The following is a 57,671-nucleotide window of genomic DNA, read 5'->3' as shown; positions in this document are numbered from 1 at the left end:
CTAGCAGTTGTGTTAGTTTCTTCTCCTACTTGAAATAAGGCTTCAGCATATCTACTCGCGACTACATTCATCATTTAGCTTCGCCTACCTCTTTTATAAAGTTATCTATTAAATCCTTGTGCTTAGATTTATCTATATCTTTCTCAATAACTTTAGATGCTGCTAATAATGCTATATCAGATATATCGTTTTTGATTTCATTCATAGCTTTTTGTCTTTCTTGTTCTATATCTTTATTAGCTTTTTCTCTTATATTTTGTGCTTCATTTTTAGCATTAGCTATCATTTCAGATTCTTTTTGCTCTGCTCTTAATGTAGCTTGTTTTATTATTTCTTGACCTTCGTTTTTAGCTGAGATTATCTTTTCTTCATATTCTTTCTTTAAAGATAAACCTTCTGTCTTAGCAACTTCTCCTTGTGCTAAGTTTTCTCTGATGTCTTTTTCTCTAGCTTCGATTATTCCTAATACTGGTTTGAATAAAAGTTTCTTTAATATTACAAATACTAGGAATGTATTTATAAGCTGGAATATTAATTCATATGATATGCCTATAAGTGGCTTGAATTCCATATGTTATCCTCCTTCCTACTAATCACAATTCGTAAGTAGGAGATGGCTCTCCCCATCTCCTATTTACAAAATTTCTTAATATTCATTCATAATTTCCTTACATTAATGGATTAGCAAATAGAAGGATTATTGCTATAACTAGTCCGTATATTGCTGAAGACTCTGCTACTGCTGCTCCAAGTAACATTGTTTTTATTATATCACCTTGTGCTTCTGGTTGGTTTCCAACTGCTTCTGCACCTTTACCTGCTGCGAATCCTTGTCCTATTCCTGCTCCTATACCTGTTGCAACTGCGATACCTGCTCCTATAGCTGAAGCTGCTGCTATTATAGCTGTTTCCATAATTACTTCCTCCTTAGAAATTCTAATTTTTTAAAATTTTGATTATTTAATATTTTTTTATTCTGTTGCTGCACTTCCTACGAATACCATCGTTAACATTATGAATATAAATGACTGTAATAATCCAGCAAATATATCAAAATATAAGTGCAGTGGTACTGGTATTATTAACTGACCAAAAGGTATTGTAACACCTGGGATTAATGTTGATAGATATCCCAAGAAGTCATATAGTAAAGCCATTATAACGGCTCCACCAAGTATATTACCAAATGGACGGAAACTTAGTGAAACTGGTTTCGCTAATTCTCCTATTAAGTTAAGTGGTAATAACAGTGGGTTTGGTTCTAATAATCCTTTGAAGTATCCTGGACCATTAAATTTAACACCTGCATAATAAATCATAACGAATGTTATTAATGACCATGCTAATGTAGTATCTAAATCTGTTGTAGGTGATCTAAATCCTAATAATCCTATTAAGTTAGAAACCGCAAAGAATAAAAATAAACTTCCTATGTACGGAACCACATTTGGCATTCTTTTTACAGTTTCCTTACCCATAGTATCTTCTACTAATTTAGCAAGCCCACCTATAGCAAATTCTAAGAATATTTGCAATTTACTTGTTGGAACTTTCTTTAGGTTTCTTGTCATTAAGTAAGAAGCTAAAGCAAGCCCTGCAAGTATTAACCAACTTGTTACTACGGTTTCACTTAATTTAAAGTTACCGAAAAATATAACCCATTTTGCTTGGCTCATACTTACGCCTCCTTTCTTTTGAGTTTGTCTATTAAGAATGTTTTTGTTAATATAACAAACTTAGGACTTAATAACCCTATTGCAACCCCTAATACATGTATGTATGGGGCTTTTACAGAGACAAATAGCACTACTCCTGTCACAGTCATCCTCAGCAAATATTGACCAGCTGAGTATATTTGAGCCTTAGAAACAGGCATAGTTACCGATTTTTCTATTGTTATAGCTAACAATCTAAAATTAAGTACAGCTATTATTGTACCAAATATCAACCCTAAAAGCATTTCTTTGCTAAATGTTGAAGTTATCAACAATAATATAATAGCTATAAGATCGTAAACTATAACTCCCTTTGTTACGTAGTTTATTTCATCTTGTAGTTTTGTATGCATATAATCACTTCCTTTTTGTGTATACTATTAAAGTTTTATAAACTCCCATAAATGCTCCACCAACTCCTAATAATAAAAATACTATCATAAATATTGGTTCTGTATTGAATTTGGAATCAAAAAACTTTCCTAAAAAGGTACACCCAAATATAGGAATTAATATCATCAATCCTACTTGACTTATCAAAGAAAGCATCTTAGCTATTTCCATGTATATCTTGTGTTTACTCATACATTAGATACCTCTCTATGAATAGTTTCTTATATATTCATTAATTTTACTTATGTACATGATTTATGAGACCCACTTAGAGCCCTTTATATAAAAAACCATATACCCTATATTACCACTTTTTCAGCAATTTTTAAACATTTTTTTATTAAATTTGATTTTTTTTGAATTCATTTGAAGTTTTGTGAAAGCACCAATTTAAGCCATTATAGGTATATAACTTGAATAAAATGTTTTCATAAATATATTATTCAAACTAAACAATTTCTATCCTATTAAAATAATATTTAATATATTTTTATAATATTATAATTGTTTTTGTATATTATTCTACCTATTCACTCATTTATGCATGTTTTAAGATTAATAATTAAATATTCTGATTCTCAATAATAATTTAAACTTACTAACATAATTTATAAAATTTTTCATTCAAAAGTTTACATTGTTATTTTTTATTTTTCTTTTAATAGATATCCTTTTCCTTACTCGTCATTAAAAAGGCATCTATAAATTTTATAGATACCTTTCCATGTTGTCTTATTACTTTGTACCGTATAATCTATCTCCTGCATCTCCTAAACCTGGAACTATATAACCATGCTCATTTAATTTTTCATCTACTGATGCAACATATATATCTACATCTGGATGATATTTTTGAACTTCTGCTATACCTTCTGGAGCAGCAACTAAGTTAACTAATCTTATAAACTTAGCTCCTCTTGCTTTAAGTACATCTATAGCTGCAACTGCAGATCCACCTGTAGCAAGCATTGGATCTACAACTATCATTTCTCTTTCTTCTATATCTTGTGGTAATTTACAGTAGTATTCTACTGGTTGTAATGTTTCTGGATCTCTGTATAAACCTACATGCCCAACCTTTGCAGCTGGTGTTAAACTTATAAGTCCATCTACCATTCCTAAACCTGCTCTTAGTATTGGTACTATTCCTAACTTTTTACCTGCTATAACCTTAGATGCAGTTTTTACTACTGGTGTTTCTATCTCCACTTCTTCTAATTGTAAGTCTCTTGTTATTTCATATCCCATTAACATACTTATTTCTGTTAAAAGTTGTCTGAAATCCTTTGACCCAGTGTTTTTATCTCTCATTAATGTTAACTTGTGTTGTATTAATGGATGATCTGTGATTATTACTTTGCCCATTATGACTACCTCCTATTTGCTGTGTTTTTTTTCTATTTCTTTTATCATATCAACTCTTTTTGAGTGTCTACCGCCTTCAAATTCTGTATTTATCCACGCATCTACTATCTCTAAAGCTAATCCTCTTCCTAAAACTCTCTCGCCTAAAGATAACATGTTTGCATCATTATGAGCTTTAGACATCTTAGCTGAGAAAACATCAGATACTACAGCACATCTAATTCCTTTAACTTTATTAGCTGCTAAAGATATACCTATTCCTGTTCCACAGCAAATTATTCCATAATCAATCTCTTTATTTACTACTGAATTGGCAACTATTTCCCCATATATAGGATAGTCCACTGATTCTAAGTTATTATTTGGTCCAAAATCTACACACTCTATGCCTTTAGCTTCTAAGTGCTTTTTTATTTCTTCCTTAAGTTTATATCCTCCATGATCACTACCTAGTCCTATTTTCATCTGCCTAGTCCTCCAATTTATATTATTATAATATATTTTAACCTACTTTTGTTATAATTTTATGCTTTTATTACTTTATATCCTGCCGATTTAAGTAGTCTATTCATTATAGCTTGACCTACACCAGTCATTTCAAAGGCTTCAGAATAAACTATATCTACATTTCTTTTGTCCATTTCTCTTAGTACATCAAATAAATTGCTTCCTACTTCTTCTAAAGTATTCCCCAAAGAAATAACTTCTCCTTCATATACTTCTTTATTTTTTTCCACACACATCACTCCAGATTTAATACCATTTTCAGAGTTTTCACGTATGATTTGATTTATTTTATTGATAACATCTTTATCATTCCCTGACACTATGTATACGTCTGCATCAGGAGAATAATGTGTATACTTCATCCCAGGTGCTTTTGCTTTTTTATTATCTTCTTTTTTTAATAGAGAAGGATCGACCAAAACTTCTCCTAAAACTTCTTCTAGATCTTCTTTTGTTATACTTCCAGGTCTAAGTATCATAGGTACCTCACCTGTAAGGTCTAACACTGTAGATTCCAGTCCAAAGTCACAATTTCCACCTAAAACAATACCACTAACTCTTCCATCCATTTCTTCTTTTACATGGTTACCTTTAGTTGGAGATGGTCTACCTGACATATTAGCAGATGGTGCTGCAATAGGTAATCCTGATTGTTTTATAAGTTCTCTTGCTATTTTATGAGACGGCATCCTTATAGCTACCGTATCTAATCCTCCACTAGTCGTGTTAGGAACTATGTCCTTTTTTTTAAGTATTATAGTTATTGGTCCTGGCCAAAACTTATCCATAACAATCTCGGCTTTATTACTTATATCTTTAGCCAGATCTCTAACTTCTTCTCTATCATATATATGTACTATAAGTGGATTATCGCTAGGTCTGCCTTTAGCTTCATATATTTTCTTTACGGCATTTTCATCTAGAGCATTTGCTCCTAGACCATATACTGTTTCAGTCGGGAATATTACAGTCTTTCCTTCTTTTAATAATTCTGCTTGTTTTTTTAATTCTTCTACATTTATGTTATTAACATCTATTTTACTTATTATTGTTTTCATCTTTTGTATGCCTACTTTCATTTTTAGCTTAAATACACTTTACAATTATTGTACCTACTAAAAAACCAATTATACAATGTAATGTCGTTGACTTTGGAAATATTTCTTCTAAAACTACATATATCATAGTTCCTGCAGCTAAAGAAAGAAAAATACCCATTAAAGAATTAAATACTATCCCAAAACAACCACCTAAAAAACTACCCACACCCATAGGAACTCCTGCTAACAGTGTAAATCCAATCACTTTTGGTATTTTAATTTTAGACCCCACTAAACTAAGTGCCATAGCTAATCCTTCTGGAATATTGTGAATTCCAATTATTATTGCTAAAGTTATACCAAAGGATTCCTCCGATATAAAAGACGATCCAATCGCTAACCCCTCCGGTAGATTGTGAAGTAATATACTAATAAAAACAAGATATCCAGATTTTAAGTCACTAGGTATATCGAGCTTATTTTTTATATACATGGTGATAAGTACACCAATTAATACAAATAAGGAAGTATATGCTATTCCCATTTCCTCCATTGACTCATTCATCAAATCGAAAACTACTACAGCTAACATTATGCCTCCAGATATCCCCATAAAAAAACTAAGATATTTGTCCACATTTTTCTTGAAAACTGCGGATATAACACCACCCATACCAGTTCCTATTACACCTGCTAAAAGTCCTATTAATGTTATTTTAAGTATCATATGCTCCTCCTTTAAATTTTATATACTAATGTATACTTAAAGAAGGAACATATTTATTCATGTTATATAAAAATCCCTAAATTAATAGGGATTAATAGAAGGATTAGATTTAATCAAATTATAGCGATGCCATTTTCTCAGTTTGATCTACAGTTATTAAAGCATCTATCATTTCATCTATATCTCCATCTAAGAATGAATCTAACTTATATAATGTTAAGTTTATTCTATGATCACTAACTCTTCCTTGAGGGAAGTTGTAAGTTCTTATTCTTTCAGATCTATCTCCAGTACCAACCTGACTCTTTCTTTCCGCTGCTATATCTTTGTTTTGCTCAGCTATAGCTTTATCATTAAGTCTTGCTACTAGTATTTTTAATGCTTGTTCTTTATTTTTTAACTGTGATTTACCATCCTGACAAGATACTACCTCTCCTGTAGGTATGTGAGTTATTCTTACCGCAGAGTCAGTAGTGTTAACACTTTGCCCACCATTTCCTGAAGAACGGAAAACATCTATTCTTAAGTCATTTGGGTTTATGTTTACTTCTACTGTTTCAACTTCTGGTAAAACTGCAACTGTTGCAGTAGATGTATGGATTCTTCCTCCTGATTCAGTAGATGGTATTCTTTGAACTCTATGAACTCCTGACTCATATTTAAGTCTTGAGTAAGCTCCCTTACCTTTTATTAAGAATGATACCTCTTTATATCCACCAACACCAGTATCACTTGCACTTAATAATTCCATTTTCCATCTTCTTCTTTCAGCGTATCTTGAATACATTCTGAATAGGTCCCCTGCGAATAGAGCTGCTTCATCTCCACCAGCTCCTCCTCTTATCTCAACGATTACGTTCTTTTCATCGTTAGGGTCCTTTGGTAATAATAATATCTTTAATTCCGCTTCTAGAGGTTCTACTTGCTCTTCTAACTCAGATAATTCCATCTTAGCTAGGTCTCTTAACTCTTCATCTGATTCTTCTTGTAGTATTTCCTTTGAATCAGCTATACTAGTTAAAACATTTTTATATTCTCTATACTTCATTACTATTGGCTCTAAGTCAGAATGTTCTTTCATGTACTTTTGCCAAGTTTTTTGATCATTTATTATTTCCGGATCACTTATTTTTTCTGTTAAATCTTTGTATTTATCTTCTAATACATCTAATTTTTTTAGCATCCTTTTTCACCTCGTTTATTGTAACATATCAATTTTTCATTATATCATAGTTTATAGCCTATAACAACTCTATCAATACCTTGTATATCCTTCTTTGTATATATATTTGTGTATCCATTAGCTTCCATAATTCGCTTTACATCTTCTGCTTGATCATGCCCAACTTCATATGCCAATATTCCATTTTCTTTAATATATCTTACTGATTGTTTGGTTATATCTCTATAAAAATCAAGTCCATCTTCTCCACCTTCTAAGGCATTGTATGGCTCATAATCTTTAACTTGCGTATGAAGTGTTTCTATGTCCCTTTTAGGTATATATGGTGGATTTGAAACTATAACATCAAATTTAGTTTCTATATTTTCAATAGCTGAAAATAAATCTGATTTCTTAAATACGACCTTATCATCTACACCATTGTTTATTGCATTTATTTTTCCCACTTCTAAAGGTATATCCGATATATCTAAAGATACAACTTTAGATTTTTCTATATACTTAGCTAGACTTACAGTTATAGCCCCTGAACCTGTTCCTATATCCACTATATTAACTTCTTTATCCTTACAAAGTTCAATAATTTCTTCCACTAAAGGTTCTGTATCAGGTCTAGGTATTAAAACACCTTCTTTTACAAAGAAATCAAGTCCCATAAATTCTCTACTACCTACTATATAAGCTATCGGTCTTCCATTTATCCTTTCTGATATTAAACTTAAAAACATTTTATATTGTTCTTTAGTTAATTCTTTATTTAAGTTTAAATGGATATAAATTCTATCCACATCTCCAAGTACTTTTTGTAAAATAATTTCCGTGTCTAATCTTGGAGTGTCACTTATTTCTTTTAATTCCTCCATATACTTTATAAGTATGTCTCTTATTGTCATATTATCACCTTTATTTTTCTTCTATTACAGCTTTTAATGCTGTTAGTGCTACTTCTAATTGCTCATCATCAGGTTCTTTAGTTGTAAAGTTTTGTAAAAACATTCCTGGATATGCGACAACTTTAGTAAGACTATTATTATATTTCCCAAGAAATCTTATTATTTCATAAGAAATTCCAGCAATCACAGGAATACATATTATTCTCATAACCACTCTTAATATTGGATTAGGCCATCCAAAGAAAGAGAATAGTATAATAGACGTAAACATAACTATAAATAAAAAGTTAGTCCCACACCTCGGGTGTAGTCTAGTAAATTTTCTAGCATTTTCTACTGTAAGCTCTTCTCCACTTTCATAGCAGTATATAGATTTATGCTCGGCACCATGATATTGAAATACCCTTTCTATATCTTTACTCTTAGATATTCCTACTATGTATATAAATAAAATAGCTATTCTAGCAAAACCTTCTATTAGGTTTAATACGAAATCGCTTTGTATATATTTTGAAAACAAACCTCCTACTACAGTAGGAATTAGTACAAATAATCCTATTGATAAAATAATAGATATTATCATAGTCAAACCTATCATCACATCATTAGCTTTATCTTTAAATATACTCTTGAAAAACCTGTCAAAAGCATCCTCTTCTTCTTCATCTAAAAAAAATTCTGATGAGAAGTTTAAACTTTTAATACCTTCTACCATTGTCTCGATTAATACAAATGAACCTCTTAAAAATGGTATTTTATCTATATTCTTATCTTTTATCCAACTTTTTACTCTATTTTTCTTTACAACAATCTCCCCATTGCTTTTCCTCACTGCAACGGCTCTTTTTTCTTTAGACTGCATCATAACCCCTTCGATTACAGCCTGACCACCTACAGATTGCTTCTTCATTAATCCACCTCTTTATTTTATACTTTACTTATTTCTTTATTATAATATAAGAGTATGTATTAAAATAGACTTTTTATATTATAAAAGGGAGCATTCCTTGGTGATTAACATCATTTTAAGAAACTCCCTTAACTTTCAATTATTTTTTATCTTTATAAACCACATGACATTTTCTGCATCTAGCTTCATAAGTTTCAACAGCCCCTACTTGTATTATAGGGTCATCATATCTTGCAGGTTCTCCATTTATTAATCTTTGAGATCTATTAGCTGGCTGTCCACATACTGAACATATAGCTTGTATCTTATCAACAAATTCTGCAACAGCTAATAACTTTGGTGTTGGTCCAAAAGGCTCTCCTTTAAAGTCCATATCAAGACCAGCAGCAATAACTCTTATACCTTTATCTGCTAAGTTCATAGCTATTTCAACTATTTCTTCATCAAAGAACTGAACTTCATCAATTCCTACCACCTGAGTCTTATTATCTATATGATTATATATCTCTCTTGCATTACTTATAGGTATTGCATTTATACTGTCTCCATTATGTGAAACAACATCCTCTTTACTATATCTATTATCTATTTGAGGCTTAAATACTACTACATTTTGTTTTGCTATTTTAGCTCTTCTCAATCTTCTTATAAGCTCTTCACTTTTACCACTGTACATAGGTCCTATGACAACCTCTATATACCCGTGATTTACAGGTCTATACATATTTCGTACCCCCTATGATTGTTAGATTACATTAAAATAGGAGTTGGCTGCCCAACTCCATTTTTGTAAAGATTAGTCCATTTTGAATCTCTTCTTGAACTTGTCTATTCTTCCACCTGCTTCTATATTCTTTTGCTTTCCAGTATAGAAAGGATGGCACTCAGAACATATTTCTATTTTTATCTCGTCCTTAACAGAACCAGCTTTGAAAGTGTTCCCACAAGCACAACGTACTTCTACAGCTTCGTATTTTGGTTGTATATCTTTTTGCATCATATTCACCTCTTCTCAAATTTTATAAATTAACTATATTAATTTTTTCGTTTTGCATTATCAACTACACCATTATAACATAAGTTTTTTATTGGTACAAGCAGTTTTTCTTTAGATTAAATTCCTTTTATCGATTTGATAAACTCTTCATTATTCTTTGTTCTTTTTAATAATTCTATAACTTTATCTGTAACCTCTAATACAGAATTATTACTCATTTCTCTTCTTAATTTATATAAAGCTGACTTCTCTTCTTCTGTAAGTAATAGATCTTCTCTTCTTGTTCCTGACTTGTATATATCTACAGCTGGGAATATTCTCTTTTCAGCTAACTTTCTGTCTAAGTTAAGCTCCATATTTCCAGTTCCTTTGAATTCTTCAAATATTACATCATCCATTCTAGAACCTGTTTCTACTAAAGCAGTCGCAAGTATAGTTAACGAACCACCTTGTCTTATATTTCTAGCTGCACCAAAGAATTTCTTAGGCCCATGTAATGCTCCTGGATCAAGTCCTCCAGATAAAGTTCTTCCTGTTGGAGATATTGTTAAATTATAAGCTCTCGCAAGTCTAGTTATACTATCTAATAATATAACTACATCCTTTCCATGTTCAACTAGTCTTTGTGCTCTATTTAATACCATTTCAGCGACTTTAACATGGTGGCTAGATACTTGGTCAAATGTTGAGTATATAACATCTCCATTAATAGATTCTCTCATATCAGTAACTTCTTCTGGTCTTTCATCTATAAGAAGTACTATAAGTTCTACATTAGGATGATTTTTAGCTATACTATTTGCTACATTTTTTAATAAGCTTGTCTTACCTGCTTTAGGAGGTGCAACTATTAATCCTCTTTGACCCTTTCCTATCGGAGATATTAAATCTATTAATCTGGTAGCTATATCATGTTGATGTCTTTCTAATGTAAGTCTTTCTTCTGGGTATATTGGAGTTAATAATTCAAAGGCCTTTCTTTGTATCGCTGTTTCAGGCTTCTCGTCATTTATTTTTTGAACATATAAAAGAGCCCTGAACTTTTCTCCTGTTTTAGGGTGTCTAGTTATTCCTTTTATCTTATCTCCAGTTTTCATATTAAATCTTCTTATTTGAGAAGGCGATACATAAACATCTCCTTCTGTAGATAGGTAATTTGACCCTCTTAAGAATCCAAACCCATCTGGAAGTATTTCAAGAACTCCTACTACCTCATCATCTTTTGATGTATTAAATTCATCTATTATTTTAGATTCATCTACTACCTTTTGAGTATAGTATCCTTTATTATTTCTAGTATTGTTATTTTCTATATGATTTCTATGATTATTTTCCGTATTATTTCTATGATTTCTGTTTTCTGTATTACGATTATTTCTATTTTCTTCGTTTCTTTGTTGACTATTTCTCTCTTCTTTAACTTCTATTTGTTTAACTTTCTGTTCTTTCTCTACACTGTCTTTTTCTAAACTTTCTTTTATTATATCTATTAATTCATTCTTTTTATACTTGCTTATAGACTTTATGCCTATTTCTTTTGCTATCTCTTTTAACTGAAGTAGAGTCTTATCGTCTAATTCAGATACTTTTATGTTATCTATATTCAAAAGAATCCTCCTCATCTATATCTCTTTATTATATCTTCCATTTAATCTATGGGATTTAAAGGTGTGAAAAAGAAAAGATTTACTTATAATTAATTTTTATAATATCACTTATCTTCTATACTGGTCAACATACAAACATAGCTATATATAATAATTATTATATATACTATATATTATACTATTTTTAAAAACTTTAAACTATTTATGTATATTTATATTTCCTCGATAAAAAAATATAGGCTTATTCAGACAATAAACCTATATTTATTATACTTCTATTCCATATTATATTTTTTCATTAAATCTACTAATATATCATTTTTATCTAAATTATGTATTGCATCAACAAACCTTATAGTCCCAGTTTTTGCTCTCATAACTACAGATTGTGTCTTAGCCCTATTGTTCCCTATTTGTATTACTCCCTTTAATAAATCACCTTCTGTAATTCCTGTAGCAGCAAAGAATAATTCATCTCCTTTTGCTAAGTCATCAATAGTTAAAACTTTTTGTAAGTCCTCATCAGAAAATCCCATTTCATGACATCTTTCTCTCTCTTGTTCACTTAAAGGATATATTTGGCCTTCCATATCTCCTCCCATACATTTTATGGCAGCAGCAGTTATTACACCTTCTGGTCCTCCACCTATTCCCATAAGCATATCTATTCCTGTTTCTTCGAAGCAAGTAGCTATAGCAGCTGCTACATCTCCATCTCCAAACATTTTTATTCTAGCCCCTAGTTTTCTTGCAGCTTCTATTATATCATTATGTCTTTCTCTATCTTGAACTATTATAGTCATTTGAGTTGTTTTTTTACCTAAAGCTTTAGCAACATTTTTTATATTTTCTTCATGAGATTTATTTAAATCTATACTTCCTTTTGCCTTTGGCCCTACTATTATTTTTTTCATATAAGTATCTGGTGCATTTAATAAACTTCCCTTAGCTCCCATGGCTATTACTGATATAGCATTTGGAAGTCCTTTAGCTATTAATGTAGTCCCATCTAGTGGATCTACTGCTATATCAACTTCCATACTCCCCTTCGTTCTCATACCAACTTTTTCCCCAATATAAAGCATTGGTGCTTCGTCTAGTTCACCTTCACCTATAACAACTTCACCATCTATTTTTATTGATTCAAAAGCTCTCCTCATAGCCTCTACTGCTGCTCCATCTGCTCCATTTTTATCTCCTTTACCCATGAATTTAGAAGATACTAATGCAGCTGATTCCGTTACCCTAACAAGTTCTAGCGCTAAATTTCTATCCATAATATACTCCATCTCCTTAGTTAGTTTTACTAAGAAAAATTATATATTATATTTGTTAATTAGTAAACATGTGTATCACTTTTTATTATTTAGTGTATTATAATAACCCTACACATACTAGTATGTTATATTTTAAATAAATTTTACTTAATTTATTAGATGATAAATTAATATAAAGATATATTTTTTTAATGTCTAATACAAATCTTATAAATTAATATTTTATATAGAACCTAATTTAATTTCTTTAAAATAAAAAACTAACCAAAGGGTTAGTTTCTTACATCATAGCTGCTAATAATCCAAATAGTGTCGTCATGCTAGTAGCAACAAGTACTACTACTACTGATATTGCTATAATTTTATTTTTTTTCTTTTGATTTTTTGCCATTTATTCCACCTCAAATAAATTATTTATTATACTCTCTATAATTGAGTTAATGTACTCCACAAATTATTCTTTAAAATCTCTCTTCTATATACTTAGCTGCTATTATACCATATTTATAAGTATCTTTTAAAATTACTTTTTTGCTTCAATTATATCCATATTGTATTAATCATATTAAATATGCTTTTGATAGCTTAAAAAATCATTTTATATTCTTATATATGACTTTCCTTCCATTAATAATCAATCCTATATAAAAAGTCCTACTTAGCAAAAATAGGACTTTTTATATAGTTATATTACTAATAACCTATATTATTTAACTATAATCGTTTCTAACTCTTTAACTAATTCATCAAATTTATTTATTGTATTTTCTATAGGTTGTGTACTCGTTAAATCTACTCCTGCTTTTTTCAGAAGATTTGTAGGGGAATCTGAACTTCCTTTTTTTAGAAAACTAATATAATTATCTGAACCATTTTTTAAGATATCTTGTGCAAATGCAACACCTGCACTACATCCTGTAGCATACTTATATACATAAAAACTATTATAGAAGTGCGGTATTCTAGACCATCCTACTTTTGCTAATTGATCTAATTCATAATCTTTACCATAATATTTTTGAAGTAATTTTCCCCAAGTATCATCTAATACTAGTGTATTTAAAACTTCTCCATTTTCCATCATCTCATGTATAATTTTTTCAAACTCAGCATACATAGTCTGAATAAATACTGTATCTTTTATTAAGTCTAAGTATTGAGTTATATAATATGCCTTTTCTTTATCATTTGTAGCATTCTTTATTAACACTTCATACAATAAAGCTTCATTAGTTGTTGATGCTACCTCATGAGTGAATATAGATGGATTTGAATTATAATAATTTTGATTTTTGGCACTCATATAAGAGTATACTCCATGCCCAAGTTCATGAGCTAATGTAGATACTGAACTTAAATTGCTTCCATAATTTAATAATATATATGGATGAGCATCATAAACAGATAAACAATATGCACCACTTACTTTTTCATCTTTCGAATATACATCAATCCATCTTTCATTAAAAGCTTTATATACTATATCACTATATTCTTTACCTAAAGGTGCTAATGCTGAATATATAATTCCTTGTGCTTTTTCATATCCTATACTATTATCAACACTATCTACTATCGGAACAAACATATCATAATAATATACTTTATCTAAATTAAGAGCCTTTTTTCTTAAGGATATATATTTATGCAAACTAGATGTATTATCACTCACAGTTTCGATTAATCTATCATATACTTTGGTGTTTACCCCATCACTTTTTAAGTACATATCTAAAGAAGACTCATATCCTCTTTGAGTGGAATAAAATATATTCTTATTTACTTGTCCTACTAATAGCCCTGCTAAAGTATTTATATTGTCATTATAAGATACAAATTCATTTTGGTAAGCTGATTTTCTTTCATTTCTATCAAAAGATTCTAAAGCTTGACTATACTCAGATGGATTTAAATTTGTTTTTTTATCCATATTTCTAAAGAGTTCATATATATATCCTGGTAATGATGTTATTTTCGATACATCTGCAAGTATGTTTTCTGAAGTTTGATCTAGATAATAATCTTTAGAACTTCTTATGCTTGACAAATATCTATTATATTTACTTTTTATTTTCTTACTAGATGAGATTTCTTTAAATTCTTTATCTGATAATTTCAGAACCTCTAATTCTAAACCTGAACATACCATTCTATAGTCTCTATATACATTATCTAATTTTTCATCCATTGCTAAGTATTTATACGAATTTTTACTTATATCCTTTTTTAATTTTACATATCCTCCAAGCTTATTTAATTTTATATCTAATCTTTCTTTTATTTCTAGTGCAAAATCCAAATGAGTCTTAGACTTGGTAATTTTACCTGTATAATTTTTTAATTCCTTTATATCTTTTGTAAATTTTTTTAAATCTTTTTCCCATTCAGCATCATTTTTATATAATGCTTGTAGATTCCAACACATCTTATTATAGTCAATAGGTTTCTTATTTTCTTGTTTAGTCTCTTCTTGATTGTCTATTGCTATAATACTTTTATTATGCAAAAAATCATTACCATAAGATATTTCTGGCATAGCTCCTATACAAAAAACAGATATAGACAAAATCATAATTGCTTTATAATATATTTTATTGCTCATAAAAAGCCATCCTTTCAATAAAATCTACTTACTTATAGGATGGCTTTTTTGTTCCTTATTATTCAACTATTACCATTTTAAATATTTATACATAAACACTTTATCCACATACTTATCAACATATTAACAATCTATATTACGACAAATATTTAGTTTTTCCAATATTCTTATTCTATTGGAATTTTTTTAATTTTGACTTTTAACATACTTATTAACAATTATTTAATACTTATCAACAAGTTTTTGTAGGTTATTCACTTATATTGTTAATAAATACTTTTAGTTTATTTGTATACAATTTCATTGCATCAAAAAAATATTTTTTTATTTATTGTTTTACTTTGTCGAACTTTGTGTTTTCAATATATATAGGCTAATATTACTCAACTCTAAACTTATCCACATTTTAATAACATGTTATTAACAATATGTTGATAAGTTAATTTTTATATATCTTAGTAACTAATACTGTCATATCATCCTCTATAGTTTCACCTTGCATTTCAAGAGATTTGTCTAGTATTAAATTAGCTATCTCTTTTGGATTGGTAGTTTGCATATCTTTTATGAAGTATATTAACCAGTTATCACCCATATTGTTATTCTTACCAGCATCTAATATTCCATCAGATACCATAATTATATAATCACCATCTTTAACCTTTGTTGTCTTTCTATCTAAGTTTATATCACATAAAATCCCCACTGGTAATGATGATGAGGATATTAAATCTATATCTTTATTATCTCTCATTATATATGTAGGGCATGCCCCCATCTTTATAGTTTCTAGTATTCCTCTTTTTAAATCAACTATTCCTAAATCTAATGTAGAGAACATCTCATCTGACGATTTTAATAATAACATGTTATTAATTGTGTTGATAACTATTTCATCTTCAATTTTCGCATCCATCATTTTTTCTAATATATCTATAGTTATAGATGATTCTTCATATGCTTTTCGACCTTTACCCATTCCATCGCTTATGGCCATCATATATTTACTATCTCTTATCTCCATATGTGTATAATTATCCCCACATAATATATGTCCATCTTTTGACATTGATATCACTTCAGTTATAGCTTTATATTTTTGACTTCTACTAAAAGTTATTTTACATTCTTGACCTAAAGATCTACATCCAACCTTTTGAGCAGATACACTAGTTCCCATATAATCCGATATAATATTTGTTAGCTTTTTATCGCATAGACATCCGTCTATGCAGTTATCTTTATTTATTACTATTTCAAAGTCATCATCACTCTTTGTTATATAATTTATCTTGTTTACTGAAATGCAGTTTCTTTCTAATTCATCTTTTAAATCATTTTCTTTCTCTAAGTCTAGCACAATATTATTTTCTAAATCATAGGATATAGACTTCATAGATTTTGATATACTTCTTATTTGGTTTGCTATTAATTTTCTACTTTCTGAAAATCTTACTGTCCAATTATAATCTACTAAAAATAACTTATAATAATTATTTATTGTTTTAATTACTCCCTCTGGAGTTATACATTCTTTTATAAAATCCTCTGGTACACTGTCTATTTTAAGTTCTCCTTCTTCCTCTATGCTTTGTAATATTTCATTCATAAGAGTATATGTATAATTAAATTTTAAGTCCCAGCATCTTCTTTTCATTCCACAGTTTTTACACTGATCAATATAAATCATATCTATTATACTTGCTATGTCCTTTTGATCTACAACTTTTTCTTTTTCTCTAATCTTATCAAAAGTATCTGCTATACTATCATAAGCTTTGCTCATATTTAATAGTCTATTATTAGTTAAGCTTTTCATTCTATCTATATAGTCATTAACTACTTCATTAGAGTTCACATTAACTCTTATCCTATTTTCTATTCTATCAAAAGCTTTCTTTGGTAATAATAATACTATTAAGCACCCTATTAACATATCCCTCATTTGTTGAATATCCAATCCAACACCTAGACTATAGCCATATATCATAAACCAAGATAATATATACCCTATTATACAAATATATTTGTTTAATTTGTTAAAAGCCCCACTTATTAGTCCCGATACAGAGAACACTCCCATATATATAGCACTAGTTATATCACTTATCATAAATGCTATCCCAACTATAACCCCAGAGGTAGCCCCCATAGCTGCACCTCCAATAATAGATGCCATAAGAATAAGTATTGTAGACAAGACTGTTTTTAAAGACACCCCTAAGATATACATATCTCCTATTCCCATAATACTTAAAGTAACTATTATACTTAAAGATATAATTTCTTCTACATTCATAGTTATTTTCTTATTAGAATTACTCAGCAAATCAATACCATAAGAAAATATATATATTCCGATAAATACTATAGATGATTCCATAATTGCTATAAAAATATCATATACATATCTATTAGATAAAAGAGCTTGTCCAATAGATATAGGTAATATAATAAAAGTTCCCAAAAGAGCTATCTTCCAGGTTAAATTAACACCTTTAATTTTCTTGTTTATTGACATATATATAATTAAGCATAGGATATACTTCAAAATATAAGGCATAGTGTTTCCGGATAAGACTATTCCCAACAACGTTGCCATAAAAGCAGGAAGTCTATATTTTTCTATCTTAGATACATATATGAAAAATGCTAATCCCAGAGGTGCTATAGTATCCATCAAAATAGTCCTACTTAGCAAAAATGCCATTAATATAAATACAATTGTGTTTAATTCCATATATCTATTAAATTTTCTATAATTAATTTTAATAGTTTTATCTTTTAATTTTACTGAACTCTTCTCCATAAAAAAATCCCCCTCTTTTGTTTATAATGAGATTGTAACAAAGAGGGGGGTAATGTTTTTGTCATAATGAGTTCTCTATAATAAAAACATTAAGACATATTTTTTGATTTTTGACAGATTAATCCTTCCAAATTATCGTATTCACTTACAATTATTTTTTGACTTTCTAGTTTTTCCATTATTTTATCTAGTATTTTTACACCAGCAGTTATAATATCTGCTCTTTTAGGCTGTAATCCTTTTAATCTTTTTTTATCATTTAGTGTCATATTCTTTAAACTTTGTAGAACTATATCTATATCTTTTTTGCATATTTCACTATTGTGTATTTTTTCCATAGAATAGACTTCTAATTCCTGGTTAATTGCTGATAAAGATGTTATAGTTCCGCCTATGCCTACAAGATAACTTATATTGCAACTTTTTATATACTCTAATGTATCTTTTAATGTATTTTCTATGAAAACTTCCATATCTTCAAATTCTTTGTTATCTATTGGATCTTTTTTTAAAAATTTTTCTGTCATCCTTAAGGCTCCTACATTTTCACTTTTAGCAAAACTTATTCCTTTTCGGTTTCCAATTATAAACTCTGTTGATCCTCCACCAATATCTATTACTAATATATTATCTTTTTCATTTAGACCTTCTAACACACCCTTAAATCCTAAATTTGACTCTTCTACGCCACTTATTATTTCTATATCTATGCCTGTTTTTTCTTTGGCTAAGTCTATAAATTCATTTTTATTCTTGCTGTCTCTTAATGCAGAAGTTCCCATTACATATATTTTTTCACAACCTTCTTCTTTACATATATCAGAGAATGTTTCTAGTGCTTTTATATTTCTATCTATCGCTTCTTTATTTATATATCCTTCTTTATCTACACCTTGTCCTATTCGTGTAGTATTTATAAATTTTTTTCTATTTTCTATCTTGCCATTTATATAATCAGCCACTAAAAGTCTCATTGAGTTTGTTCCAATATCAATTGCTCCTATCTTCATTGGTATATCTCCTTTGTCTTTTTTGTTCAATAATAAGGTACAACTAATTTTTTAACTATATATGTTAATTATCTCATATTTACATGCATTCACATACCTTAAATATTTATCATCTAAAAAGAAGGTAACTTAGTTACCTTCTTTTATATCAATATATATGATTTCCCCTGGCTTAACCATATTTAAGCGTTCTCTAGCCATAGTCTCTAGGTCGTTATTACTCTTTGTTTTTTCAGCCTCTTTTATTTCTAGCCTAGTCTCTTTTATTTGCTCATTGAGACTATAAATTTCTTCTTTATATTCCTTATACTTTTTTAGTTGAAATATAAATCCACTCATCATGCCTACTATTATGACACCTAAAAATAATGTTAATACTATAAACTGGCTCGAAAATTTTTTTCTTAAGTTCATATTAACCTACACCTTTTTTCTTATTTTTATCTTACCTAATGTTTTTCTCTTCACTCCCCTATTTATAAGTACAATCATATTAGGTATATAAAATATCATATCAAATAAAAAGTGTAGTGTGTATATCATAACGTAATACAAATTCTTCAAAATACTGACTATGTACTTTGTGGTATTTTTGATTAATGCTGTTAAAATATATAATACTTTATTCATTATTGCTAAAACAAATTTGCTTATGGTGTTGTAATATAAAATAAAACCAATAAATAAGGCTAAAAAATGATAATATCTCAGTTCAAAAGATTCTATTGCATTTACGGTTATAAAAACTGTTATTGTAGTTAAAATCCAAAATAATGCATCAAAAACTAAAGAGCAGTATTTTATAAATTTAAAATTTGATTTTATAACTCTATAAATATCAAATAATACGCCTACAACTATCCCACCGTAAATAGTTGCAAAAAAATAACTAGCATCTTGAGTAAACGGAGTCATCTACTTAAACACCTTCTTAAAAAAGCTTTCTTGTGTTTTTCTTTCCTTGGAGTAAATTATAGCATTTATGGTTCCATCTACATTTATAACTTTCTCGTCTATGCTCAGCTTACTCATATCTAGGTTTTCACCTTCTATTACCATTTCACCTGCGCTTGTTTTAACTTCTACCTTTTTATCGCTAAAGGAGTAGATGTGCTCTACACCAGAAACAATTAAATTGCTCCTATCCTTTAAGGTTATATTATGTTCCATAGTACCCCCCCAGTAAATTTTCAATTAATACTACTATAAATATACTGAGGATATCCTATTTTTATTCTACTATTTCATACATTTCTTTTGCATCATTTTTTAATACATGCTCTCTTATTTCATTTATCTTTACCTTCATAACTTTTTCTCCAAAAGTTATTTCTAATAAATCCCCTACATTTACTTCTGATGAAGATTTTGCAACTTTCCCATTTATAGTAACTATCCCCTTATCACAAGCCTCTTTAGCTACTGTTCTTCTCTTTATTATTCTAGACACTTTTAAAAATTTATCTAATCTCATTATCTAAGTTCACTTCCTTAAAAAATTATATTTATATTAGTATATAGAAAAAGTGTGGTATAAAATTCCACACTTTTTAATTTAATAATTATCCATTTATTATATCTTTAAGACCTTTTCCAGCCTTGAATACTGGAGCTTTAGAAGCTGGTATTTCTATAACTTCTTCTGGGTTTCTTGGGTTTCTTCCTTGTCTAGCAGCTCTCTCTCTAGTTTCGAATGTTCCAAATCCTACTAATTGAACTTTTTCTCCACCTACTAATGCTTCTTCTACTGATTTCATAAAAGCGTTTAATGCTGCTTCTGCTTCCTTCTTAGTTAATTCACTCTTTTCTGCCATTTTTGCAACTAATTCAGCTTTATTCACGATACTTACCTCCTAAAAAATTTATATAATAATAGAATTCTTATTTTTAAATTCTAGTTTTTAGCTAAAAATTATAACTTATTAGCTTTTGCTTCATTCCAAAGATTGTCCATTTCTTCAAGGCTCATATCTTCTAATTTTTTGTTTAATTTTCTTGAGCCTTCCTCAACAAATTCAAATCTATTTATAAATTTTTGACTTGTAAGGTTTAATGCTTCTTCTGGATTTATACCTAAAAATCTGGATAAATTTACTATTGAGAATAATAAATCTCCTAGTTCTTCCTTTATGTATTTTATATTTCCTTGTTTGTGTTCGTCAAGTAATTCTTTATATTCTTCCTCAACTTTTTTTAATACATCATCAATATTATCCCAGTCAAATCCTACTAAAGCTGCTTTATATTGTATTTTTTCAGCCTTTGTAAGAGCAGGTAAATATTTAGGTATTCTTTTTAATCCTTCTGTTACGGTGTCTTCACCTTTTTCTTCTTTTTTTAACTCTTCCCATGTTTTATCAAATGTATTCATATCAATATCTTCATTTTTGAAAACATGAGGATGTCTATGTATAAGTTTTTCGCATATACCAGCTACAACTTCTTTTAAATCAAATAATCCTTCTTCTTGTCCTATTTGACAGTGGAATATAACTTGTAAAAGGATATCTCCTAGCTCTTCTATCATTTCATCTATATCATCGTTATCTATAGCTTGACAAAGCTCGTACGCTTCTTCTATGACATATTTTTTTAATGATTCATGAGTCTGCTTTTTATCCCAGTCACAACCACCTGGACCTCTTAAAGTTTCCATTATTTGATATAAGTCATTTACTGTATTATACACTTTTTTAGAGCTTTTTGGTATATATAAACTCGTTAAATAATCGAATTTATTTTCCATTCTATCTAGCTCGAATAAAGGTACATATTTCTTACTTTCTAGATTTTTGACACCTGCACCACTTACTATACATACTTCTTGATCATAATCATAATACTCCATTAATTGTAACTTAATATTTGAAGCTATAAAGCTATCATATATTTGAGTTATTATCATTGCAGTATTTGTATCTATATAGGAATTTTGTATCTCAAATGCATCTATCAACTTAAATCCATCTGCAGGGTCAACTGCTAAGTAGTTAAACATAGCGTCTACAAAACTCATAGATGCAATTGTTTCTACTTCTATGCCCTTTTCTCTTGCCATAGATTCTATTATACCTACAGACTTTTCTGCAACTCTTGGATGCCCTGGGACAGCATATACTAAGTCCCCTTCTTTAGATGTTTCTATTATAAATTCTGAAATCTTTGTATATACGTCTTCAAAGTTTTCTTCTTTTTCATAAAAATAATCTAGAGAAGTATATTTTATAGATTCTTTTAGCTTGTCCACTGTTGGATGTTTCTCTGTTCGTAAGAATATCTTTTGAGCTGACTGTAAGGCTTCTAATGCTCCCTGACTAATTAAAGAATAATCTCCAGGGCCAAGTCCTACAATACTTATCTTACCCATAATACCACTCCTCTTAATTTATTTCAATTGTTAGTTATCTTATAAATATGTACTATCTAATTCATAAATATTATGTTCATGAATCTGCCTTTTTATTTAATTTTAAGGAAATTATGCCTAATTCTTATTAGTATTAGGCATAATTTTTTGACTATATTTAACAACAACTATAATTATTTTAACATATGATGTTCTATAGTAGTGTTTTTCTATTTCATAAGATTAAATTTTTTAAGTATTCTATAAAGTTTATCACCTTTTGGAATAGTTAATAATTCTTCTTTCTTAATTCCACCTATAAATATAAGTACTAATCCATAGATGACAGCACCTATACATATTGAGATTACAGTAGATAATGTATTACCTAATATTCCAAATAAGAATCCATAACTTAACTTAACAACTATAAACATACTTATAACTGTTATTAGTGGTTTTATAATAAATTCACTTGGTGAGAATTTTACTTTCATCACTTTTCTTATGTAAATGATTTCGATTAGCGCTGCTACTAGATATGCAGTAACTGTACCTAGAGCTGAACCTAATACATTTATTTCATATATACCTGTTAATGTATAACTTATTACTACCTTAAATAGCATACCTATTAATAAAGCTATTACAGGTACCATTGGTTTACCCATACCTTGAAGTATACCATTCATTGTTTGTATTAATCCTAAGAATATTATACATGGTGTAAGTACTAATAATATAGTTCCTACGTATGCTGGCTCTTTAGGATATAATAAATGCATTATTGGACCTGCTAATGATGCAATACCAAATGCTGCTGGTAAAACTATTAGTAAAGTTACTTTTATAGCTGTCTTTGTATCTTTTCTTGCCTTAATTTTGTTGTTAACAGCATATGATTCTGATATAGATGGAACTAAACTCATACTCATAGATATTGTAACAACTGATGGTAAGTTGATTATAGACATAGCTAATCCTGTTAATTGCCCAAATAACGCTAATGCTTGACCAGGAGTATATCCTGCTTCTGTAAGTCTTCTAATAACTATTACATTATCTATCATATTTACTAAAGGCATAACAGATGCACCTATTGTTATAGGTATAGCTACTACTAGAAGATTTTTCATTATCCTAGACACTGATTCGTCTTTGAAATGAGCACTAGCTTCATTCTCATATTTACGTTGTTTTCTTTGTCCTAAATAAACTAGTATTAAATAACCTATAGATGCTACTGCACCTATTGTAGCCCCCATTATAGCCCCTGCAGCTCCTAGTTTTGGACCATAATTATTCATTAGATAGTAAGCTAATCCTAACCCTAATATAACTCTGAAGAACTGCTCAAGGATTTGAGATATAGCTATCTTTGTCATTTCTCTTTTACCTTGGAAATATCCTCTATAAGATGACATCATTGGTACGAATAAAAGCGCTGGTGATATAGCCATCATAGCGTAGTATGCACCTGGATTTTCCATTATGTCATTTACTATGTAATCTGCTCCAAAGAAGAATATACAGAATGCCACTAAACCAGTTATAAATAAAACTGTATATGACACTTTAAATATTTTATGAGCACCCTTATGGTCTCCAATTGCGTTCTTTTCTGATACTAACTTTGCAAGTGCAGTTGGAAATCCTGCTGTTGCTAGTGTTAAAAATAAAGTGTAAACAGGATATGCAGCTTGATAATATCCCATCCCCTCTGCCCCAATTAGGTTTCCAAGAGGTATTCTGAAGAATGCCCCCATTATCTTTACAATTATACCTGCTAATCCAAGTATAAGGGCACCTTTTAAGAACGAGTCTTTGTTCTTGTTATTACTCATAACACGACCTCCATATTTTTTGTATAACAAACTTTAATATATCATATATTCAATAGTATGTTCAATATATTACTATAACTTTAAATAATTAGCTTTATTGATGAACCAAACGACTTTGTATCTTAATCTAAATCACTTTTTTATATATGTAAATCAATTGATATTACTTATACTTACAGTTTTTCAACATTTTAAAAATTTAATTTAATATTCCCTATAAAAAAGACCCAAATTTATTTGGGTCTTTGACTTTATATCTTTTACTGTACTTGCTTTCCTAAGAAGTTTGCTGCTATTTTTAATATTTTTTCTTCAGCTTCTGACATATCATCTGATTCTTTTGCTACTAGTGCTATTGATCCTATACAGTCACCTGATGAGCTTATTATAGGTATTATAATTTGTTTTTTATAATCCATGCTGTCATCTTTATGTAAAGGTATCAGCTTAGTATCCTTACTAGTTTTTGTTTCTCTATTTTCTATTAATTGTTCTAATTCATCACTTATACTTTTTTCTTTATATTCTTTTTTAGGTAATTTAGAAACAGCTATTATAGAATCTAAGTCTGTAACAACAACACCTAAACCAAGTGTTTCTCCTAAAGTTTCTGTGTATTCTTGAGAAAATTCATTTAACTCTCCAATTGGTGAGTATTTTTTTAGGATTACTTCTCCATCTTTAGCTGTGAATATTTCTAGAGGATCTCCTTCTCTTATTCTTAAAGTTTTTCTTATTTCTTTAGGAATAACAACCCTTCCTAAATCATCTATTCTTCTAACAATTCCTGTCGCTCTCATGTTTAGTTTATCCCTCCATAAATTACTTTAAGCTTATTTTTACCAATGATAAGAAAAATATACAAAAAAGACTATGCATAATTTGCATAGCCTTTATATTTATATTTTTATTTTGTCTAATGCATCTTTATTTTTCTCTATTTTAGCTTCTTTTGTAAGTTTAGTTACTTGTTCAGTGAATTTTTCATTAAGTAATATAGTTTTTATTGAATCTTTTACATCATTATATGGAGTTTGTTCATTTACTTTATCTGTAACTTTTATTATATGGTACCCAAAGCTACTTTCTACTATGTCTGATATTTCACCTGGCTTAAGATTAAATGCTGCTTTTTCAAATTCAGGAACCATCATTCCTTTGCTAAAGTACCCTAAATCTCCACCTTGTGCTGCTGAACCTGGATCGTCAGAATTTTCTTTTGCAAGTTCTGAGAACTCTTCTCCTGATTTAGCTCTCTTAAGTAGATCTTCTGCTTTTTTCTTAGCTTCTTTTTTCTTTTCATCAGAAAGTGGCTTTCCATTTTTATCTTGTGTTGAAACTAATATATGTGATGCTTTAACTTCATCTTTGTAGTAGTCTTTTTTATGGTCTTCATAATACTTTTTCATTTCTTCATCAGATATTTTAATAGTCTTATCAAAATGTTCTTTATAATTTTGAACAGCTAAATCTTGTTCTTGTTGAGTTCTTAGGAACTCATCATTAGCTCCTATTTTTTCCATATCTTTCTTGTACTCTTTATCTGAATCTATATTTTTCTTTAATTCATTATATTTTTTGTCTACTTCTTCTTTAGTAGGTAGTAAATTATCTTTTTTTGCTTGTTCATATACTACTTCTACATTTATCATTTGGTCTAAGATATTTTCTTTAAACTTATCTCTATATTTAACGCCTTTTTCAACTTCTGTGTCCCATACATTTTTTCCATACATAGCCTCTACTGATTGCTTGTATAACGCTAGAGTTGTTTCGTATTCACTAACAGTTATCTTTTGACCATTAACTGTAGCTACCGTACCATCACCTTTAGGCGAGTTTGAGCAAGCTGTGACAGATAACCCTACCATCATAGCTACTGCAACTGACATTAGTTTTTTCATTTGAACACCTCATTTAATTTTATTTTATACTACACATCTTTTCTAATAGTTCTTCCAACTCAATCACTATATTATACCCTATTTTTTCACTTGTTTTGTATCTTGTTATTGGAGCAAGTATTATTTCATCTTTTAACTGTCTAACTTTTTCTATCTTTAGCTTTTTACACAATGTTTTTATATATGCTATTCTTAATAAACATTTAACAGACTTAGGTATATCAGAGAATCGATCCTCTAATTCCTCTTCTACTTCCTTCATATCTTCTTTATCTTCTATAGATGCAATTTTTTTATACATTTCTATTTTCATTAACTCATCACTTATATAACTATCTGGTATATAAGCATTTACACTTAAATCTATTTCTACATCTATTTCTTCGATAATAGCCTCACCTTTAACCTTTTTAATAGCTTCATTTAACATCTTGACGTATAAATCATATCCTATTACAGCCATATGCCCATGTTGCTGAGATCCAAGTATATTTCCTGCACCTCTTATTTCAAGGTCCCTCATAGCTATTTTAAACCCAGAACCAAATTCTGTAAACTCCCTTATAGCTTTAAGTCTTTTCTCTGCTACTTCACTTAATACTTTATCCTTTTCATACATTAGATAAGCATAGCCTTGTCTTGAACTTCTTCCTACCCTACCTCTTAACTGATAAAGTTGTGCAAGGCCCATCTTATCTGCATCATATACTATCATAGTGTTAGCATTAGATATGTCCATACCAGTTTCTATTATAGTTGTACAAACCAATACATTATAATCTTTATTTAAGAAACCTAATATTATATCTTCTAAAGCTTTAGAAGTCATTCTACCATGAGCTACGGCTACTTGAGCATCTGGTACTAAACGTTGTATCATACTAGCCATTTCTTCAATTCTTTCTACTCTATTATATACAAAGAATACTTGACCTCCTCTTGCTAGTTCTCTCTCTATTTCATCTTGTATAACACTTTCTTTTGCTTCTGTAACATAAGTTATTACAGGATGTCTTTCTTGAGGAGGCTCTTCTATAACACTCATATCTCTTATTCCACTTAGCGACATGTGTAGTGTTCTAGGTATAGGTGTTGCTGATAAAGTTAATACATCCACTGTTGATTTTATCTTTTTAAGAGCCTCTTTATGTCTTACTCCAAATCTCTGCTCTTCATCTATAACAACTAATCCTAAGTTAGGTAAGTTTATGTCCTTAGAAACTATTCTATGAGTACCTATAAGTACATCCACCAAACCTTTTTTAGCATCTTCAATTATTTGTTTTTGTTGCTTAGGAGTTTTAAATCTACTTAATACTTCTACTCTTATTGGGTAATTATCAAAACGCTCCCTAAAAGTATTATAATGCTGTTGAGCTAGTATTGTCGTTGGAACTAATACTGCAACCTGCTTTTGCTCCATACAAGCTTTAAAAATAGCTCTTATAGCTACCTCAGTTTTACCATACCCAACGTCTCCACAAACAAGTCTATCCATAACTTTATCTGATTCCATATCTTTTTTAGTATCTTCTATGGCTTTTAGTTGGTCATCTGTTTCTTGATGTGGGAATAATGATTCAAACTCTAGCTGCCAAGGAGTGTCTTCAGAGAATTTGTAACCTTTTACTTTTTCACGTTTAGCATATAGCTCTATAAGGTCTTTTGTCATATCCTCTATTTCTTTTTTAACCTTAGCTTTTGCCTTAGTCCACTCATTTGTTCCTAATTTATTAAGCTTTACCTTCTCTTCCTCTACCCCAATATACTTTTGGACTTTGTCCATTTGGTCTATTGGTACATATAAATTGTCTCCACCTTGATAGACTATCTTCATATAGTCTTTTTTTACGGCATTCACAGTTATTTGCTCTATTCCTGTGTATCTACCAACTCCATTATTCTCGTGTACAACATAATCTCCTACACTTAACTCTAAGAAAGATTCTATTTTTTTACCTTTTTTAGATTTTTTAGACTTAGATGACGATGTTCTTTTATGTACACCTATCATTTCATTATCAGTTATAACTGCATACTTTATAGATTTATACTCAAATCCACTACTTATACGAGCTGGTATTATTATTATTTGAGACGATTTTATCTCTATATCCCTACTTTCTGAGATAGTTGATTCAAGCCCTAAATCCAATAAATCTGAATTTAATTTCTTAGCTCTATCAAGAGTATTCGTAGCTAAAATTATTTTATATCCATTGTATTTTAATCTATTTAATTCCTCTACTAATATATCTACCTTAGCATTAAAAGTTGGTATTTCCCTAGCCTCAAAGTTTACAATTGATTTTATATTAAAATCATTTATAGGCTTTGGTAGTAAAGTGTTTATTACAAACTTTTTATTAGATGCAATAAATTCTAAATCTGAATAATGATATAAAAGTTTCCCTTGATTTTTAAGTGCCAATCCTCTTTCAAGATTTACCTTATAATTTTCTTTGAAAGTATGTATATAATTTTCACATCTTTCCTTAAGTCTGCTTATATCACTTATAAATACTATTGCATCTTCACTTAAATAATTAAAAATACTCTTATTTTCATCTGTATATATATAATCTATATAATTTTCTATTCCTTCAAAGTAAGTCTTATTAAATATCTTATCTATATTCTGTAAAACATCATCATCTGTATGCTTACTAACATCTTTTTTCATTCTAGCCACAGATTCATCTATATTTTTAGGGTATATAAACTCTCTAGACGGAGTTATAGAAAATTCTTGTATCTTTTCAATAGATTTTTGCGTAAAAACATCAAAAGTTCGTATAGATTCTATTTCATCATCAAATAGCTCAATACGAATTGGATTTGTGTATTCTAGGGAGAATATATCTATTATTCCTCCCCTTATACTAAACTGACCAAAACCTTCTATCTTAGAAACTCTTTCATATCCTAACTCAACTAATCTCTCACTTAGTGATTCTACATTTAGAGTATCACCTATCTTATGAGTTGATATATTCTCTAAAAGAACATCTTTAGGTATATATTTTTTTAAAGCAGCTTCAATAGATGTTACCAAAATTATTTCCTCACCTTTAGCCAATTTTAGCAACACCTTTAATTTTCTAGCTTCTTCATTTCTATCCTTTGCATCTAAATGGTAGAAGTAAATATCTTGAAAACCTAAATACTCCACCTTATCCTTAATATAAAAGTTTAAATCATCATATACTTTTTTAGCCTCTAAATCACTACTTGTTATAATTATCATTTGTCTAGATAAGTCCTTGTATAGTGAATATGCAATATGAGGTTTTTGTACAGGTAAAAGCCCATTAATAAGTAATGAGCCTTTGTTTTTCTGTATAGAGTTTATAACTTCTTTATATTCTTTGGAATTTTGCAAAGGGTATACAAATACATCATTCATATTAATTCCCCCTCACTATCCATTATATTTGTTCATAGATAAATCTATATCTTCCTTTATTATAGTCTCAACAGCATGATATGCTTTTTCAAGACCTCTTTCTAAATCATCAACTTCTTCTTTTCTAAATCTTGAAAGAACGAAATCTGCTAAATCTTGGCCTGGCATAGGCTTAGATACTCCAACTCTAACCCTTGGAAATTCTGTTGAACCTAAACACTTAACGATCGATCTCATACCATTATGAGTTCCACCACTACCTTTTTTTCTTATTCTTAGTTTACCCACATCTAAGTCAATATCATCATATATTACTATTATATTGCTCAAATCTACCTTATAGTATTTATATATATCTATTAAAGTTTCACCACTTAAATTCATGTATGTTTGTGGCTTAACTAATAGAACTTTTTCAGAACCTATTCTTCCTTCTCCTATTAAGGCCTTATGCTTTATTTTCGTCACTGATATGTTATATTCCTTTGCAAGAATATCTATAACATCAAAACCAACATTGTGTCTAGTTTTTTCATATTTCTTGCCTGGATTACCTAACCCTACTACTACGTACATATTTTGTCCTCCTCTATTTACTTATTATGCTAAAATATAAATTTAATATATCATAATTTGTTATTATTATTGTTATTGTTGCTAAAGATATAAATGGTGCAAATGGTATTTTCCTCTCCTTATTACTTTTATACAAAAGTATATATATCGAATACGGACAAGCTAAAATAAATGATAAGGCGATTAAATACATTGAATAGTTATGCCCTAATACAAAACAACATAAGCAGTATACGCCTATGTCTCCTTGTCCTAATGATTTTGTTGTTGTGGCTAATATATATGGTACAATAAGTCCTATTAATAGTGCAATGATATGGCTCATTGTGTTAACATCATACTTTATTGTAATTAGAAAAATTCCACCTTGAATTATTATACCACTAAGTACAGTTATATCATATATATATGTAGTATGATAATCTATTATTGATATAACTATTATAAATGGTATTAGCGATAAGTACTTTATTGACTCTGCGTTTACTCCATATTTGTAGTAGATTAAAGACATTGATAACAGATTTAATGTGTAAATTATTATTGTATTTAGCTTATTTTGATTAAGTTCATCACATATTTTATATATTTTTTTATTGCATATATATGATGTTATTATTGAAATTAATACTATATATATCATAATCTAAACATAGTAATAGGGTCAATTTAATTATTGACCCTATTTATATTATCTAATCATAAAAACAAACTCATATACCAATCTATTATAGATGTTCCACATAGAACATTAATTAATGTTCCTATGGATATAAATGGTCCATAAGGTATCATTGAATTATATTCTTTGTTTTTTATCTTGCTATATATTATAGTACAAACTCCGTAAATTGCTCCTACATATACACTTAATAATACTGTTAGTAGTCCATATTTCATTCCTAAAAATAGTCCTACCATACCAAAAAGTTTGATGTCTCCCCCACCCATTACTTCTTTTTTTACTAATAGCTCTATCAGATATATTAGTACTAGTGTACCTCCTCCACAGATTAGCCCTCCTAGTAAACTTTCTTTTAACCCGATTCCTTGTCCTAGGATATTAAAAGCTAGAGCTCCTATACTACCGAAAATTATTAATCCATCGGGTATTATATAGTGATCTATATCTATGAAGGTTATTATTACTAATAGTGATACTAATAACAAGTAGTATAGTGTTATAGTGTTTAGTCCGTATACTTTATATACTAATACAAACAATATACCTGTTAGAAGTTCTACTAATGCATATCTTGGCGGTATCTTTTGTTTGCAGTATCTGCATTTTCCTCCTAGAAAAGTCCAGCTAAGTACAGGGACTAAATCTAATGGCCTTAGTCGTGTTTTGCAATTGTAGCAATGTGATGGGGGATTTGATATTGATTGTTTATTTGGTATTCTGTATATACATACGTTAAAGAAGCTGCCAAATATTATTCCAAATATAAAAAAATATATATAATACATTCCCATCTGTCAATTTATCTCCTTGTTTAATTTTTTATCATATTATAAATAGTTTACATATCCTGAGTCACATTTAAATTTTAGTATCAAGTTTATATCATCTATAAAAAATTTTACTTTTTCTCATTATATTTTCCAATTTTATCTATATATTTTTGTATTAAACTGTTTATATTTAGTTGCTTGATTAATAATTAATCCCTCCAACTAATCTAGATGTGTATTCGTAGTCAGAGCACTTACTTAATACACTATCTCTTGATATTTTTCCTTCTCTGTATAAATTTACCAAACCTTGATCCATAGATTGCATACCTAACTTAGAGCTTGTTTGTATAATATTTTGTATTTGATATGTTTTATTTTCTCTTACTAAGTTTCTTATTGCTGGTGTGGCTACCATAACTTCTAATGCTGCGACTCTATTTGTTCCATCTATAGTTTTTATTAATTGCTGTGATATAATCCCTTCACATACTGTTGATAATTGAGTTCTAATTTGCTGTTGCTGTTCCGGTGGGAACATATCAACTATTCTATCTATTGTCTTAGCCGAGCCTACTGTATGTAAAGTTGAGAAAACTAGATGTCCTGTTTCTGCAGCAGTTAAAGCTATTGAAACAGTTTCAGGATCTCTCATTTCTCCCACTAAAATAACATCTGGGTCTTGTCTAAGCGCTGATCTAAGTGCTGAATTAAAGTTTTCTGTATCGCTACCTATTTCTCTTTGATTTACTATTCCTTTTTTATGATGATGAACATATTCTATAGGATCTTCTAGCGTTATTATATGTCTCTCTTGAGTTGAGTTTATTGTGTCTATTAAACTAGCTAAAGTTGTGCTTTTACCGCTTCCTGTTGGTCCCGTTACGAGTACTAACCCTTTACTCTTTTCTGTAAAACTAGCTATAATATCAGGTAATCCTAAGGTTTTAAATGACGGTATTTTAGATGTTATAGTCCTTACAGCTATTGCATATTTACCTTTTTGCTTATATGCATTTATTCTAAATCTATCCCCACTTTTAAAAGATACGGATAGATCCACTTCTCCGTGTTCTTCTAGAATTTTAAATTTTTTATTTCCTGCTATTTCCCTGGCCATAATTTCAGTGTCTTTTTCAGTTAAACTTTCTTCATTTAACTTTACGAAGCTTCCTTTTATCCTAGCTATCGGAGGAGTATCTACTGTTATATGTACATCTGATGCTCCTAACTCTACTGCCATTTCTAATAAATTAAATATATTCATAATTTTCTCCTCATATATTATAGTTTTTAAATATACTGCTATAGTAAACTTATATAATTAAATTGCATCTTATAAAATTTAAGATGCAATTTGAATGTTGTATATTAAATTTTTAATTTTAGTGTATCTTGAAATAGATTATACTTTTCTGGCTTTTTAGTATTGAGGGTTATCTGTGTCTAACCTAAGGATATCTTTTTCTGATCTATAGACTATAAATTGGATATTAGCTGAAATATCTCCTCTAGCTTTAGATTAAATTCTTCAAAAACTTTTAAGGCTTCTTTAACTTCGTTATTTCTGTATCTGTTAATACAAGGTCTAGTAACTCCTGACCTTGATCTTCAACTTCTCTCATTACTTCAGAAATTATTTAAGCTAATATATATAGTCAATGTCCTAAATCTTTTTTTAGCTTAATTTTACCTGAATCACTTATTTTACCTTAAATTCCATATTAAACTTTATCAAATATTCTTTTATCCATTTTAATTGCGATAAAATAAAAGGATACCTATATAGGTATCCTTTATCTATTTGACTAGAATAACTTACTAACTGACTCGTTAGCAAATATTTTCTTTATAGCATCTCCAAATAATGGAGCAACTGTTTCTATTTGTACTTTATCTATTTTCTTTTCTTCTGGAAGTTGTATAGTATCTAAAACTATTAATTCTTTTATTGCAGAGTTTTCTATTCTTTCCATAGCTGGTCCTGATAATACTCCATGAGTACAGCAAGCATATACATCTTTAACACCAAATTCTTTTAAAGCATTTGCTGCATTTGTTATAGTTCCCGCTGTATCTATCATATCATCTAATAATATAACATTCTTACCTTGCACATCACCTATTATGTTCATTACTTCACATACGTTAGCTTTAGGTCTTCTCTTGTCTATTATAGCTATTGGAACATCTCCGTTTAAATTGTTAGCAAAGTTTCTTGATCTTGTTACACTTCCTAAATCAGGTGAAACTACTACTAAATCTTCTATATTCTTTTTGTTGAAGTAATCAGCTAATATGCTTCCTCCTTGTAAATGATCTAGTGGTATATCGAAGTAACCTTGTATTTGTGCAGCATGTAAGTCCATAGTTAATACTCTGTCTGCACCTGCTGCTGTTATTAAGTTTGCAACTAATTTAGCTGTGATTGGATCTCTTGCCTTAGCTTTTCTGTCTTGTCTTGCATATCCATAGTAAGGTATAACTGCAGTTATTCTTCCTGCTGATGCTCTTCTTAATGCATCTATTATTATTAATAATTCCATTAAGTTGTCATTAACTGGACTATTAGTTGATTGAACTACGAAAACATCACAACCTCTTACTGTTTCATTTATGTTTACGCTTATTTCACCATCACTGAATGTACTTACTTGGCAGTCACATAATTCTACACCTATATGATCTGCTATTTTCTTAGCTAATTCATTAGATGCATTTCCTGCTATTATTTTTATTTCGCTTCCGCTAGTGTTCATGTAAATCCTCCCAAAATTTTTGAAACTTTGTTTAATTTATTTAAAATCTAGGCTTTTGCCTAAAAAAATAATAAGCTGTTTAGTTGCTATTTTTTATCCTTTTGATCTTTCTTCTCTACCCAACCTTCTTTGTTCACTTGTCTTTGTCTTGCTACTGCAAGCGCCCCTTGTGGAACATTGTCTGTTATAGTTGAACCTGTTGCTATATACCCTTTTTCTTCTACAGTTACTGGTGCTACTAGATTAGAGTTAGAACCTATGAATGCTCCATCTTTTACTATAGATTTTGCTTTATTTTTACCATCATAGTTTACAAATACTACTCCACATCCTATGTTTACACCTTTTCCAACATAAGCGTCTCCAATATATGCTAGGTGAGATGCTTTAGAATTATCTTCTATTGTAGCATTCTTAACTTCTACGAAGTCTCCTATCTTTACATTGTTCCCTATGTTACTCTTAGGTCTTAAATATGCATATGGTCCTACTGTAGTGTTTTCTCCTACTACACTATCAACTATAGTTGAATTTTTCACCTCTGTATAATCGCCAATTTCTGAATTTGTTATACTACAATTCATTCCAATTATACAACTTGAACCTATTTTTGTACTTCCCATTAACATAGTTCCTGGATATATTACTGTATCATTTCCTATTTCAACTCCAGCTTCTATATATGTTGAATTAGTATCTATGATTGTTACTCCATTTACCATGTGAGATTCATTTATTCTTTGTCTCATTATTTGTTCTGCTCTAGATAACTCTACTCTTGAGTTTACACCCATTAGTTCTTCTATTGTAGAACCGTTGAAAGCTCCTACTTTAAGACCCTTATTTCTCATTATTTGTATAGTATCTGTTAGGTAGTACTCTCCTTGTGCATTGTTGTTATCTAATAAATCTAAAGATTCTCTTAAACTCTTTCCATTGAAGCAGTATATTCCTGAGTTTATCTCTTTAGCTAACTTTTCTTCTTCTGAAGCATCTTTTTGCTCTACTATTTTTAGTAAATCTGAATTTTCATCTCTGATTATTCTTCCATACCCCGTTGGATTGTCTACTACTGTTGTAAGCACTGTTGTGTGATACTCATTTTCTATGTGATAATCGAATAGTTTTTTAAGTGTTTCTTCTTTTACTAAAGGTGTGTCTCCGCATAATACTACGATTATATCTTCATCATTTATGTATTCTTTAGCCATCATGACAGCATGACCAGTACCTAATTGCTCCGTTTGCATTGCTATCATTGTATGTTCTGGTAGTTTTGATTTTACTACTTCACTTTCGTGGCCTAATATTGCTACTATATCGTTAACCCCTGAATTTTTACATACATCTATTACGTGGTTAACCATTTCTTTTCCACATACTTTATGAATTACTTTTGGGAATTTAGACTTCATTCTCGTTCCTTTTCCTGCTGCAAGGATTATAGATTTAAAGTTCATTTCTCCACTCCATTCTTTATAACTATTTTATCTATGTTATTATATTATGTATATAATATAGTTTGTATACAATACTTTGTTACTACTAATTAATATAACACCTTTTGTCAAAAAAGTATACATTTAAACAAAAATTTTAAATATAAAAAAGAGTCGAATAGTTCGACTCTTTATAATAAACAATAAAAAAATTCTATTTAATTATTCAGCTGCAACTTCTAATTGAGCAACTGCTTCATGATATGCATTTAGTACTGCATCTTCTAATACTTGTCTCATCTCTGCGTTTATTGGATGAGCTATATCTCTAAAATTACCTTCCCCTATTTTTCTACTTGGCATAGCGATGAATAAACCATTATGTCCTTCTATAACCTTTATATCATGTACAACAAATAAGTTGTTAAAAGTTATAGACACTATACACTTCATTTTTCCTTCGTCAGTTATTTTTCTTATTCTTACGTCAGTTATCTTCATCCTTTTATATCCCCCTTTTGAATTTGACAAATTAATGTATTTATAAATTTTATATATATATTTACTTATAGTTTAGTATTCTATTAAATATTTGAATATCCTTTTTTATTTTTTGAAAATTTATGGTTTTTGTAAATTTATTTTTTACCTAATCTTCTATTATTTCTTCTATGTCACAATCCCCTTCGACAAATTCTTTCTGATATTCATCTTTAAATGTCTTTAAATTTGGTTCTACTATTATATTATCTCCATTTACATCTAATTGAATTAAAGATATATAATCTTTTACCATTTTGTCTTCTGGCTTCATTGTAGATATAAATACTCCCGTTCCTATAACTTCCGCTCCAAACTCACTCATAAGATCTGTCATACCTTTGATTGTACCTCCACCTCTCATGAAGTCATCTATTAATATAACTTTGCTATTCGGCTTAACTGCTCTTCTTGGTAAACTCATACTTTCCACTTTAGAAGTATTTCCACTAACATAAGTCATACTTAGTGTAGGTCCTTCTGATACTTTTATATCTTTTCTTATTATAACAAGTGGTAAATTCATTGCTTTAGCTGTCATAAGAGCCATTGGAATTCCTTTAGTTTCCATTGTCACTACGCAATCAGCTTCTGCATAATCTATATTTGATGCAAATATTTTACCTATTTTTGATGCTATAGTAGGATCATATATTAAGTCTATTAAATATAAAAATCCTCCTGATAATACTCTAGATTCGTCACTTATTTTTTGACATAATTCCATTAAAAATTCTTCATTTTCTGCTTTTGATGTCTTTGGTATATATTTTACTCCACCAGCTGCTCCTGATATTGTTATTACTTTCCCTAGTTCTAATTTTTCAAAGACATTTTTTACTACTATTAAATCTTCACTTATTGTAGATTTAGCAGCATTAAATTTATTTGTAAAATAGCCTAATGTAAATATCTTATTTGGATTGTCCGATAATATCTTTACTATGGCACCAATTCTTTCCGTTCTTTTAAATTTCATGCATTTAACCTCCTACGATTGCAGCTTCTTCTATATAAACTAAATAATGCATAACCATGTTTATTATGATATAATAATGGTTATGTTTTAAGCAATTTTTTAATATATTGTATATGTAATATAGTATATGTATATTAATCATTAAATATTGAACATTATACTATTATACCACAAACATAGTTCATATTGTAGGGCTTAATTAAAAGAAAGGTGGTTTTCTTATGAAGATACATTTCATTGGAATCGGTGGCATAAGCATGAGTGCTTTAGCTGAAATATGCCTTAATAAAGGATATAAAGTTTCTGGTTCAGATTCAAACGAATCTTACTTATTAGATAAACTTAGATCTCAAGGCGCTAATATATTTATAGGACATGAAAAAGAACATTTGGCAGATGATGTAGATATGGTTGTTTACACTGCGGCAGTTCATGATGATAATGCTGAGCTTATTGCAGCTAGAGAAAAGAATAAACTTGTTGTAAACAGAGCTACTTTCTTAGGTCAAATAATGAGAGAGTACAAAAATTCTATAGCAATTTCTGGTACTCATGGTAAAACTTCAACTACTTCTATGTTATCTACTATATTCCAATATGCGGATTTAGATCCAACTATATTAGTTGGTGGAAATTTAAGTAGTATAGGTGGTAATGTTAAAATAGGTAACTCTGATCATTTCATAACAGAGGCATGTGAATATGTTGATAGTTTCCTAAACTTTAACCCTAAGATATCAACAGTTTTAAATATAGAGGAAGACCATTTAGATTACTTCTCAGGCTTAGATGAAATAAAAGCATCTTTTAATAAATTTGGTAAATTACTTCCTAAAGATGGTTATTTCATAATAAATGGAGATGACGAAAATACAAATGATATATTACACGACGTAAAAGCTACTGTTATAAAATACGGTACAAATTTAGATAATGATGCTTTAATTAAAAATATAAGCTTCAATGAAAAAGGTCATGGTATATTCGAGATAGAATTGAATGGTAAAAATTTAGGTGTATTTGAACTTTCTGTTCCAGGACTTCATAACATCTACAACGCTACTGCTGCTATATTAGTTGCTTATGTTTCTAATATAGAATTAGAGCTTATAAGAGAAAATATAAAATCTTATTCTGGTGTTGGAAGAAGATTTGAGGTTAAGGGTAAATATAATGATGCATTAATAATTGATGATTATGCTCATCACCCTACTGAATTAAAGGCTACTTTATCTGCTGCTAAAAAGATGAAGAAGTCTAAGTTATGGTGTATATTCCAACCTCATACTTACACTAGAACTAAGTCTCTTTTAAATGAATTTGCTGAAGCATTTTATTCTGCTGATAAAGTTATTATAACTGACATATACGCTGCCAGAGAAAATGATCCAGGAGATATTCATTCTAAAGATTTAGTTGAAAAGTTATATCAAAACCATGTTGATGTTGCTTATATAAGTAAGTTTGAAGATATAGTTGACTATCTTCGTGATAATGTCTCTTCTAATGATTTAGTAATAACTGCTGGTGCAGGACCTATATACAAGGTAGCTGAAGAATTAGTTGAAAATTAATAAACAAAAAGGATATACTAACTAGTATATCCTTTTTGCTTATTAAAATACTTATTCCTCTAATTTAAATATGTCTTTTACAAGATAATCATATAATCCAGTGTGGACTTCATAATATGCTTGAATTTTATTCTTTCCTTCACCCTGTGTTATTTTTACATAATCTTTACCCATTGTTTCTACTTTCGCATCATAGTTCTCGCCTTGAATGTTTATAGTAAAGTTGTACTTACTTCTTTCTTTACTCTTTTCTGGCTGAACTTTGCCAACCATTCTCTTTTGAACCATTTTAAGTGCTAGGTCTTTAAAATTCCAGCCAAATATTTTCTTAGTTTCATCTTTATAAGTTATTTTTACAGTATCCCAACTCTTATACTGCTTTATAAAGTCAAATGACAAATATATACTCTCACTTAAAAGCTTACTAAGTTCTTTTTTTGTAGCAACCGGAACTTTATAGTACTCTTCTTTGCTGACAGTGTATACCCTAAAGTAATTCAAGTCTGTTGAAAATCTAATTCCATCATCTGAGTTACCATTGTATATAGGAGTGTATGATTGTGGCTTTCTTATTTTTGTAAATTCTGTAAATAACACAGTTATATTATCCCAATAATCCTTTTCTATTCTAACACTTTCTACTTTTGAATCTGATAAGTATATTTTACTTTTAGAGCTCAATTGTTTTATTAATGATCTTGTGTCATCTTCTAATGCCTCTGTCGTTTGTTGTCCTGGTTCTTTGTCTTTTGTATCTTTGAACAAGGTAAATCCTAAGAAATAGCATACAAAGAATAACACTACAGTAAGAGCTACTAAAACCTTTTTTTTGATTTTTTTCTTCTTAGCCATCTTCACGCCTCCTTTATCCATATAATCATAAGATAATTATATTACTTTTATGTAGTTTTTGTAAGACATAATTACTTATTATACTTATTTCCAGGGAAATTACTACACCCTTCTACATAAATACTTGTACATTTTTTAATTTTTATACATTTTTTCTTATCTTTTAACATAAAAATAGTATCTAAAAGCAATTTAGATACTATTTCTAATTAGTTTTAAATTTTTAATTTATGCTTCTTTTATTAACTCAGTTACCATTTTAGCAGAATTTTCTATATCCTTTATAGCTATATATTCTTCTAATGTATGAGCATTCTTCATACCTATACCTAGGTTAACTGCTTTTATTCCATTTTTATTTAATATATTAGTATCACTACCTCCACCTGTAGATGTTGTGTGACCTTCTATATTCATATTAGCAAAAGCTTTTTTAGCTAGCACTACTATTTCATCATCTTCAGATATATTAAATGGTGCATAAGCTCTTGTAGTTTCTATTTCTATTTTAGCTCCAAATTCTTTAGCTGCTTTTTTGAATACATCTACCATATGGTTTGTTTGAGCATCTAATTTTTCTTCGCTTAAGCTTCTAGCTTCTGCTGCTATTTCTAATTCTGGCATAACTATATTTGTTGCTATTCCACCATTTATTATACCTATATTAGCAGTAGTTTCTTCATCTATTCTTAATAAATTCATATTTTCTATAGCTCTTGCAGCAACCATTACTGAACTTACTCCATTTTCTGGCTCAAGACCTGCATGAGCTGGTTTTCCTATTATTTTGACCTTTATAGCATCTTGTGCTGGCGCTTGAATTATTATTTCTCCTGGAGCTCCACCACTATCTAAAACAAATGCATAGTCTGCATTTACTTTAGAATAATCTAAGTACTTAGCACCATATAATCCGCCTTCTTCCCATATTGAGAATACAACTTGTATATCTGCATGTTGGATATCATTTTCCTTAACTGTTCTTAATGCCTCTAATATAGCAGCTATACCAGCTTTATCATCAGACCCTAGTACTGTTGTTCCATCACTTTTTATTATGCCATTAGCTTCGTCTATTATAGGTTTTACTCCTATACCAGGACTAACTGTATCCATATGTGAAGTGAAAAGTAATGTTTTACCTTCTCTATTTCCTTTTAATGTAGCAATTACATTTCCTGTTTCTCCACCAGCTTTTACACCAGCACCATCTATAACAACTTCTAAACCTATTTCTTTTAGTTTTTCGACTAGAACTTCAGCTATTTTGCCTTCTTTTGAAGATGGACTGTCGATTTGAACTAGCTCTAAAAATTCATTGATTAGTCTTTGATTATTTATCATATATTCTCCTCCAGTTATACTTGGTCTACCTATAATTTTAGAACATTATCAAAAAATTATCAATATGTGAGGTAATTTATTCTATTTTATTATTTTTCTACTTCTTGAATCTATCATACATAACCAGTATCCTAAGCTATCATTTCTTGTGTCACAAGGCTGGTATTCTCTAAATCCTGTATGACCTTTATCTGGTTGCTCTGTTTTATTTCCTGGGACTGCGTATATATAATTCTTTCTCTTGTTATACTCATCATATTGTACACCAAATAAGTAATGTCTATATTTATATGATTGCATTACTGCATCACTATACATTGTGTAATTTAGAGTATTAACATATCCTAAGTAAGGCATAGTGTATCCACATAAAGTTGTAGGACTTATTTCAATTTTCCACCATCTAGTATTGTCTATTTCATCTTTGATAAATGGTCTTACTTCCTTAAAATGTTTAAGCCCTTTTTTTATTTGTCTTGGCATTAAAAGTGTTCCTGCCGTTTTTTGGTATTCATCTATAGAATTTGTTTTTGCATACTTTTGACGTGTTTTTTGTTGATGTGAAACAGTAGGATATGTCTTCTTTTCTTTAGGCTCACTACTTTTTCTATTTTTCTCTATAGTTTTATCTATATTATCATATTCGTCATATTTTTCTCTAGTTTGAGGATTTACATCCTCCTCTATAATTTCATAATAACCATCATCTGAGTTGTATACACTTTCTTCTTCACTTTCATACTCTTCTTCATCATCATCTATTTCTATATACTCTATTTCTTCATACACTTCATACTCTTCTTCATTATCATCTTCTTCTATATTATCTACATCTATATATCCTATTTCTTCATATTCCTCAAACCCTTCGTCATTATCATCTACTTCTATATACTCTATTTCTTCATATTCCTCAAATCTTTCGTCATCTTCATACTCTTCTCCTGCAAATAATATTTCCTCATAATTATCTATCTTAGTACCTTTAAATCCTATAAGTGGTACAGTTTTTTCATATAAAAGAGCTATACCTTTTATATCTATATCTTCTCTGTCTAAATTTAATGTAAATTCACCTTTTCCTTGCTCACTTGGCAATACCTTTCCTAAATCAAGGGTATCATAATCGCTTTGTATAGCAACTACCCTATATCCATCTTTCATAAATTTAAGATTTTCTACATATAATGAAATTATTGATTTTTCATCATTTATCTCTACTTTAGCAAATGCTTTTGGTAAAACACGTTCTTTGTATCTAAAGTTAGTGTCCTTAGCTTCAAGGATTATATAATCTCTCTTAAATTTTTTTTTAGCTGCCACTTTTAATCCCCCTTTTAACATAATTTCTCTTAATAGTATATGAGTATGATTCTAAAAAAAGTACCTTCAATTATTTTGAAGGTACTTTTTCATTTACTTTATTTGATAAAGTGGCAAACTCTTCTATTGATAAAGTTTCCCCTCTTCTTTTTTCATCTATATTAGCAGCACTTAGTACTTCCTTTATCTCATCTTTACTTAAGAATCCTAATCCACCTAATGCATTAAGTAATGTTTTTCTTCTTTGTCCAAAAGCCGCTTTAACAGTCTTGAAGAATATTTCTTCATTATCAACTGGATATTTTATTTCTTCTCTAACATGAAGTCCTATAACTGTTGAGTCAACATTTGGTTGTGGTATAAACATATGTCTTGGTGCTTTTGCTACTATTTCTGTATCACAATAATATTGAACTGCTACTGATAAAGCTCCATAATCTTTTGTTCCTGGTACTGCATTCATTCTATCTGCAACTTCCTTTTGTACCATTACAACTATATCCGTTACTGGTATATCTTCTTCTAAGAACTTCATAACTATTGGAGTTGTTATATAGTATGGTAAGTTTGCAACTAATTTAACTGGTCCCCCATTTAGTTTTTCTTTTACTAATTCTTGAACATTTACTTTTAATATATCTTGATTTATTACTTCTATATTATCAAAGTCTTTTAATGTTTCACCCTGTAATATAGGTATTAATGTTTTATCTATTTCTATAGCCACAACTTTCTGAGCTACTTTACCCATCTCACGAGTTAGTGTCCCTATACCAGGACCTACTTCTATTATATAGTCTCCTTCAGAAAGTCTTGCCCCTCTTAATATTTTATCTATTACATTATCATCTATTAAAAAGTTTTGCCCTAAAGACTTTGAAAATTTAAATCCGTGCTTTTCAACTACATCTTTTGTGGCTCTATGTGATGAAAGTCTATCCATTAATTTTTCTCCTTTTATATTTATTTATCTAAAGTTTCTAGTGATTTTACAAATTCTTCTCTAGTAACCCCATAATTATTTAATCTATTTAAGAATTGCTTGGCATTTCCATATCCGATTCCAAGTATCTTTCCTAATTCATCTCTTCTATTAGATGCATCTTCATTTCCTATAAGTCCATTTCTTATTAAATCAACTTGCTTAAATTCATCTCTTTTTTCTGTACTTTCTGTTCTAACTCTCTCAAGAGCTGCTATTATACTCTTTGGTGTGGCATTTTCTATACCTATGTCACCATCTTTTTTAGCTTCCTCTCTTGGTAAAAAAGCATGCTTACATCCTGGAACTTCTGCAGCTATTTTTTTTCTTATTTTTTCACCCGCAAAATCAGGATCTGTAAATATTATTACTCCACGTCTTTTTTGAGCAGATTTTATTCTTTCCATAACACCTTTAGGAAACCCAAATCCACCAGTTGTTATAAGTTCTGCATCTACAGCTCTTTTTACTGCTGTAACATCGTCTCTTCCTTCTACAACTATTATTTCTTTTATCATTATCAATTCACCTTTATCTGTTTTGTATCCTGTCTTAACTTCATTTCTATATTTTACGTTTTTTATGTAATTTTATCAAGGAAAAACAAAAACTATAATATCATTATGTGCTATAGTTTTTGTTTTTACACTCTATTTTTATTGTGTTTTACAATATTTACTTAATAACTATGATGCTAGAATAATAATGTATATCTATAAATATTTTATAATTGTATTAAAAAAAGCTCTTGAGACTATACAGTCTCAAGGGCTTTTATTTTATATTAAATAATCTTTTAGCATTTTCTTTTGTAGCTTTGCAAACTTGCTCGTAAGATATACCTTTTTCTTGAGCAATCTTATCTGCTACAAATTGAACTAATGATGGGTCATTTCTTTTCCCTCTATGAGGCTCTGGAGCCATATATGGTGAATCAGTTTCTATTAATAAATATTCTAGAGGTATTTCTTTTGCTACTTCTCTAGTTTTTTTATTATTTTTAAAAGTCACTGTTCCTGGTATTGATATATAGCAACCCATTTTTACATATTCTCTAGCTAATTCAACATTCCCGCTATAACAATGAAGCACACATCCTATTTCTGGAGATTTTGTATTTTTTATTATTTCAAAAGTATCTCCATGTGCATCTCTATCATGTATTATTATAGGTAATTTTAACTCATTAGCTAATTCTATTTGTTTTTTAAACCATTCTTTTTGTTCTTCTCTAGGTGAATTATCATAGTAATAGTCTAATCCTATTTCACCTATAGCTACTACTTTTTCATTTTCAGTAGCTAGTTTTCTTAAAGTATCTATTGCAGTATCATCTAAATCTTTAACATCGTGTGGATGCACTCCAACTGCTGCATATATAAAATCATATTTATTAGCTAATTCTACACTAGTTATTGATGTTTCTATATCTGCTCCTGGATTTAATACTAAATCTACACCTTTTTCTTTTAAAGATTCTATTAATTCTTCTCTATCTTCATCAAATCTTTCACTATTTAAGTGTGCATGTGAATCAAATAACATTTTTTATTCTCCTAACTAATTAACGAACTTCGCATCCATCCTTAGCACCTGTAGCTACTGGTACTACTAAATCGTCACCATCATCTCCAGCAGCTAATATCATACCTTGAGATTCTACTCCTCTTAGCTTAACTGGCTTTAAGTTACAAACAACTATAACATCTTTTCCAACCATATCTTCTGGCTTATACCATTTAGCTATTCCTGATACGATTTGTCTTGTTTCTGAACCTAATTTTATTTGAGATACTAAAAGTCTATCTGCTTTTGGATGTTTTTCACAGCTTAAAACTTTACCTACTCTTAGTTCAACTTTATCTAATTCATCTATTGTTATGTTTTCTTTGTGCTCTAATGGAGCTACTTCTTCTACTACGTCTTTCTTTTCTGCAAATAATTCGTTCAATTCTTCTACTTCCTTTTCTATATCTAATCTTGGGAATAAAGATTCACCTTTGTGTACTTTTGTTCCTTCAGTTATTAATCCAAATGTTTTAACACTTTCCCAAGTTGTTAATTCTTCATTTGTTATTCCTAATTGACAGTATATTTTTTTAGCAGTAGCGTTCATTATTGGATTTATTAATGTAGCTACTATTCTTATAGATTCACATAAGTTGTATAATACTGTATCTAAAGTATCTTTGTTAGCTTCATCTTTTGCTAAAGCCCAAGGCATAGTTTCATCTATATACTTGTTAGTTCTTCTTATTAATTTCCAAGCACTTTCTAATGCTTCATTAAATTGAAGTTTGTTCATTTCATTTTCAAAATTTTCTACTGATAATCTAGCAGTTTCTTTTAAGTCAGCATCAAATTCAGTAGTAGCTTTTGGCATTGGTATTATTCCACCGTTATATTTTTCAACCATTGCAACTGTTCTACTTACTAAGTTTCCTAAATCATTTGCTAAATCTGAGTTAAGTCTAGTTATAAAGTTTCTATGAGTATAGTTACCATCTTGACCAAATGCAAATTCTCTTAATAAGAAGTATTTAAGAGCATCTACTCCGTATCTTTCTATCATTTGCTCTGGATAAACTATGTTTCCTTTTGATTTACTCATCTTATCATTATCAAATAATATCCATCCATGTCCATATACTTGTGTAGGTACTTCTTCACCTAAAGCCATAAGTATAGCTGGCCATATTATTGTATGGAATCTCATTATTTCTTTACCTACTATATGAACATTAGCTGGCCAGAATTTTTTGTATTCTGAATCATTTTCACTCATATATCCTAAAGCTGTTATATAGTTGCATAAAGCATCTACCCAAACGTATATTACGTGTTTTTCATCAAATGGTACTTTTATACCCCAATCAAATGTAGTTCTAGTTACACATAAATCTTCTAATCCTTTATCTAAGAAGTTTGCAACCATCTCATTTTTTCTTGATACTGGGAAACAGAAGTTAGGGTCAGCAAATAATTCTCTTAATCTATCTTCATATTTTGATAATTTGAAGAAGTAAGCTTCTTCCTTAGCATCATAAGTTTCTCTTCCACAGTCAGGACACTTATTTCCATCTACTAATTGTGATTCTGTCCAGAAACTTTCACATGGAGTACAATACTTACCTTCATAAGCTCCTTTGTATATATCTCCTTGTTCATATAACTTAGTGAATATCTTTTGGATTATTACCTTATGTCTATCTTGTGTAGTTCTTATGAAATCATCATATGATATATCCATAGTCTTCCATAATTTTTGTATATCTGCTATCATCCCATCTAAGTATTCTATTTCAGTCATACCTTTTGCCTTAGCAGTTTTTTGTATCTTTTCTCCGTGCTCATCTGTTCCTGTTAAGAACTTTACATCATATCCACAGAAACGTTTAAATCTTGCTATTGCATCTGCTGCAACAGTTGTATAAGTATGTCCTATATGTAAGTTTCCACTTGGGTAGTATATAGGAGTTGTTACATAGAAAGTTGGTTTTGTCATATTCTTACCTCCTGATTTATTTTTAGTATATATTTATATTTTTAACCTTTAATATAGAGTTGAAACTCTTTGTATTAAAAAACTCGCCTCCTATGATATACATAGGGGCGAGATTATTCGCGGTACCACCCTAATTATCTAAATTTATAGATACTACTTTAAAAGTTAAAACTTATTGATGTTTACTCATATCAATATGGTATCTTATAATACTTTAGATATCTTAGCAGACTATAACGTGTCTAACCGTTTTATCTTAAAAATAGAACTCTCTATTATTCAGATAAAAAAGCTCCGAGGCCATCTTCAATAATTTCTTTGACGCTAGCTTTCACCTAACCTAGCTCTCTGTAGAAAAAGTCCTTATTTACTCTTCTCTTCTCAGCTTTATATATTTCTATATTTTACTAAATAAATATATTTTATTCATTTTATGTAATCTTGTTACTATTTAAAACTAATTCTATATAATTAATAAATTAATGTCAATTGGTTTTTACACTTTAATTATACCATCTTGTACATTTTATAGAAATATTAAGCTGTAAATAATATATAGCAGATAAATACAGATGCTATAACTCCTGCAATATGACTTATCATAGCACAAGTTAGTGTGTGTCTAGTGTTCTTTATTTTTAAACTTCCATAGTATATAGCCATTGTGTAAAAAATTGTTTCAGATGCCCCAACTATTGTAGATCCCATTTTCTCTATTATAGTATCTATACCTACTCTTTGTGCTAATTCAGTATACATTCCAAGTGCACCGCTTCCTGAAAGAGGTTTTACTATTATTAATCCTATAAGTTCTTTTGGTATACTCATTAGCTCTGCTATTGGCTTAAATAAAAATTCAAGCATTTCTATTCCTTTCCCAGTTTTAAATATCCCTATCGCTAAGAATATCCCTATTATGTAAGGTGTTATAGACCAAGCTGATTTAAGACCATCTATTGCTCCTTTTACAAAACTATCATATATATCTATTTTTTTGTGTCTTCCATAAATAACTATATAAAGTATTATTAGAGGGACAAGTATATTTGAAAATAGCTCCATCTATCTTAACCTCCTTTTACTTTGCAATAATTTACAGGTTATTATAGCTATTATTGTTGATACTGTTGTTGCAAATAGTGTAGTTACTATTATCTGACTTGGATTTTGAGAACCTAAATCCATTCTTATTTTGAGCATAGTAAATGGTATTAACTGAATTGATGATATATTAATGACTAAAAACATTATCATATCATTTGTCGCTGTATCCTTTTTAGGATTTAAAGTTTGTAGTTCTTCCATAGCCTTTAGTCCAAATGCTGTAGCTCCATTACCTGCCCCTACCATATTCAAAGCTATATTCATAACCATATAAGACATAGCTTTATGTCCCTTTGGTATGGATGGGAAAAGTCTTGTCATTATAGGGTTTAGTTTTTGTCCAATTTTTTCTATCAATCCAGCATCTTTTGCTATGTTCATTATCCCCATCCAAAGAGCCATTACCCCAGCCAAACTTATTGCAAATTCTACTCCTTTAGATGCTTCTGTTAATATTACTTTGTTTAGTTCTCCTAGATTATTAAACACCATACTTCCTATTATTCCTATAGCAATCATATAAAACCATATTCTTGCCATTAAATCGCCTCCCCTCTAGATAAATTTTATGATTTATATATACTACTTTATACTTGAAACTTGCACTATATTGTGTTTTAGTATATATGTGGGGTTTTTTAATCAACTAGCTTTTCATACTAATCCATATACGAAGTGATTTTATAATTATATATATTTAAGGAGAAATGCAATGAGAAATTTAACACTTCTTACTGATTTGTATCAACTCACTATGATAAATGGTTATTTTGAAAAAAATATCCATGAAGATGTTGTAGTATTTGATATGTTTTTTAGAAAAAATGCTTGCAACGGGGGCTACACAATAGTGTGTGGTATAGATCAATTTGTTGAGTATATAAAAAACATAAATTTTTCCGATGAAGATTTAAAGTATCTTAAAAGCCTAAATCTTTTTTCTGATAAATTTTTAACGTTTTTGAAGGATTTCAAATTTACAGGGGATATATACTCAGTTGAAGAAGGTACTATAATGTTCCCAAATGAGCCTATACTTACTGTAAAAGCTCCATTATATCAAGCCCAATTAATCGAAACTGCCTTATTAACAATTGTTAATTTTCAATCACTTATAGCAACGAAGGCATCTAGAGTTTGTTTTGCTGCTCAAGGAGATCCAGTGTTTGAGTTTGGACTTAGACGTGCTCAAGGTCCTGATGCCGGTACATATGGTGCTAGAGCTGCTATGATAGGGGGATGTAATGCTACTGCTAATGTTTTAGCAGGTAAATTATTTGATGTTCCTGTAGTAGGAACTCAAGCTCATAGCTGGGTTCAAAAATTTGATACAGAATTAGAGGCATTTGAAGCTTATGCCGACATATATCCAGATAAATGCCTTTTACTTATAGACACTTATAATGTATTAAATAGTGGACTTCCTAATGCTATAAAAGTATTCAAAAACTTAAGAGAAAAAGGTCACAAGCCTTTAGGTATTAGATTAGATTCTGGTGATTTACACTATTTATCTAAAGAATGTAAAAAAGCATTAGAAGAAGAAGGTTTTACTGATATTAGTATAACAGCATCTAATGACTTAGATGAGCATACTATATCTAATCTTAAATCTGAAGGTGCTGCTATAAACTCTTGGGGTGTTGGAACTAAATTGATAACATCTGCTGACTCTCCGTCTCTGGGAGGAGTTTACAAGTTAGCTGCATCTTTTAATGGCGATAAAATAGAACCTAAGATAAAATTATCAGAAGATCCTGAAAAAATAAATAACCCAGGATATAAAAAAGTTATAAGAATTTATAATGAAGATAACAAGGCTGAAGCAGATTTAATAATGTTGCATGATGAGAAAATAGATGAATCTAAGCCTCTTACTGTATTCCATCCTGTATACACTTGGAAATCAAAAGTTTTTAATAACTATACAGTTAAAGAGCTTCATAAGCCTTTATTTATAAATGGTAAATGTATGTATGAGCATAAACCTGTTATGAAAATAAGAGATTATGTACAAAATGAGTTAAACACTTTATGGGATGAGTACAGAAGATTTTCTAATCCTCAAACTTACAAAGTAGATTTATCTAAGGACCTTTGGGACCTAAAAAACAACATGATAGATTCTAAAAATTTCTATAATAAATCATCTTAATACAAGGGGGATTCAAAATGGATGCTACAGATCACAGAATTATAGACATTCTACAACAAGATGGTAGAATTTCAATGAAAGATTTAGGTAAAATAGTTGGACTAACTTCTCCAGCTGTTTCTGAAAGAGTTAAAAGGCTAGAGGAATCAGGAATAATAGAAGGTTATAAAGCTATAGTTAATCCTGATGCTTTAGGTAGAGTTATAAAAGCTTTTATACACATATCTTTACCTAGCAATAAGTATGAAGAGTTTATTAATGTAGCTCGTCAAGATCCAAGAATAGTTGAATGTCATCATGTTACAGGAGATGACTGCTCACTATTAAAGGTTGTAGTTAGAGACATGTATGAACTTGAAAACGTTATTGATACAATAAAGAAAATCGGCTCTACTAAAACTTCAGTTATACTATCAACACCAATACAAGCTAAGGCTATATTATAAAAATTGATCCAATATTATCAAAAAAGAAGTCAATGTAAAGTAACTACTATTTTACATTGACTTCTTTTCTTTAAAAATATATATTCTAGCTAACTAATATTTATATTATGAACTTTGCTTATATCTATAGATATAATTCGTAAGTGCATATTCCATATACACCTTTATTATATTCATATCTTCATTTGGATTTAGTAGTTTTCTTGTTGCTACTATATCGCAATAGCCTAATATAAACACTCCTATACAGTCTTTTCCTAAAATATCAAATAACTCTGTAAGATTTTCTTTACTCATATCATTTTTCTTATATAGAGCTAAGAGTACCATATGGTATCTTACATATTTTTCAATCAATTCTATACTTCTTTCATCAAGATTTAGGCTTTTTCCTAATTCTCTTGAAATTTTAGCTCCTACTATCTCATGCCCTCTAAAATGTACTCTTCCTGTATCATCTACTGTTTTACTGTCTGCTTTACCTATATCATGTAAGAATATACTTAATTTTAATAGATGAATCTTTTTTATATGACCATCCATATCTTCATTTAAATATTCTTTTATATTGTTTCTTAAATGACTTGAGAAAAATTCTCCCTCTTTGAGCATTTCTTCAAACTCTTCTAAGGCTTTTATAGAATGTTCATAGACATTTACTACATGAAATTTACATTCTCCTACTTCCTTCATGCCATTTAATTTTAATATAACTTTTTCTAATTTTTTAAGTCTATCTAATTCTTTAAACTTTTCTGATGTATTTTCAAACACTAAACTTTCTAACAACATATCTTTAATTTCCATTTTAGCCACCCCAAGTTAGTTTTATTTTATAGGTCTAAAACTTGCTTATATACTATATCTTTCTGTAGTTTTCTATCCTTACATACTATTTTTATAGCTTCTTTTTTATTTTTACCTTCTTCTAGTAATGCAATAACATATTCTCTTTCATTAAGGTCATCATAGCTATTTTTCTTAGTTATCTCACCTTTAAATCCTTCTACTATTAATACAAATTCACCCTTTACTTCTTTTTCATTAAATATTTCAATTACTGTTTCAATATCTTCTCTTATTACTTCTTGATATTTTTTAGTAAGCTCCCTATTTACTGCTATTTTTCTATTTCCTAATATTTTTAGCATATCTTTTAAAGTATCTTTTAATCTATGTGGTGATTCATAGAATATTATAGTTCTTCTTTCTTCCTTGACTTCTTCTAATTGTTGCCTTCTTACTCTCTTATCTCTATCTAAAAATCCTTCAAAAGCAAACTTTCTAGTTTCTAGCCCTGAACCAACTAAAGCTATAATAGATGCACTAGCTCCTGGCAATACTTCTATCTCTATATTATTTTCTATTGCTTGCTTTATTATTTCTTCACCTGGGTCGCTTATTCCAGGCATTCCTGCATCACTTATTAATGCTATATTTTCTCCATTTAATAATTTATCTATAAGATAACTTCCTTTAGAATCTTTATTATGTTCATGGTAACTAGTTAATGGTTTAGATATTTCAAAATGATTTAAAAGCTTTATACTATGTCTTGTATCTTCTGCTGCTATTAAATCTACTTCATTTAAAATTCTTACTGTTCTATAAGTCATATCTTCTAAATTCCCTATAGGTGTTGGACATACATATAACTTTCCGCTCATTTACTCTTCTCCTATATCTTCATTTGCATATATTGCTTTTATCTCATCTGTATAGTTTCCATCTTCTCCATATACATATAATGGGTCCAGTATTTTCAATTCTGGTCTTCCATCTTTAGCAAACTCTACAAGTATTAGGTTTGGTGCCTTATTAGCTCTTGGATGAATAAATTGAACTTGCTTAGGTTCTAGTCTATATTTTCTTCCTAACTCTATTATATCTACAAGTCTTGTAGGTCTATGTATCATGAAAAACTTTCCTTTAGGCATTGTAAGCCTTGATGCTGCTCTTATAACATCTTCTAAGTTGCATTTAACTTCATGTCTTGATATCATCTTTTTATCATTAGGGTTTTTTATACCATCCATGTGCATATATGGAGGATTTGATGTAACTACATGATAGCCATGTACTTCTAGTGTTTTATCTATTGTTTTTATGTCAGCATTTATTATTTCCACTCTGTCTTGTAGATTGTTTAATTTTACAGAGCGAGTAGCCATTTCATATACTTCTTCTTGTATCTCTACACCTATTATTTTACTCGCTTGGCTTTTTCCTGCTATAAGTGTTGGTATTATACCTGTTCCAGTTCCTAAATCTACTACTTTAGCTCCTTTTTTAACCTTTGCAAAATTAGCTAATAATACTGCATCTATACCAAAACAAAATCCAGTTTTATCCTGTATTAATTTAAGACCTTTCAATTGCAAGTCATCTATTCTTTCTGTTTCCTTTAATTGTACTTCCATATATATCTCCTTTCATGTCTTACTCTAAGACTGTCAAATACTTTACTAAATATATTAATATTTTCTATATTAAGTTCTTTATCAATTATATTTATTCTATCTAAAAGGGTAGGAAAAATCCTACCCCCTTAGTTATATAAAATTAATCTTCTAGTTTCTTTAACTCTCTTAATGTAGCTTCATCTATATCATTTTGACATCCACCACATTTTCTAGGCTCTTGTAATACCTTAACATCATCTTTAAGATATACTTTTATAGTCTTATCATTAAATTCAACTTTAACTTGTTCTAATAATGGATTTATTTCTATAACTCGTCCTTTTCCATCTTCAACTTTAACTAATGCTCCTACTGATGGCATAACATCTATCGCTTCTGCATACACATCATGCTCATATTTTAAGCAACAGAACAGTCTTCCACATATTCCTGATATTTTTGTAGGGTTTAATGATAAACTTTGGTCTTTTGCCATTTTTATAGATACTGGTTGGAAATCTCCTAACCATGATGAACAACAAAGACTTCTACCACATGGTCCTAATCCACCTATTGTTTTAGCTTCATCTCTAACCCCAATTTGTCTTAATTCTATTCTAGTCTTAAATATCGATGCTAAATCTTTTACAAGCTCTCTAAAATCTATTCTGCCTTCTGCTGTGAAATAGAAAATTAGCTTATTTCTATCAAATGTATATTCACAATCTATTAAATACATAGTTAACCCATGGCTTTTAATTTTTTGTTGGCATATTTCAAAAGTTTCCTTAGATTTTTCTTTGTTTTCAAGATATATTTTAGTATCTTCTTCTGTAGCTACTCTTATGATTGGTTTTAATGGTGAAACTAACTCTTCTTCTGATATTTCCTTTGGCCCTACTACCACTGAACCATATTCTAATCCCCTTGCAGTTTCAACTACTACATCCATATTTTTCTCTATTTCTAAATCAACAGGATCAAAGTAATAAATTTTACCTGCATTTTTAAACCTAACACCCACTATCTTTATCATTTAATCACCTCATATATATTCAAAGCCATAACTTGCATACTTATATTAAAGTTACAATTGCTTCTTATCTTTTTCTTTGTCTCTTCTATTATATCAATAATCTTAGACACTTGAGAATAGCTAATTTTTTTACTCATATTTTGTAAAAAAGTAATTTTATCGGAATTTATTATCATGTTCTTGTCAATTTTTTCTTTTATAAACATAATATCTCTAAAATAATTAATCATAATATCTAAAATATTGAATATATCTCCTCTATATTTTTCTATATCTAACGATATATCTAATATATCAACTATATTCTTATCAAGAAGTCTTTCTATATATGATTGTATTTCTTCTCTCATAAGAGCAAACTCACTAGATTCAGACAGTTCTAATGCTTTTTCTATACTACCTCTAGAAAAAGTAGCTAACAATTGAGTTCTCTGTTCATCTACACCTTTTTGTATTAGGTATTTTTTTAAGTCTATAAGAGATATAGGTAAGAATTTAATTATTTCACATCTAGATTTTATAGTGTCTAAAAGAGCTTCTTTATTAGATGTTACAAGAATTATTATAGCATACTGTGGTGGCTCTTCTAACGTCTTTAAAAGAGCATTTTGACCTTCAACTGTCATTTTATGTGCATCATTTATTACATATATTTTATAATCTTTATGAGGCTTTATAATTATATCTGTTTGTAATTTTCTTATTTGTGCTATTTTTATACTATTTCCATCTGGCTTTATCTCTATATAGTCAGGGCTATTATTAACATCACTTATATCTAGCAATAATTTTGCTAATTCCTCGGTTAGTTTCTTTTTTCCTATACCTTCTATTCCTTCAAACATGTATGCATGGCTTATTTTGTTATTGTTTATAGAATTTGTTAAGTATTTTTTAGCAAACTCTTGTCCTATTATATCTTCAAAGTACATATTTATCTCTCCACAGATTTTATCTTATCCTCTACAACCTTGTATATCTCTTCATGTATACTATCTATACTTCTAAGGTTTTCTTCCTCTACACAGTTTATTTTTTCCCAATTATACTTATCAGCTATATATAAAGAGTTGTTATATGATTTCTCTAAATAATCTAAATCACTTTCATGTATATCTTTTTTATCCTCACCAGTTATTTTGTTTTTTCTATTTTCCATAAGTTTTTTACTAAACTCTATTGGAACATCTAAAAATACTACACAATCTGGTTGTGGAATTTTATATAGATTAAACTCATAATCAAATAACCAATCTAAATATTTATCTCTATCTTCTTTAGCCATTTTAGAAGCTTGATGTACCATATTAGATGTTGTATATCTATCTGCAAGTACTATACCACCATTATTGTAGAACTCTTCCCATTCTGTTTTAAACGATGCATATCTATCTGCTGCATAAAATGTAGATGCTATATACGGGTCTACATCTGAAGGCTTACTTCCAAAATCTCCTCTTAAGTACATCTTAACTAGTGCTGATGATTCTCCATCATAGTTTGGATATTCAACCTTTCTAACATTATATCCATCTTCTAAAAGTCTTTCATATAACTTCTTTGTTTGAGTGGCCTTTCCGCTTGCATCTGATCCACTTTCTATGATTATTAACTTTCCCTTCATATTTATATCCTGATTAAAAAAATATTTAACCAGGTATCACCTCCGTAATTCTTTATTTAGTCTTATATATTTTGATTTATTTTTTAATTATGTATAAGATACATTAATAGAATAATAGATTAACTAACATAACATATTAAACTGAGTCTATCTAAAATTTATAATCATTTATATTAGTCACTTATAATCTCTATAAATTCTAAATTCAAATCTTTTATTCCATTTATATTCATTCCTTTTTTATGGCATAAAATTACATAATCTATTATTTCTTTAGTAATTACTTCTCCTGGAGACAACAAACTCACTCCTGGAGGATACGGTATTACATATTCGGCACAAATTTGTCCAATACTTTCATATATTTTAACACTTTTCTTATTTTTATAAAATGCCTCTCTAGGATTTAGTGCTTTTTCTGGTATTACTACTGGATATTCTAGACATTCTATATAAGAATCTTTCTTATATCTATTCGACATGTCTTCTAATGCTTCGGATAATTTATCTAAATCTTCTTTAGTATTTCCTATAGTACATATTAAAAGTACTCCATAATAATTGGCTAATTCTACCTGTATATTGTACTTTTCTCTTAAAAGATCTTCTAATTCATATCCCGTCATTCCTAGTTTTTTAGAAGATAAAAATAACTTTGTTTTGTCATCCTCATTATATATATCAAAACTTGTATTTTTATTTTTTTCTTTAAATTGCTCTATATTATCTAAAAGTTCTTCCATTAATTCATTACCTTTAGTTTCATATATATCTACAGCCAATTCTAATGAAGACATAAGAATATAAGAAGGACTAGATGATTCTATTATTCTAAGCATAGTACTTAATCTTTGTCTATCCACTCTATCTCCTTTTATATGTATCATTGATGATTGAGTAAATGAAGGTAATGTCTTATGAGTACTTTGAATTACTATATCTGCACCTTCTTCTAGAGCAGTCTTTGGTAATCTATCACTTAAACCTAAATGCGCCCCATGTGCCTCATCTACTATTACTGCTATATTGTGCTTGTGTGCATAATCACATATTTCATTTAATTCAAAAGTTTTTCCATAGTAAGTTGGATATGTAAGTAAAATAGCTTTAGCATCTAAATTATTGTCTATTATCTTCTTAGATTCTTCAATATCTATTCCCTCTTGTATATTAGTTTCTTTGTCAATTTTAGAAAGTATATATATAGGTTCTATATCAGCTAATATACATGAATTTATAACAGATTGATGGCAATCTCTATTAACAATTATCTTATCCTTAGGATTACATAAAGCCATTATAGCCCCTTGTATCCCACATGTACTTCCATTTATAAGATAATATGTCTCATCGCTTTTGAAAGCCTTAGAAGCCCTTTCTTGCGATTTTTTTATTATTCCTTCTGGCGAATGTAAATTATCAGTTCCTGGTATCTCAGTTGTGTCCATTTTATATATATTTTTAACTATATCAGAGTATCCAAGTTTGTCATAAATTTTTCCTAACTTATGACCTGGCACATGAAATGATATTAGATTAGTTTCTACGATTTCTCTTAAATGATTAATAATCTCTGTTTTCATTTTGTTCTCCTTCTAATGATTAGATCTAACCAATAATCAATATAATAAATTAATACTTATTTAATATGTATTATATTTATCAATTAATTTTCGTATATAAATACAAATAAAGTCGTTGATACTATTATAATCTATCAACGACCTTATTTATACTCATAAAAATAATTTTAATCATTATTTAATTTTAGACATAAAAAAAGATTACGTGGCTACGTCTTACTCTCCCAGGGGGTCGCCCCCCAAGTACCATCAGCGCTAAAGAGCTTAACTTCTGTGTTCGGTATGGGAACAGGTGTATCCTCTTTGCTATAATAACCACATAATCTTTATCTTTTAGAGTTAATACTCTGAAAACTGTATATCATTTAGTTAATGATTTTTGGTCAAGTCCTCGACCTATTAGTATCGATAAGCTAAATACATTACTGCACTTACACCTTCGACCTATCAACCAGGTA

At 29.3% G+C, this 57,671-nt stretch carries 57 protein-coding genes, 2 rRNA genes and 1 other annotated feature (1 of these 60 running past the window's edge); of the genes, 3 read left to right on the top strand and 56 right to left on the bottom strand.

Annotated elements, in window-relative coordinates:
- The 38 genes from ABHC41_RS11545 to purR form a co-directional block, all read right to left on the bottom strand.
- Nucleotides 1–74: the start of a F0F1 ATP synthase subunit delta gene (locus ABHC41_RS11545; protein WP_166504677.1), read on the bottom strand. 469 nt of this gene lie to the left of the window's left edge; the window shows 74 of its 543 coding nt (coding positions 1–74); the start codon lies at nucleotides 72–74; the stop codon falls past the left edge of the window.
- Nucleotides 71–571: a F0F1 ATP synthase subunit B gene (gene atpF, locus ABHC41_RS11540; protein ID WP_092921401.1), complete on the bottom strand. Its 501-nt coding sequence runs from the start codon at nucleotides 569–571 to the stop codon at nucleotides 71–73. Before atpF ends, ABHC41_RS11545 begins: the two co-directional genes overlap by 4 nt.
- Before the next feature lie 97 nt (nucleotides 572–668).
- Nucleotides 669–914, bottom strand: coding sequence for an ATP synthase F0 subunit C (gene atpE, locus ABHC41_RS11535; RefSeq protein WP_092921403.1), 246 nt, complete (start codon nucleotides 912–914; stop codon nucleotides 669–671).
- Nucleotides 915–971: 57 nt separating this feature from the next.
- A complete protein-coding gene (atpB, locus tag ABHC41_RS11530; RefSeq protein WP_092921405.1) occupies nucleotides 972–1,676 on the bottom strand; it encodes a F0F1 ATP synthase subunit A in 705 nt (234 codons plus the stop codon).
- A 2-nt stretch (nucleotides 1,677–1,678) separates the two neighbouring features.
- Nucleotides 1,679–2,068, bottom strand: a complete 390-nt coding sequence (locus ABHC41_RS11525; RefSeq protein WP_092921407.1) for an ATP synthase subunit I — start codon at nucleotides 2,066–2,068, stop codon at nucleotides 1,679–1,681.
- Between the two features lie 4 nt (nucleotides 2,069–2,072).
- A complete protein-coding gene (locus ABHC41_RS11520; RefSeq protein WP_092921409.1) occupies nucleotides 2,073–2,300 on the bottom strand; it encodes an AtpZ/AtpI family protein in 228 nt (75 codons plus the stop codon).
- Nucleotides 2,301–2,843: 543 nt separating this feature from the next.
- Nucleotides 2,844–3,473, bottom strand: coding sequence for a uracil phosphoribosyltransferase (gene upp / locus ABHC41_RS11515; RefSeq protein WP_166504675.1), 630 nt, complete (start codon nucleotides 3,471–3,473; stop codon nucleotides 2,844–2,846).
- A gap of 12 nt (nucleotides 3,474–3,485) precedes the next feature.
- A complete protein-coding gene (gene rpiB / locus ABHC41_RS11510; protein ID WP_092921413.1) occupies nucleotides 3,486–3,938 on the bottom strand; it encodes a ribose 5-phosphate isomerase B in 453 nt (150 codons plus the stop codon).
- Between the two features lie 59 nt (nucleotides 3,939–3,997).
- A complete protein-coding gene (locus ABHC41_RS11505; RefSeq protein ID WP_092921415.1) occupies nucleotides 3,998–5,038 on the bottom strand; it encodes an L-threonylcarbamoyladenylate synthase in 1,041 nt (346 codons plus the stop codon).
- 28 nt (nucleotides 5,039–5,066) lie between these two features.
- Nucleotides 5,067–5,747, bottom strand: coding sequence for a ZIP family metal transporter (locus ABHC41_RS11500; RefSeq protein ID WP_092921417.1), 681 nt, complete (start codon nucleotides 5,745–5,747; stop codon nucleotides 5,067–5,069).
- A gap of 118 nt (nucleotides 5,748–5,865) precedes the next feature.
- The gene (gene prfA / locus ABHC41_RS11495) at nucleotides 5,866–6,930 is read right to left on the bottom strand and encodes a peptide chain release factor 1 (protein ID WP_092921419.1); all 1,065 of its coding nucleotides are present in this window, start codon (nucleotides 6,928–6,930) and stop codon (nucleotides 5,866–5,868) included.
- A gap of 44 nt (nucleotides 6,931–6,974) precedes the next feature.
- Entirely contained in the window at nucleotides 6,975–7,823 is an 849-nt protein-coding gene (prmC, locus tag ABHC41_RS11490) for a peptide chain release factor N(5)-glutamine methyltransferase (RefSeq protein ID WP_271893878.1), read from the bottom strand.
- 10 nt (nucleotides 7,824–7,833) lie between these two features.
- On the bottom strand, nucleotides 7,834–8,733 hold the full coding sequence (locus tag ABHC41_RS11485) for a DUF1385 domain-containing protein (RefSeq protein ID WP_271893877.1): 900 nt from the start codon (nucleotides 8,731–8,733) through the stop codon (nucleotides 7,834–7,836).
- Nucleotides 8,734–8,872: 139 nt separating this feature from the next.
- Nucleotides 8,873–9,457 (bottom strand): thymidine kinase, encoded by a 585-nt coding sequence (locus tag ABHC41_RS11480; protein WP_092921425.1) that lies wholly within the window; start codon nucleotides 9,455–9,457, stop codon nucleotides 8,873–8,875.
- A 72-nt stretch (nucleotides 9,458–9,529) separates the two neighbouring features.
- The gene (gene rpmE / locus ABHC41_RS11475; protein ID WP_092727659.1) at nucleotides 9,530–9,730 is read right to left on the bottom strand and encodes a 50S ribosomal protein L31; all 201 of its coding nucleotides are present in this window, start codon (nucleotides 9,728–9,730) and stop codon (nucleotides 9,530–9,532) included.
- A gap of 116 nt (nucleotides 9,731–9,846) precedes the next feature.
- Nucleotides 9,847–11,352 carry a transcription termination factor Rho gene (rho, locus tag ABHC41_RS11470; RefSeq protein WP_092921427.1) on the bottom strand — a complete coding sequence of 502 codons (1,506 nt, stop codon included), beginning with the start codon at nucleotides 11,350–11,352 and terminating at the stop codon, nucleotides 9,847–9,849.
- A gap of 260 nt (nucleotides 11,353–11,612) precedes the next feature.
- Entirely contained in the window at nucleotides 11,613–12,614 is a 1,002-nt protein-coding gene (gene glpX, locus ABHC41_RS11465) for a class II fructose-bisphosphatase (protein ID WP_092921429.1), read from the bottom strand.
- 706 nt (nucleotides 12,615–13,320) lie between these two features.
- On the bottom strand, nucleotides 13,321–15,216 hold the full coding sequence (gene pepF, locus ABHC41_RS11460) for an oligoendopeptidase F (RefSeq protein WP_271893874.1): 1,896 nt from the start codon (nucleotides 15,214–15,216) through the stop codon (nucleotides 13,321–13,323).
- A gap of 439 nt (nucleotides 15,217–15,655) precedes the next feature.
- Nucleotides 15,656–18,025 carry a stage II sporulation protein E gene (gene spoIIE / locus ABHC41_RS11455; RefSeq protein WP_271893872.1) on the bottom strand — a complete coding sequence of 790 codons (2,370 nt, stop codon included), beginning with the start codon at nucleotides 18,023–18,025 and terminating at the stop codon, nucleotides 15,656–15,658.
- Between the two features lie 89 nt (nucleotides 18,026–18,114).
- Nucleotides 18,115–19,035 carry a Ppx/GppA phosphatase family protein gene (locus ABHC41_RS11450; protein ID WP_271893870.1) on the bottom strand — a complete coding sequence of 307 codons (921 nt, stop codon included), beginning with the start codon at nucleotides 19,033–19,035 and terminating at the stop codon, nucleotides 18,115–18,117.
- 129 nt (nucleotides 19,036–19,164) lie between these two features.
- On the bottom strand, nucleotides 19,165–19,449 hold the full coding sequence (locus ABHC41_RS11445; RefSeq protein ID WP_271893868.1) for a septum formation initiator family protein: 285 nt from the start codon (nucleotides 19,447–19,449) through the stop codon (nucleotides 19,165–19,167).
- A 6-nt stretch (nucleotides 19,450–19,455) separates the two neighbouring features.
- Nucleotides 19,456–19,950 (bottom strand): spore cortex biosynthesis protein YabQ, encoded by a 495-nt coding sequence (gene yabQ / locus ABHC41_RS11440; protein ID WP_092921437.1) that lies wholly within the window; start codon nucleotides 19,948–19,950, stop codon nucleotides 19,456–19,458.
- The gene (locus ABHC41_RS11435) at nucleotides 19,951–20,205 is read right to left on the bottom strand and encodes a YabP/YqfC family sporulation protein (RefSeq protein WP_092921439.1); all 255 of its coding nucleotides are present in this window, start codon (nucleotides 20,203–20,205) and stop codon (nucleotides 19,951–19,953) included. It abuts the gene before it with no gap.
- A 61-nt stretch (nucleotides 20,206–20,266) separates the two neighbouring features.
- Nucleotides 20,267–20,509, bottom strand: coding sequence for an RNA-binding S4 domain-containing protein (locus ABHC41_RS11430; RefSeq protein WP_092921441.1), 243 nt, complete (start codon nucleotides 20,507–20,509; stop codon nucleotides 20,267–20,269).
- A gap of 88 nt (nucleotides 20,510–20,597) precedes the next feature.
- On the bottom strand, nucleotides 20,598–20,876 hold the full coding sequence (locus ABHC41_RS11425) for an HU family DNA-binding protein (RefSeq protein WP_092921443.1): 279 nt from the start codon (nucleotides 20,874–20,876) through the stop codon (nucleotides 20,598–20,600).
- Between the two features lie 71 nt (nucleotides 20,877–20,947).
- Nucleotides 20,948–22,402 carry a nucleoside triphosphate pyrophosphohydrolase gene (gene mazG, locus ABHC41_RS11420; protein WP_092921444.1) on the bottom strand — a complete coding sequence of 485 codons (1,455 nt, stop codon included), beginning with the start codon at nucleotides 22,400–22,402 and terminating at the stop codon, nucleotides 20,948–20,950.
- A 209-nt stretch (nucleotides 22,403–22,611) separates the two neighbouring features.
- Nucleotides 22,612–24,225 carry a polysaccharide biosynthesis protein gene (locus ABHC41_RS11415; RefSeq protein ID WP_166504667.1) on the bottom strand — a complete coding sequence of 538 codons (1,614 nt, stop codon included), beginning with the start codon at nucleotides 24,223–24,225 and terminating at the stop codon, nucleotides 22,612–22,614.
- A gap of 260 nt (nucleotides 24,226–24,485) precedes the next feature.
- Nucleotides 24,486–25,025 carry a stage V sporulation T C-terminal domain-containing protein gene (locus ABHC41_RS11410; RefSeq protein ID WP_092921448.1) on the bottom strand — a complete coding sequence of 180 codons (540 nt, stop codon included), beginning with the start codon at nucleotides 25,023–25,025 and terminating at the stop codon, nucleotides 24,486–24,488.
- 99 nt (nucleotides 25,026–25,124) lie between these two features.
- Nucleotides 25,125–26,129, bottom strand: coding sequence for a peptidylprolyl isomerase (locus ABHC41_RS11405; RefSeq protein WP_271893864.1), 1,005 nt, complete (start codon nucleotides 26,127–26,129; stop codon nucleotides 25,125–25,127).
- 19 nt (nucleotides 26,130–26,148) lie between these two features.
- Entirely contained in the window at nucleotides 26,149–29,535 is a 3,387-nt protein-coding gene (gene mfd, locus ABHC41_RS11400) for a transcription-repair coupling factor (RefSeq protein WP_195238523.1), read from the bottom strand.
- A gap of 15 nt (nucleotides 29,536–29,550) precedes the next feature.
- The gene (gene pth / locus ABHC41_RS11395; protein WP_092921454.1) at nucleotides 29,551–30,111 is read right to left on the bottom strand and encodes an aminoacyl-tRNA hydrolase; all 561 of its coding nucleotides are present in this window, start codon (nucleotides 30,109–30,111) and stop codon (nucleotides 29,551–29,553) included.
- A gap of 13 nt (nucleotides 30,112–30,124) precedes the next feature.
- Entirely contained in the window at nucleotides 30,125–30,754 is a 630-nt protein-coding gene (locus ABHC41_RS11390) for a prepilin peptidase (protein WP_271893863.1), read from the bottom strand.
- 56 nt (nucleotides 30,755–30,810) lie between these two features.
- A complete protein-coding gene (locus ABHC41_RS11385) occupies nucleotides 30,811–31,587 on the bottom strand; it encodes an A24 family peptidase (RefSeq protein WP_092921458.1) in 777 nt (258 codons plus the stop codon).
- 181 nt (nucleotides 31,588–31,768) lie between these two features.
- Nucleotides 31,769–32,833, bottom strand: a complete 1,065-nt coding sequence (locus tag ABHC41_RS11380) for a type IV pilus twitching motility protein PilT (protein WP_092921460.1) — start codon at nucleotides 32,831–32,833, stop codon at nucleotides 31,769–31,771.
- Nucleotides 32,834–33,374: 541 nt separating this feature from the next.
- On the bottom strand, nucleotides 33,375–34,325 hold the full coding sequence (locus tag ABHC41_RS11375; RefSeq protein WP_092921462.1) for a ribose-phosphate pyrophosphokinase: 951 nt from the start codon (nucleotides 34,323–34,325) through the stop codon (nucleotides 33,375–33,377).
- 86 nt (nucleotides 34,326–34,411) lie between these two features.
- Nucleotides 34,412–35,785, bottom strand: coding sequence for a bifunctional UDP-N-acetylglucosamine diphosphorylase/glucosamine-1-phosphate N-acetyltransferase GlmU (glmU, locus tag ABHC41_RS11370; RefSeq protein ID WP_092921463.1), 1,374 nt, complete (start codon nucleotides 35,783–35,785; stop codon nucleotides 34,412–34,414).
- 201 nt (nucleotides 35,786–35,986) lie between these two features.
- On the bottom strand, nucleotides 35,987–36,265 hold the full coding sequence (gene spoVG, locus ABHC41_RS11365) for a septation regulator SpoVG (RefSeq protein ID WP_092921465.1): 279 nt from the start codon (nucleotides 36,263–36,265) through the stop codon (nucleotides 35,987–35,989).
- A gap of 148 nt (nucleotides 36,266–36,413) precedes the next feature.
- Nucleotides 36,414–37,283, bottom strand: coding sequence for a pur operon repressor (purR, locus tag ABHC41_RS11360; protein ID WP_166504664.1), 870 nt, complete (start codon nucleotides 37,281–37,283; stop codon nucleotides 36,414–36,416).
- Nucleotides 37,284–37,504: 221 nt separating this feature from the next.
- Between purR and murC the strand changes: the two genes are divergently transcribed.
- Nucleotides 37,505–38,857: a UDP-N-acetylmuramate--L-alanine ligase gene (murC, locus tag ABHC41_RS11355; protein WP_092921469.1), complete on the top strand. Its 1,353-nt coding sequence runs from the start codon at nucleotides 37,505–37,507 to the stop codon at nucleotides 38,855–38,857.
- 51 nt (nucleotides 38,858–38,908) lie between these two features.
- Here the strand turns inward: murC and ABHC41_RS11350 are convergent, their stop codons facing one another.
- The 9 genes from ABHC41_RS11350 to ABHC41_RS11310 form a co-directional block, all read right to left on the bottom strand.
- Entirely contained in the window at nucleotides 38,909–39,709 is an 801-nt protein-coding gene (locus ABHC41_RS11350; protein ID WP_092921471.1) for a hypothetical protein, read from the bottom strand.
- Between the two features lie 228 nt (nucleotides 39,710–39,937).
- Nucleotides 39,938–41,053 (bottom strand): M20/M25/M40 family metallo-hydrolase, encoded by a 1,116-nt coding sequence (locus ABHC41_RS11345; RefSeq protein ID WP_166504663.1) that lies wholly within the window; start codon nucleotides 41,051–41,053, stop codon nucleotides 39,938–39,940.
- Between the two features lie 81 nt (nucleotides 41,054–41,134).
- Nucleotides 41,135–42,376 (bottom strand): hypothetical protein, encoded by a 1,242-nt coding sequence (locus ABHC41_RS11340; RefSeq protein ID WP_166504662.1) that lies wholly within the window; start codon nucleotides 42,374–42,376, stop codon nucleotides 41,135–41,137.
- A 70-nt stretch (nucleotides 42,377–42,446) separates the two neighbouring features.
- Nucleotides 42,447–43,319: a 16S rRNA (adenine(1518)-N(6)/adenine(1519)-N(6))-dimethyltransferase RsmA gene (gene rsmA / locus ABHC41_RS11335; protein ID WP_092921477.1), complete on the bottom strand. Its 873-nt coding sequence runs from the start codon at nucleotides 43,317–43,319 to the stop codon at nucleotides 42,447–42,449.
- A 20-nt stretch (nucleotides 43,320–43,339) separates the two neighbouring features.
- Nucleotides 43,340–43,876 (bottom strand): ribonuclease M5, encoded by a 537-nt coding sequence (gene rnmV / locus ABHC41_RS11330; RefSeq protein ID WP_092921479.1) that lies wholly within the window; start codon nucleotides 43,874–43,876, stop codon nucleotides 43,340–43,342.
- 256 nt (nucleotides 43,877–44,132) lie between these two features.
- Nucleotides 44,133–44,903 carry a TatD family hydrolase gene (locus tag ABHC41_RS11325; protein WP_092921481.1) on the bottom strand — a complete coding sequence of 257 codons (771 nt, stop codon included), beginning with the start codon at nucleotides 44,901–44,903 and terminating at the stop codon, nucleotides 44,133–44,135.
- 19 nt (nucleotides 44,904–44,922) lie between these two features.
- The gene (gene metG / locus ABHC41_RS11320; protein WP_330615185.1) at nucleotides 44,923–46,896 is read right to left on the bottom strand and encodes a methionine--tRNA ligase; all 1,974 of its coding nucleotides are present in this window, start codon (nucleotides 46,894–46,896) and stop codon (nucleotides 44,923–44,925) included.
- Between the two features lie 67 nt (nucleotides 46,897–46,963).
- Nucleotides 46,964–47,255, bottom strand: a binding site (T-box leader).
- A gap of 145 nt (nucleotides 47,256–47,400) precedes the next feature.
- Nucleotides 47,401–47,925, bottom strand: coding sequence for a spore maturation protein (locus ABHC41_RS11315; protein ID WP_092921485.1), 525 nt, complete (start codon nucleotides 47,923–47,925; stop codon nucleotides 47,401–47,403).
- Nucleotides 47,926–48,507 (bottom strand): nucleoside recognition domain-containing protein, encoded by a 582-nt coding sequence (locus ABHC41_RS11310; protein ID WP_240276228.1) that lies wholly within the window; start codon nucleotides 48,505–48,507, stop codon nucleotides 47,926–47,928.
- 172 nt (nucleotides 48,508–48,679) lie between these two features.
- Here ABHC41_RS11310 and ABHC41_RS11305 point away from each other — a divergent pair, with 172 nt between their 5' ends.
- Together ABHC41_RS11305 and ABHC41_RS11300 are read left to right on the top strand one after the other, a co-directional pair.
- Entirely contained in the window at nucleotides 48,680–50,122 is a 1,443-nt protein-coding gene (locus tag ABHC41_RS11305) for a nicotinate phosphoribosyltransferase (RefSeq protein ID WP_092921489.1), read from the top strand.
- A 17-nt stretch (nucleotides 50,123–50,139) separates the two neighbouring features.
- Complete coding sequence (locus ABHC41_RS11300; protein WP_092921491.1) at nucleotides 50,140–50,568, top strand: Lrp/AsnC family transcriptional regulator; 429 nt, start codon at nucleotides 50,140–50,142, stop codon at nucleotides 50,566–50,568.
- A 105-nt stretch (nucleotides 50,569–50,673) separates the two neighbouring features.
- Here ABHC41_RS11300 and ABHC41_RS11295 read toward each other — a convergent pair whose 3' ends face one another.
- From ABHC41_RS11295 to ABHC41_RS11255, 9 genes are all read right to left on the bottom strand, one after another.
- Complete coding sequence (locus tag ABHC41_RS11295; RefSeq protein WP_092921493.1) at nucleotides 50,674–51,375, bottom strand: HD domain-containing protein; 702 nt, start codon at nucleotides 51,373–51,375, stop codon at nucleotides 50,674–50,676.
- A gap of 26 nt (nucleotides 51,376–51,401) precedes the next feature.
- Entirely contained in the window at nucleotides 51,402–52,235 is an 834-nt protein-coding gene (rsmI, locus tag ABHC41_RS11290; protein WP_092921495.1) for a 16S rRNA (cytidine(1402)-2'-O)-methyltransferase, read from the bottom strand.
- On the bottom strand, nucleotides 52,236–52,988 hold the full coding sequence (locus tag ABHC41_RS11285) for a tRNA1(Val) (adenine(37)-N6)-methyltransferase (protein ID WP_092921497.1): 753 nt from the start codon (nucleotides 52,986–52,988) through the stop codon (nucleotides 52,236–52,238).
- A gap of 142 nt (nucleotides 52,989–53,130) precedes the next feature.
- Nucleotides 53,131–54,006, bottom strand: a complete 876-nt coding sequence (locus ABHC41_RS11280; protein WP_092921500.1) for a stage 0 sporulation family protein — start codon at nucleotides 54,004–54,006, stop codon at nucleotides 53,131–53,133.
- Nucleotides 54,003–54,938 carry a DNA polymerase III subunit delta' C-terminal domain-containing protein gene (locus tag ABHC41_RS11275; protein WP_166504660.1) on the bottom strand — a complete coding sequence of 312 codons (936 nt, stop codon included), beginning with the start codon at nucleotides 54,936–54,938 and terminating at the stop codon, nucleotides 54,003–54,005. Before ABHC41_RS11275 ends, ABHC41_RS11280 begins: the two co-directional genes overlap by 4 nt.
- A 2-nt stretch (nucleotides 54,939–54,940) precedes the next feature.
- Nucleotides 54,941–55,630 (bottom strand): thymidylate kinase, encoded by a 690-nt coding sequence (locus ABHC41_RS11270; RefSeq protein ID WP_092921504.1) that lies wholly within the window; start codon nucleotides 55,628–55,630, stop codon nucleotides 54,941–54,943.
- Between the two features lie 173 nt (nucleotides 55,631–55,803).
- Entirely contained in the window at nucleotides 55,804–57,213 is a 1,410-nt protein-coding gene (locus ABHC41_RS11265) for an aminotransferase class I/II-fold pyridoxal phosphate-dependent enzyme (protein WP_092921506.1), read from the bottom strand.
- Between the two features lie 203 nt (nucleotides 57,214–57,416).
- Nucleotides 57,417–57,533: ribosomal RNA gene (rrf, locus tag ABHC41_RS11260) — 5S ribosomal RNA — on the bottom strand.
- Between the two features lie 59 nt (nucleotides 57,534–57,592).
- Nucleotides 57,593–57,671: ribosomal RNA gene (locus ABHC41_RS11255) — 23S ribosomal RNA — on the bottom strand; the annotation flags it as partial.

The organism is Romboutsia sp. 1001216sp1 (assembly GCF_039841805.1).
GTDB lineage: Bacteria > Bacillota > Clostridia > Peptostreptococcales > Peptostreptococcaceae > Romboutsia_C > Romboutsia_C hominis.
This window is presented reverse-complemented; position numbering and strand designations above follow the sequence as displayed.

Bases quoted from the DNA above. Each gene is read 5' to 3' on its own strand.
- atpF (WP_092921401.1), bottom strand. From the start codon at position 571: ATGGAATTCAAGCCACTTATAGGCATATCATATGAATTAATATTCCAG.
- atpE (WP_092921403.1), bottom strand. From the start codon at position 914: ATGGAAACAGCTATAATAGCAGCAGCTTCAGCTATAGGAGCAGGTATC.
- atpB (WP_092921405.1), bottom strand. From the start codon at position 1,676: ATGAGCCAAGCAAAATGGGTTATATTTTTCGGTAACTTTAAATTAAGT.
- ABHC41_RS11525 (WP_092921407.1), bottom strand. From the start codon at position 2,068: ATGCATACAAAACTACAAGATGAAATAAACTACGTAACAAAGGGAGTT.
- ABHC41_RS11520 (WP_092921409.1), bottom strand. From the start codon at position 2,300: ATGAGTAAACACAAGATATACATGGAAATAGCTAAGATGCTTTCTTTG.
- upp (WP_166504675.1), bottom strand. From the start codon at position 3,473: ATGGGCAAAGTAATAATCACAGATCATCCATTAATACAACACAAGTTA.
- rpiB (WP_092921413.1), bottom strand. From the start codon at position 3,938: ATGAAAATAGGACTAGGTAGTGATCATGGAGGATATAAACTTAAGGAA.
- ABHC41_RS11505 (WP_092921415.1), bottom strand. From the start codon at position 5,038: ATGAAAACAATAATAAGTAAAATAGATGTTAATAACATAAATGTAGAA.
- ABHC41_RS11500 (WP_092921417.1), bottom strand. From the start codon at position 5,747: ATGATACTTAAAATAACATTAATAGGACTTTTAGCAGGTGTAATAGGA.
- prfA (WP_092921419.1), bottom strand. From the start codon at position 6,930: ATGCTAAAAAAATTAGATGTATTAGAAGATAAATACAAAGATTTAACA.
- prmC (WP_271893878.1), bottom strand. From the start codon at position 7,823: ATGACAATAAGAGACATACTTATAAAGTATATGGAGGAATTAAAAGAA.
- ABHC41_RS11485 (WP_271893877.1), bottom strand. From the start codon at position 8,733: ATGAAGAAGCAATCTGTAGGTGGTCAGGCTGTAATCGAAGGGGTTATG.
- ABHC41_RS11480 (WP_092921425.1), bottom strand. From the start codon at position 9,457: ATGTATAGACCTGTAAATCACGGGTATATAGAGGTTGTCATAGGACCT.
- rpmE (WP_092727659.1), bottom strand. From the start codon at position 9,730: ATGCAAAAAGATATACAACCAAAATACGAAGCTGTAGAAGTACGTTGT.
- rho (WP_092921427.1), bottom strand. From the start codon at position 11,352: ATGAGGAGGATTCTTTTGAATATAGATAACATAAAAGTATCTGAATTA.
- glpX (WP_092921429.1), bottom strand. From the start codon at position 12,614: ATGGATAGAAATTTAGCGCTAGAACTTGTTAGGGTAACGGAATCAGCT.
- pepF (WP_271893874.1), bottom strand. From the start codon at position 15,216: ATGAGCAATAAAATATATTATAAAGCAATTATGATTTTGTCTATATCT.
- spoIIE (WP_271893872.1), bottom strand. From the start codon at position 18,025: ATGGAGAAGAGTTCAGTAAAATTAAAAGATAAAACTATTAAAATTAAT.
- ABHC41_RS11450 (WP_271893870.1), bottom strand. From the start codon at position 19,035: ATGAAGATAGGAGCAATTGATATTGGAACAAACTCAATGAGACTTTTA.
- ABHC41_RS11445 (WP_271893868.1), bottom strand. From the start codon at position 19,449: ATGAACTTAAGAAAAAAATTTTCGAGCCAGTTTATAGTATTAACATTA.
- yabQ (WP_092921437.1), bottom strand. From the start codon at position 19,950: ATGACTCCGTTTACTCAAGATGCTAGTTATTTTTTTGCAACTATTTAC.
- ABHC41_RS11435 (WP_092921439.1), bottom strand. From the start codon at position 20,205: ATGGAACATAATATAACCTTAAAGGATAGGAGCAATTTAATTGTTTCT.
- ABHC41_RS11430 (WP_092921441.1), bottom strand. From the start codon at position 20,509: ATGAGATTAGATAAATTTTTAAAAGTGTCTAGAATAATAAAGAGAAGA.
- mazG (WP_092921444.1), bottom strand. From the start codon at position 22,402: ATGGGTAAGATAAGTATTGTAGGACTTGGCCCTGGAGATTATTCTTTA.
- ABHC41_RS11415 (WP_166504667.1), bottom strand. From the start codon at position 24,225: ATGAGTAATAACAAGAACAAAGACTCGTTCTTAAAAGGTGCCCTTATA.
- ABHC41_RS11410 (WP_092921448.1), bottom strand. From the start codon at position 25,025: ATGAGAGCGACAGGAATTGTTAGAAGAATAGATGATTTAGGAAGGGTT.
- ABHC41_RS11405 (WP_271893864.1), bottom strand. From the start codon at position 26,129: ATGAAAAAACTAATGTCAGTTGCAGTAGCTATGATGGTAGGGTTATCT.
- mfd (WP_195238523.1), bottom strand. From the start codon at position 29,535: ATGAATGATGTATTTGTATACCCTTTGCAAAATTCCAAAGAATATAAA.
- pth (WP_092921454.1), bottom strand. From the start codon at position 30,111: ATGTACGTAGTAGTAGGGTTAGGTAATCCAGGCAAGAAATATGAAAAA.
- ABHC41_RS11390 (WP_271893863.1), bottom strand. From the start codon at position 30,754: ATGATATATATAGTATTAATTTCAATAATAACATCATATATATGCAAT.
- ABHC41_RS11385 (WP_092921458.1), bottom strand. From the start codon at position 31,587: ATGGGAATGTATTATATATATTTTTTTATATTTGGAATAATATTTGGC.
- ABHC41_RS11380 (WP_092921460.1), bottom strand. From the start codon at position 32,833: ATGAATATATTTAATTTATTAGAAATGGCAGTAGAGTTAGGAGCATCA.
- ABHC41_RS11375 (WP_092921462.1), bottom strand. From the start codon at position 34,325: ATGAACACTAGCGGAAGCGAAATAAAAATAATAGCAGGAAATGCATCT.
- glmU (WP_092921463.1), bottom strand. From the start codon at position 35,785: ATGAACTTTAAATCTATAATCCTTGCAGCAGGAAAAGGAACGAGAATG.
- spoVG (WP_092921465.1), bottom strand. From the start codon at position 36,265: ATGAAGATAACTGACGTAAGAATAAGAAAAATAACTGACGAAGGAAAA.
- purR (WP_166504664.1), bottom strand. From the start codon at position 37,283: ATGAAATTTAAAAGAACGGAAAGAATTGGTGCCATAGTAAAGATATTA.
- murC (WP_092921469.1), top strand. From the start codon at position 37,505: ATGAAGATACATTTCATTGGAATCGGTGGCATAAGCATGAGTGCTTTA.
- ABHC41_RS11350 (WP_092921471.1), bottom strand. From the start codon at position 39,709: ATGGCTAAGAAGAAAAAAATCAAAAAAAAGGTTTTAGTAGCTCTTACT.
- ABHC41_RS11345 (WP_166504663.1), bottom strand. From the start codon at position 41,053: ATGATAAATAATCAAAGACTAATCAATGAATTTTTAGAGCTAGTTCAA.
- rsmA (WP_092921477.1), bottom strand. From the start codon at position 43,319: ATGGATAGACTTTCATCACATAGAGCCACAAAAGATGTAGTTGAAAAG.
- rnmV (WP_092921479.1), bottom strand. From the start codon at position 43,876: ATGATAAAAGAAATAATAGTTGTAGAAGGAAGAGACGATGTTACAGCA.
- ABHC41_RS11325 (WP_092921481.1), bottom strand. From the start codon at position 44,903: ATGTTATTTGATTCACATGCACACTTAAATAGTGAAAGATTTGATGAA.
- ABHC41_RS11315 (WP_092921485.1), bottom strand. From the start codon at position 47,925: ATGGAGCTATTTTCAAATATACTTGTCCCTCTAATAATACTTTATATA.
- ABHC41_RS11310 (WP_240276228.1), bottom strand. From the start codon at position 48,507: ATGGCAAGAATATGGTTTTATATGATTGCTATAGGAATAATAGGAAGT.
- ABHC41_RS11305 (WP_092921489.1), top strand. From the start codon at position 48,680: ATGAGAAATTTAACACTTCTTACTGATTTGTATCAACTCACTATGATA.
- ABHC41_RS11300 (WP_092921491.1), top strand. From the start codon at position 50,140: ATGGATGCTACAGATCACAGAATTATAGACATTCTACAACAAGATGGT.
- ABHC41_RS11295 (WP_092921493.1), bottom strand. From the start codon at position 51,375: ATGGAAATTAAAGATATGTTGTTAGAAAGTTTAGTGTTTGAAAATACA.
- rsmI (WP_092921495.1), bottom strand. From the start codon at position 52,235: ATGAGCGGAAAGTTATATGTATGTCCAACACCTATAGGGAATTTAGAA.
- ABHC41_RS11285 (WP_092921497.1), bottom strand. From the start codon at position 52,988: ATGGAAGTACAATTAAAGGAAACAGAAAGAATAGATGACTTGCAATTG.
- ABHC41_RS11280 (WP_092921500.1), bottom strand. From the start codon at position 54,006: ATGATAAAGATAGTGGGTGTTAGGTTTAAAAATGCAGGTAAAATTTAT.
- ABHC41_RS11275 (WP_166504660.1), bottom strand. From the start codon at position 54,938: ATGTACTTTGAAGATATAATAGGACAAGAGTTTGCTAAAAAATACTTA.
- ABHC41_RS11270 (WP_092921504.1), bottom strand. From the start codon at position 55,630: ATGAAGGGAAAGTTAATAATCATAGAAAGTGGATCAGATGCAAGCGGA.
- ABHC41_RS11265 (WP_092921506.1), bottom strand. From the start codon at position 57,213: ATGAAAACAGAGATTATTAATCATTTAAGAGAAATCGTAGAAACTAAT.